The 54115-nt window shown below is 61.3% G+C and carries 60 protein-coding genes (1 of these 60 running past the window's edge); 27 read left to right on the top strand and 33 right to left on the bottom strand.

Annotation, left to right across the window (positions count from 1 at the left end; translation table 11 throughout):
- Positions 1-390 carry the 5' portion of a DUF2115 domain-containing protein gene (locus HWN36_RS08115; protein WP_176788883.1) on the bottom strand. It extends 195 nt beyond the left edge of the window, so 390 of the gene's 585 nt are visible here — the first part of the coding sequence; its start codon is at positions 388-390; its stop codon lies beyond the left edge, outside the window.
- 66 nt (positions 391-456) lie between these two features.
- The gene (locus tag HWN36_RS08110; protein WP_176788882.1) at positions 457-726 is read right to left on the bottom strand and encodes a hypothetical protein; all 270 of its coding nucleotides are present in this window, start codon (positions 724-726) and stop codon (positions 457-459) included.
- 153 nt (positions 727-879) lie between these two features.
- Here HWN36_RS08110 and HWN36_RS08105 point away from each other — a divergent pair, with 153 nt between their 5' ends.
- The gene (locus HWN36_RS08105; RefSeq protein WP_176788881.1) at positions 880-1440 is read left to right on the top strand and encodes a cache domain-containing protein; all 561 of its coding nucleotides are present in this window, start codon (positions 880-882) and stop codon (positions 1438-1440) included.
- Between the two features lie 20 nt (positions 1441-1460).
- Here HWN36_RS08105 and HWN36_RS08100 read toward each other — a convergent pair whose 3' ends face one another.
- Positions 1461-1862, bottom strand: a complete 402-nt coding sequence (locus HWN36_RS08100; protein WP_176788880.1) for a hypothetical protein — start codon at positions 1860-1862, stop codon at positions 1461-1463.
- Positions 1863-1935: 73 nt separating this feature from the next.
- Positions 1936-2574: a hypothetical protein gene (locus tag HWN36_RS08095; RefSeq protein WP_176788879.1), complete on the bottom strand. Its 639-nt coding sequence runs from the start codon at positions 2572-2574 to the stop codon at positions 1936-1938.
- A 267-nt stretch (positions 2575-2841) separates the two neighbouring features.
- Here HWN36_RS08095 and HWN36_RS08090 point away from each other — a divergent pair, with 267 nt between their 5' ends.
- Positions 2842-3792, top strand: a complete 951-nt coding sequence (locus HWN36_RS08090; protein ID WP_176787388.1) for an IS5 family transposase — start codon at positions 2842-2844, stop codon at positions 3790-3792.
- Between the two features lie 39 nt (positions 3793-3831).
- Here the strand turns inward: HWN36_RS08090 and HWN36_RS08085 are convergent, their stop codons facing one another.
- Positions 3832-4566 (bottom strand): hypothetical protein, encoded by a 735-nt coding sequence (locus tag HWN36_RS08085; protein ID WP_176788878.1) that lies wholly within the window; start codon positions 4564-4566, stop codon positions 3832-3834.
- 215 nt (positions 4567-4781) lie between these two features.
- Between HWN36_RS08085 and HWN36_RS08080 the strand changes: the two genes are divergently transcribed.
- Positions 4782-6341 (top strand): IS1634 family transposase, encoded by a 1560-nt coding sequence (locus HWN36_RS08080; RefSeq protein WP_176788877.1) that lies wholly within the window; start codon positions 4782-4784, stop codon positions 6339-6341.
- A gap of 388 nt (positions 6342-6729) precedes the next feature.
- On the top strand, positions 6730-6996 hold the full coding sequence (locus HWN36_RS08075; protein WP_176788876.1) for a hypothetical protein: 267 nt from the start codon (positions 6730-6732) through the stop codon (positions 6994-6996).
- Between the two features lie 7 nt (positions 6997-7003).
- Here HWN36_RS08075 and HWN36_RS08070 read toward each other — a convergent pair whose 3' ends face one another.
- From HWN36_RS08070 to HWN36_RS08050, 5 genes are all read right to left on the bottom strand, one after another.
- Positions 7004-8464, bottom strand: a complete 1461-nt coding sequence (locus HWN36_RS08070; protein WP_176788875.1) for an RNB domain-containing ribonuclease — start codon at positions 8462-8464, stop codon at positions 7004-7006.
- A gap of 217 nt (positions 8465-8681) precedes the next feature.
- The gene (locus tag HWN36_RS08065; RefSeq protein WP_176788874.1) at positions 8682-9074 is read right to left on the bottom strand and encodes a Zn-ribbon domain-containing OB-fold protein; all 393 of its coding nucleotides are present in this window, start codon (positions 9072-9074) and stop codon (positions 8682-8684) included.
- Position 9075: 1 nt separating this feature from the next.
- Entirely contained in the window at positions 9076-10242 is a 1167-nt protein-coding gene (locus HWN36_RS08060; protein ID WP_176788873.1) for a thiolase domain-containing protein, read from the bottom strand.
- Positions 10239-11294: a hydroxymethylglutaryl-CoA synthase gene (locus HWN36_RS08055; RefSeq protein WP_176788872.1), complete on the bottom strand. Its 1056-nt coding sequence runs from the start codon at positions 11292-11294 to the stop codon at positions 10239-10241. Before HWN36_RS08055 ends, HWN36_RS08060 begins: the two co-directional genes overlap by 4 nt.
- A complete protein-coding gene (locus tag HWN36_RS08050; protein WP_176788871.1) occupies positions 11288-12001 on the bottom strand; it encodes a helix-turn-helix domain-containing protein in 714 nt (237 codons plus the stop codon). The genes HWN36_RS08055 and HWN36_RS08050 overlap by 7 nt, the downstream gene beginning before the upstream one ends.
- Before the next feature lie 109 nt (positions 12002-12110).
- Here HWN36_RS08050 and HWN36_RS08045 point away from each other — a divergent pair, with 109 nt between their 5' ends.
- The 3 genes from HWN36_RS08045 (at position 12111) to HWN36_RS08035 (ending at position 14236) form a co-directional block, all read left to right on the top strand.
- On the top strand, positions 12111-12779 hold the full coding sequence (locus tag HWN36_RS08045) for a DUF120 domain-containing protein (protein WP_176788870.1): 669 nt from the start codon (positions 12111-12113) through the stop codon (positions 12777-12779).
- Positions 12772-13443: a 3,4-dihydroxy-2-butanone-4-phosphate synthase gene (gene ribB / locus HWN36_RS08040; RefSeq protein ID WP_176788869.1), complete on the top strand. Its 672-nt coding sequence runs from the start codon at positions 12772-12774 to the stop codon at positions 13441-13443. Before HWN36_RS08045 ends, ribB begins: the two co-directional genes overlap by 8 nt.
- Before the next feature lie 142 nt (positions 13444-13585).
- Positions 13586-14236, top strand: coding sequence for a recombinase family protein (locus HWN36_RS08035; RefSeq protein ID WP_176788868.1), 651 nt, complete (start codon positions 13586-13588; stop codon positions 14234-14236).
- A gap of 92 nt (positions 14237-14328) precedes the next feature.
- On the opposite strand, the gene HWN36_RS08030 is transcribed toward HWN36_RS08035, so the two are convergent.
- Both HWN36_RS08030 and HWN36_RS08025 read right to left on the bottom strand, forming a co-directional pair.
- The gene (locus HWN36_RS08030; protein ID WP_176788867.1) at positions 14329-14898 is read right to left on the bottom strand and encodes an RPA family protein; all 570 of its coding nucleotides are present in this window, start codon (positions 14896-14898) and stop codon (positions 14329-14331) included.
- Complete coding sequence (locus HWN36_RS08025; protein WP_246269878.1) at positions 14888-16075, bottom strand: nucleotide-binding protein; 1188 nt, start codon at positions 16073-16075, stop codon at positions 14888-14890. Before HWN36_RS08025 ends, HWN36_RS08030 begins: the two co-directional genes overlap by 11 nt.
- Positions 16076-16243: 168 nt before the next feature.
- Here HWN36_RS08025 and HWN36_RS08020 point away from each other — a divergent pair, with 168 nt between their 5' ends.
- Complete coding sequence (locus tag HWN36_RS08020) at positions 16244-16435, top strand: DUF1858 domain-containing protein (protein ID WP_004040659.1); 192 nt, start codon at positions 16244-16246, stop codon at positions 16433-16435.
- Positions 16436-16441: 6 nt separating this feature from the next.
- Here HWN36_RS08020 and HWN36_RS08015 read toward each other — a convergent pair whose 3' ends face one another.
- Positions 16442-17338: an adenosylcobinamide amidohydrolase gene (locus tag HWN36_RS08015; protein WP_176788865.1), complete on the bottom strand. Its 897-nt coding sequence runs from the start codon at positions 17336-17338 to the stop codon at positions 16442-16444.
- The gene (nrdD, locus tag HWN36_RS08010) at positions 17335-17697 is read right to left on the bottom strand and encodes an anaerobic ribonucleoside-triphosphate reductase (RefSeq protein ID WP_176788864.1); all 363 of its coding nucleotides are present in this window, start codon (positions 17695-17697) and stop codon (positions 17335-17337) included. The genes HWN36_RS08015 and nrdD overlap by 4 nt, the downstream gene beginning before the upstream one ends.
- A 200-nt stretch (positions 17698-17897) precedes the next feature.
- Here nrdD and HWN36_RS08005 point away from each other — a divergent pair, with 200 nt between their 5' ends.
- Positions 17898-19478, top strand: a complete 1581-nt coding sequence (locus HWN36_RS08005; RefSeq protein ID WP_176788863.1) for a DUF4352 domain-containing protein — start codon at positions 17898-17900, stop codon at positions 19476-19478.
- Positions 19479-19687: 209 nt separating this feature from the next.
- On the opposite strand, the gene pyrF is transcribed toward HWN36_RS08005, so the two are convergent.
- From pyrF to HWN36_RS07985, 4 genes are all read right to left on the bottom strand, one after another.
- Positions 19688-20323, bottom strand: a complete 636-nt coding sequence (gene pyrF / locus HWN36_RS08000; protein WP_176788862.1) for an orotidine-5'-phosphate decarboxylase — start codon at positions 20321-20323, stop codon at positions 19688-19690.
- Entirely contained in the window at positions 20316-21263 is a 948-nt protein-coding gene (locus HWN36_RS07995; protein ID WP_176788861.1) for a deoxyhypusine synthase, read from the bottom strand. The genes pyrF and HWN36_RS07995 overlap by 8 nt, the downstream gene beginning before the upstream one ends.
- A 116-nt stretch (positions 21264-21379) precedes the next feature.
- Positions 21380-22030 carry an NADPH-dependent F420 reductase gene (gene npdG / locus HWN36_RS07990; protein ID WP_176788860.1) on the bottom strand — a complete coding sequence of 217 codons (651 nt, stop codon included), beginning with the start codon at positions 22028-22030 and terminating at the stop codon, positions 21380-21382.
- 47 nt (positions 22031-22077) lie between these two features.
- Positions 22078-23304 (bottom strand): tRNA(Ile)(2)-agmatinylcytidine synthase, encoded by a 1227-nt coding sequence (locus tag HWN36_RS07985; RefSeq protein WP_176788859.1) that lies wholly within the window; start codon positions 23302-23304, stop codon positions 22078-22080.
- A 53-nt stretch (positions 23305-23357) separates the two neighbouring features.
- Here HWN36_RS07985 and HWN36_RS07980 point away from each other — a divergent pair, with 53 nt between their 5' ends.
- Both HWN36_RS07980 and thsA read left to right on the top strand, forming a co-directional pair.
- Positions 23358-24272 (top strand): transcriptional regulator, encoded by a 915-nt coding sequence (locus tag HWN36_RS07980; protein WP_176788858.1) that lies wholly within the window; start codon positions 23358-23360, stop codon positions 24270-24272.
- A gap of 60 nt (positions 24273-24332) precedes the next feature.
- Positions 24333-25994, top strand: coding sequence for a thermosome subunit alpha (gene thsA / locus HWN36_RS07975; protein ID WP_176788857.1), 1662 nt, complete (start codon positions 24333-24335; stop codon positions 25992-25994).
- Positions 25995-26329: 335 nt separating this feature from the next.
- Here the strand turns inward: thsA and HWN36_RS07970 are convergent, their stop codons facing one another.
- Together HWN36_RS07970 and HWN36_RS07965 are read right to left on the bottom strand one after the other, a co-directional pair.
- Complete coding sequence (locus tag HWN36_RS07970) at positions 26330-26800, bottom strand: chemotaxis protein CheW (protein ID WP_176788856.1); 471 nt, start codon at positions 26798-26800, stop codon at positions 26330-26332.
- 10 nt (positions 26801-26810) lie between these two features.
- Positions 26811-28787: a methyl-accepting chemotaxis protein gene (locus HWN36_RS07965; protein ID WP_176788855.1), complete on the bottom strand. Its 1977-nt coding sequence runs from the start codon at positions 28785-28787 to the stop codon at positions 26811-26813.
- A gap of 213 nt (positions 28788-29000) precedes the next feature.
- On the opposite strand from HWN36_RS07965, the gene HWN36_RS07960 reads away from it, so the two are divergent.
- Positions 29001-29372: a hypothetical protein gene (locus HWN36_RS07960; protein ID WP_176788854.1), complete on the top strand. Its 372-nt coding sequence runs from the start codon at positions 29001-29003 to the stop codon at positions 29370-29372.
- A 90-nt stretch (positions 29373-29462) separates the two neighbouring features.
- On the opposite strand, the gene HWN36_RS07955 is transcribed toward HWN36_RS07960, so the two are convergent.
- Entirely contained in the window at positions 29463-30401 is a 939-nt protein-coding gene (locus HWN36_RS07955; protein WP_176788853.1) for a methenyltetrahydromethanopterin cyclohydrolase, read from the bottom strand.
- A 185-nt stretch (positions 30402-30586) separates the two neighbouring features.
- On the opposite strand from HWN36_RS07955, the gene HWN36_RS07950 reads away from it, so the two are divergent.
- The 9 genes from HWN36_RS07950 (at position 30587) to HWN36_RS07910 (ending at position 39269) form a co-directional block, all read left to right on the top strand.
- A complete protein-coding gene (locus HWN36_RS07950; RefSeq protein ID WP_246269877.1) occupies positions 30587-31237 on the top strand; it encodes a class I SAM-dependent methyltransferase in 651 nt (216 codons plus the stop codon).
- Positions 31238-31509: 272 nt separating this feature from the next.
- On the top strand, positions 31510-32298 hold the full coding sequence (locus HWN36_RS07945) for a 2-amino-3,7-dideoxy-D-threo-hept-6-ulosonate synthase (protein WP_176788851.1): 789 nt from the start codon (positions 31510-31512) through the stop codon (positions 32296-32298).
- Positions 32295-33077 (top strand): 2-amino-3,7-dideoxy-D-threo-hept-6-ulosonate synthase, encoded by a 783-nt coding sequence (locus tag HWN36_RS07940; protein ID WP_176788850.1) that lies wholly within the window; start codon positions 32295-32297, stop codon positions 33075-33077. Before HWN36_RS07945 ends, HWN36_RS07940 begins: the two co-directional genes overlap by 4 nt.
- Positions 33074-34045 (top strand): 3-dehydroquinate synthase II, encoded by a 972-nt coding sequence (locus tag HWN36_RS07935; RefSeq protein WP_176788849.1) that lies wholly within the window; start codon positions 33074-33076, stop codon positions 34043-34045. Before HWN36_RS07940 ends, HWN36_RS07935 begins: the two co-directional genes overlap by 4 nt.
- A gap of 2 nt (positions 34046-34047) precedes the next feature.
- A complete protein-coding gene (locus HWN36_RS07930) occupies positions 34048-34872 on the top strand; it encodes a prephenate dehydrogenase/arogenate dehydrogenase family protein (RefSeq protein ID WP_176788848.1) in 825 nt (274 codons plus the stop codon).
- On the top strand, positions 34854-35663 hold the full coding sequence (locus HWN36_RS07925) for a prephenate dehydratase (protein WP_176788847.1): 810 nt from the start codon (positions 34854-34856) through the stop codon (positions 35661-35663). Before HWN36_RS07930 ends, HWN36_RS07925 begins: the two co-directional genes overlap by 19 nt.
- Entirely contained in the window at positions 35654-36916 is a 1263-nt protein-coding gene (aroA, locus tag HWN36_RS07920) for a 3-phosphoshikimate 1-carboxyvinyltransferase (protein WP_218133215.1), read from the top strand. Before HWN36_RS07925 ends, aroA begins: the two co-directional genes overlap by 10 nt.
- A complete protein-coding gene (locus tag HWN36_RS07915; RefSeq protein WP_176788846.1) occupies positions 36913-38262 on the top strand; it encodes a shikimate kinase in 1350 nt (449 codons plus the stop codon). Before aroA ends, HWN36_RS07915 begins: the two co-directional genes overlap by 4 nt.
- Positions 38259-39269: a chorismate synthase gene (locus HWN36_RS07910; RefSeq protein WP_176788845.1), complete on the top strand. Its 1011-nt coding sequence runs from the start codon at positions 38259-38261 to the stop codon at positions 39267-39269. Before HWN36_RS07915 ends, HWN36_RS07910 begins: the two co-directional genes overlap by 4 nt.
- A gap of 249 nt (positions 39270-39518) precedes the next feature.
- Here the strand turns inward: HWN36_RS07910 and HWN36_RS07905 are convergent, their stop codons facing one another.
- Positions 39519-40154 (bottom strand): type I 3-dehydroquinate dehydratase, encoded by a 636-nt coding sequence (locus HWN36_RS07905; protein ID WP_176788844.1) that lies wholly within the window; start codon positions 40152-40154, stop codon positions 39519-39521.
- A gap of 52 nt (positions 40155-40206) precedes the next feature.
- The gene (locus HWN36_RS07900) at positions 40207-40497 is read right to left on the bottom strand and encodes a carboxymuconolactone decarboxylase family protein (protein WP_218133214.1); all 291 of its coding nucleotides are present in this window, start codon (positions 40495-40497) and stop codon (positions 40207-40209) included.
- A gap of 186 nt (positions 40498-40683) precedes the next feature.
- Here HWN36_RS07900 and HWN36_RS07895 point away from each other — a divergent pair, with 186 nt between their 5' ends.
- Positions 40684-43149, top strand: a complete 2466-nt coding sequence (locus HWN36_RS07895; protein WP_176788843.1) for a U32 family peptidase — start codon at positions 40684-40686, stop codon at positions 43147-43149.
- A 4-nt stretch (positions 43150-43153) separates the two neighbouring features.
- Here the strand turns inward: HWN36_RS07895 and HWN36_RS07890 are convergent, their stop codons facing one another.
- The gene (locus tag HWN36_RS07890) at positions 43154-43438 is read right to left on the bottom strand and encodes a chorismate mutase (protein ID WP_176788842.1); all 285 of its coding nucleotides are present in this window, start codon (positions 43436-43438) and stop codon (positions 43154-43156) included.
- A gap of 77 nt (positions 43439-43515) precedes the next feature.
- Here HWN36_RS07890 and HWN36_RS07885 point away from each other — a divergent pair, with 77 nt between their 5' ends.
- On the top strand, positions 43516-44118 hold the full coding sequence (locus HWN36_RS07885) for a zinc metalloprotease (RefSeq protein WP_176788841.1): 603 nt from the start codon (positions 43516-43518) through the stop codon (positions 44116-44118).
- Here the strand turns inward: HWN36_RS07885 and HWN36_RS07880 are convergent.
- The 3 genes from HWN36_RS07880 to HWN36_RS07870 are packed head-to-tail and all read right to left on the bottom strand — an operon-like array spanning position 44093 to position 47600.
- Positions 44093-44716, bottom strand: a complete 624-nt coding sequence (locus HWN36_RS07880; protein WP_176788840.1) for a flavodoxin family protein — start codon at positions 44714-44716, stop codon at positions 44093-44095. The two genes, HWN36_RS07885 and HWN36_RS07880, sit on opposite strands and share 26 nt — an antisense overlap.
- Positions 44706-45323 (bottom strand): flavodoxin family protein, encoded by a 618-nt coding sequence (locus tag HWN36_RS07875; protein WP_176788839.1) that lies wholly within the window; start codon positions 45321-45323, stop codon positions 44706-44708. The genes HWN36_RS07880 and HWN36_RS07875 overlap by 11 nt, the downstream gene beginning before the upstream one ends.
- A 39-nt stretch (positions 45324-45362) precedes the next feature.
- The gene (locus tag HWN36_RS07870) at positions 45363-47600 is read right to left on the bottom strand and encodes a PAS domain S-box protein (protein WP_176788838.1); all 2238 of its coding nucleotides are present in this window, start codon (positions 47598-47600) and stop codon (positions 45363-45365) included.
- A 373-nt stretch (positions 47601-47973) separates the two neighbouring features.
- Here HWN36_RS07870 and HWN36_RS07865 point away from each other — a divergent pair, with 373 nt between their 5' ends.
- On the top strand, positions 47974-48252 hold the full coding sequence (locus HWN36_RS07865; RefSeq protein WP_176788837.1) for a hypothetical protein: 279 nt from the start codon (positions 47974-47976) through the stop codon (positions 48250-48252).
- A 25-nt stretch (positions 48253-48277) separates the two neighbouring features.
- Here the strand turns inward: HWN36_RS07865 and HWN36_RS07860 are convergent, their stop codons facing one another.
- The gene (locus HWN36_RS07860; protein WP_176787388.1) at positions 48278-49228 is read right to left on the bottom strand and encodes an IS5 family transposase; all 951 of its coding nucleotides are present in this window, start codon (positions 49226-49228) and stop codon (positions 48278-48280) included.
- A 113-nt stretch (positions 49229-49341) separates the two neighbouring features.
- On the opposite strand from HWN36_RS07860, the gene HWN36_RS07855 reads away from it, so the two are divergent.
- Complete coding sequence (locus HWN36_RS07855; RefSeq protein WP_176788836.1) at positions 49342-50022, top strand: hypothetical protein; 681 nt, start codon at positions 49342-49344, stop codon at positions 50020-50022.
- Here HWN36_RS07855 and HWN36_RS07850 read toward each other — a convergent pair.
- The 5 genes from HWN36_RS07850 to HWN36_RS07830 all read right to left on the bottom strand — a co-directional run bounded on the left by HWN36_RS07850 (position 50019) and on the right by HWN36_RS07830 (position 51769).
- A complete protein-coding gene (locus HWN36_RS07850) occupies positions 50019-50264 on the bottom strand; it encodes a hypothetical protein (RefSeq protein WP_176788835.1) in 246 nt (81 codons plus the stop codon). The genes HWN36_RS07855 and HWN36_RS07850 overlap by 4 nt on opposite strands.
- A 117-nt stretch (positions 50265-50381) precedes the next feature.
- Complete coding sequence (locus HWN36_RS07845) at positions 50382-51020, bottom strand: peroxiredoxin (RefSeq protein WP_176789602.1); 639 nt, start codon at positions 51018-51020, stop codon at positions 50382-50384.
- Positions 51021-51025: 5 nt separating this feature from the next.
- Positions 51026-51370, bottom strand: a complete 345-nt coding sequence (locus HWN36_RS07840) for a carboxymuconolactone decarboxylase family protein (RefSeq protein ID WP_176788834.1) — start codon at positions 51368-51370, stop codon at positions 51026-51028.
- Positions 51371-51373: 3 nt separating this feature from the next.
- The gene (locus HWN36_RS07835) at positions 51374-51499 is read right to left on the bottom strand and encodes a desulfoferrodoxin FeS4 iron-binding domain-containing protein (RefSeq protein WP_004040626.1); all 126 of its coding nucleotides are present in this window, start codon (positions 51497-51499) and stop codon (positions 51374-51376) included.
- 45 nt (positions 51500-51544) lie between these two features.
- A complete protein-coding gene (locus HWN36_RS07830) occupies positions 51545-51769 on the bottom strand; it encodes a zinc ribbon-containing protein (RefSeq protein ID WP_176788833.1) in 225 nt (74 codons plus the stop codon).
- Between the two features lie 95 nt (positions 51770-51864).
- On the opposite strand from HWN36_RS07830, the gene HWN36_RS07825 reads away from it, so the two are divergent.
- Entirely contained in the window at positions 51865-52464 is a 600-nt protein-coding gene (locus HWN36_RS07825) for a flavodoxin family protein (protein ID WP_176788832.1), read from the top strand.
- A 245-nt stretch (positions 52465-52709) separates the two neighbouring features.
- Entirely contained in the window at positions 52710-53660 is a 951-nt protein-coding gene (locus HWN36_RS07820) for an IS5 family transposase (protein WP_176787388.1), read from the top strand.
- The last annotated feature ends 455 nt before the right edge of the window (positions 53661-54115 follow it).

Below are 54115 nucleotides of genomic sequence, written 5' to 3'. Positions count from 1 at the left end.
GAGGGTGTGAAGGGGGTTTGAAAAACCGATGTCGGTCTGCGAGCCCTTCCTGTTGAGGCACCCGCCCGGGATCAGGGCGACGAAGGCGGAGAAATGTTCGGGGTCGGGTATGGGCTCGTCCATCCGGGCGAAAGCCCCTGATCGGTGGCTGCACATCAGTCTATGATATGCCCCGAAGATCTGCTCCTCGAAGTACGGCCTCACCCGGCTCCGGTAGGGCTCGGGGAGCGCTTCGACCTCGCGCCTGATCCCCCCGCCGATCCGCTGGAGGTCATACAGGGAGAAACGAGCCGCCTCTTTTGCAATCGCTCTCCCGAGTTCTCCTCTTGTCCGGCATTGGGATAGGCGGCTGGCGGCCCTGGCGATCTGTCCGGCGTCTGGTTGGGGCATCCTGTGAAGAGTGTCGTCGGTGAAAACGTTTCAAGGCTTTGGGGACGGTTCAGGGCCGCCTTCGGTTCACCACCTGAACCGCTCCTGTTTCTGCGCTTTTTCCTCGAACGGGATGAGCACGTAGCCGTGAACCTTCCTGCCGGGATCGAGGTCGATCTCCAGGTAGAGTTCCTGCTCCCTCTGCTCCATCGCCACAGCGGCCGGATCGGCCCCGATCTCCGCGAAGCCGAGGCCGGCAAGGTCCTGCTCGATGCTCTCCAGCGATCTACCTTCGGCGGCATCGAGGATCGATTCGGCCGTCTTCATCATGCCGATCTGATAGTCTCTGTCGACCATGCTCTTCCCTGTCGCGGCAGGGGTATAAATCCTGTGCAGGTGCGGTCGCACCCCCCGGGGCATCTGTTCGTAAAGGCTGATAAACGCTGGCTTTTCGAGAATAATGGCGATTTTAATAACGTATTTATAATTTTGGCGCCTGAAAATTCTGTTATGAAATATTCGACTCTGGTGATTTTACTCTCCTTCCTGATCTCGGTGACCCTTGCTGCATCGGGGTGCACGGGTGTCCAGCCGACCGACACCATGACGCCCTCGGAGACGACCGTCCCTGAGACGCCGACCGTACAGCCGACGGTGACCCCGTCGCACAGCGTGGACGAGATGGTGGCCTTTGTCCGGGATGCGGTGGCGTTTGCGAACGAGCAGGGAAAAGAGGCCGCACTCGAGGTCTTCTCCGATCCGAACGGCTCGTTCACGCGGGGAGACCTCTACATCTACGCCTATGACTTCGACGGGACGACCCTCGCCCACCCGATCAACCAGGAGAAGATCGGCGTGAACCGGCTGAACGAGACCGACGTTGTGGGTAACCTCTACATCCGCGACCTGCGTGACGTTGCCGAAAATGGCAGCGGTTTCGTGTACTTCTATTACATCGACCCGGCGCAGAACCTGACCGTGCAGCCGAAGCTCGGCTATGTCGAGCGGGTGGACGAGACCTGGTGGCTCGGCTCGGGCATCTACGGCGTCGAAGCGCCGGCGACGGCCTGAACCTGCCGGTCCCCTCCCCTCTATTTTCCGGCCGCGACCCGCCCGGTGCTGTAGCCGATTGCGATCGCCATCGTCGGGATCAGCAGGTAGCGAAGACCGATCTGTCCGAAATACGTCGGTATATCCATCCCGGATATCGGGATGAGGAACAGGAGGTCGAGCGCCCAGTTCATGGCGAGCCAGACCCCGCCGGTGATCACGCCCTCCCTGAGGTGGCCTGACTGCACCCCTCCAAACCAGAGGACCAGGAGCGCTGCCCCAATGATGCCGCCGATGACGATCATGACGCTTTTGAAGAGGAATACGTCGATGAGGAGGAAGCCTTCTGGGCTATAGAAGGGGACCGCCGCGAGGAACGGGATCAGCCAGGTCAGGCCGCCATATGCCATGAGCCTGACCGATTTTTTCAGCCTGTTATCCATATGCTGGTTCTCTCCGGTGATGGGTATGAGGATTTCCCGCCCTGCCCCTGAACGGTGCAGACATGGATTTTATTCACCTTTTCAGATCAGGGAAGACAAGGACCGCCACCAGCGCTCCGCCCTGTACCGGCACCCGGTGCACGGCGGCATGCAGGTGCTCTCTCCGGATCCGATCGTTGACGATCTCCTCTATCAGGGTGATCTGATCGCCGTTCACCGCCCGCAACGGTGCAATGAACCCGTCGTTTTCCACGCCGTAGATAATGCCGTATCTTCGAAGAACGCCCCCCCGGATCTGCCGCATGATTGCAGGAACGATCTCTTCGATCGCATAGGTTGACGGTTTCTGGATCACAAACTCCTTTGACCTGAACTCCAGTGCATCTTCCTGCTCAAAACGGCTGTCGATTCCTCGATGCTTGATCTGATCGATCATGTGGCCGAAGACCGATCCGAAATGCCCACACTCGAGGTGGTATCGCCAGTACTCGCAGAGGAGCATCTGCAGGATGGACCGGGTGTTCAGGTTTCGGGAAGCCCTGCAGAGGCCGAGCAGGGTGGCGCCGTACGTCCCTGCCCCGTCCGGCATCTTCAGGTTGTTTTTGACGCTCAGCGATCCGATGACGATCGGATCCCCGGCGGTCTCTTCGCCGGCATGCCAGAGTGCAAGCGGTTTGCTCTCGAATATGCTCTGATAGATCTCGTCAGTCATGCCGGGAGAGGGCCTGATCCTGGGTATCCTCTCGGTGACATAGCATATTCTGCATCCGGGATGGTTTTTGTGTATGACTACTCTCCTTCCTTCAGGGGTATTTTCAAAAAGAGCCTCTCGGTCGTCCTCATATTTGTATGTCCTCGGTATGAGATCGAACCGTTCAGATAACTTCGGGGCATAGTGCGTCTGTATCAGTTCCCCGAGAATTTCGAACAACCCCACCTCACCCAAAGTACTTTATAGTCCCGGATCGACCTTTTTCCCATGAGCACGTTTACCAATTTCGCGATCCACCACGAATATGCCAGCCTTGCAGCTCTGGGTGATCGGCTGGGTGAGGTCAGCGGTCTGATCGACTGGGATGCCTTCCGCCCTCTCCTTGCTGACCTCTACACCAACGCCGAGGGGCGAGGCGGCCGTCCGAACTATGACGTCGTTCTGATGATCCGGCTGCTGGTGCTTCAGCAGTGGTATGGCCTGTCTGACCCCGAACTGGAGCGTCAGGCGACCGACCGGATCTCGTTCCGTCACTTCCTGGGATATCCGGAAACCATTCCGGATCGGTCGACGGTCTGGCTGTTCCGGGAACGCTTGGCGCAAACCGGGAAGGATACCGCGATCTGGGATGAGTTCCAGCGGCAACTCGAAGTACAAGGGCTCGCCATCAAACGCGGTGTCATGCAGGACGCGACGTTCATCACCGCCGATCCCGGGCATGCTCCTGCCGGCACGCCCCGGGGAGATCAGGCAGAGACGCGGCGCAGCCGCGACGGCACCTGGGCCAAGAAGGGCTCGAAGTCACAGTTCGGGTACAAACTTCACATCCTGCTCGACAAGGACAGTCAGCTGATCCGCCGGATTGAGACCACCACGGCGTCACTCCATGACAGCAGGATCGATCTCTCCCGGGAAGGTGAGACGGTCTATCGCGATAAAGGCTATTTTGGGGTGAAACCGCAGGCATCTATGGACAAGACCATGCACCGGGCCGTTCGCAACCATCCCCTCTCCATCAAGGAGAACCGGCGGAACAAGGCCATCAGCAGAACACGATCGCTGGTGGAACGACCGTTTGCCGTGATCAAGCGGGTGTTCCATGCAGGCCACCTCATGGTCACGACGGTTGCCAGAGTGCACGTCAAGAACATCTTCTCCTGCATGAATTTCAACTTCAGGCAACTTCTTACCCTCAAAGCGCAAGCTGCCGAGCGATAGCTCTCGAGAAAATCCAAAAAACCCTCTAAATGCAGGGGTTCAGGAAGGAAACGGCTGAACAGCGAGGGGAAGAGGGCAGTCGGGAGCGAGTATCTGATGGCAGGGAGGAGTTAATCGCAATTCTCCCCCGAATGTTCTCCGGTGCTCCTGCAGATCCTCCTTCCGGGCGATGTAATCGTCATAAAATTCCCGGAAGCCTATTTCTGTTCTGAATATCCTTCCTTTTGTGATCCTACCCCGCGTCTCTCCCATGACGATCTCACCCCCGGCCGCGATCCGCCCTGTCCGGATAAGTTCGTCGAGGTCCCGGGGTTCCAGCGGCACCTGGACCGGGACGGCGAACCCTTCGATCTCGACGGTCAGGCTGATCTCGCCGATCTGATCCCAGGTCACCTGGTGCGGGTCTATCCCCCAGAACCGGGCGTGGCCCATGCTCCATCTGGCGGATTTTTCGTAGGCCGAAAAAAAGAGTTTTGCGTCGATATCTTTGATGATCACCGCCCTCAGCACATTCTCCGAGGAGAGGATCTGCTGCGCGGTGATGATCCCTTCGGGCGTTTCTACGAGGGATGGGGCTTTTTTGCAGTGGACCAGCAATATGGTGTTATTCAGGAGGAGGATCCCGACGATGTTTCTGTCCTTCGCTCTGGATGTGGTGGAGAGGTGGGAGCGGAAGGCGTCGATCAGATCCTCTATGCGGGACTCCCTGTGGTAGCCGGGATCGCTCAGGATCTCCAGGATCCATTTTTTGACCCCGGCGATCCTTGGCCGCACCTCGTCGAAGGCGCGCCGCTCTCCGAGCGCTCTCGACTCAAAAAACTCTATCAGGGTGTGTATTTTAGGATCTACCGCTATCTCATCCCGTATCAGGCAGTCCCTGAGTTCCCGTTTTTTAAGCGCATTATAATTGTATTTTAACTCCTCTATTCTTCGTTCGCCCCACCAATCAAAAGATTTTAATATCTATAATGCGCTTATTAATTAAGCATATGAAACCCCTCACCCGGATCAAACGTATCAAAGGGAAGGAGTACTGGTACGAAGACACCCCCTACTACGACCCCGAAACAAAGCAGATCCGGCACAAATCCCGATATCTCGGGAAAAACATCGACGGAAAACCCGTCAAAGTACGGACCGAAACCGCCGGTGCATCCATCGCCTCCGTCCCCACAAACGCCTATTCTCACGGTCCGTTTCTGCCTCTCCTGGCAATCATCAAGGACCTTCACCTGGACGATTATCTCTCATCATTGACAAGCGAGATCGAAACAAACGTCATTTTAGCACTCTCCATGAACCGGGTCGTGCGGCCGCTGGCCATGCACCTGGTCGCGTCGTGGTACGAAGATACCTCCCTCTTCCTGACAAAACCGGACCTCCCCCTCTCCAGCCAGCGGATCAGCGAACTCCTCTTCGAAATCGGTGAAAGCGGCGTTCCCGACGCTTTCATGACCTCCCTCCTCAGGGGCATCGGTACCGACTCAACCCTGATCTACGACATCACCAGCCTGTCAAGTTACTCCCGGCTCATCCCGCTCCTCGAACACGGCTATAATCGAGACGGCCTGGACCTGCCGCAGATCAACTTCTCACTCATCTTCGACACCGAGCATGCGATTCCGGTCATGTACGATATCTATCCCGGCAGCATCGTCGACGTTGTCACGCTGAAGAACACCGTCCACAGGCTCGGCGCGCATGGCATCCACAATTATACCATGGTCCTGGATCGCGGATTTTTCAGCCAGGGAAACCTGGAGGAACTCCTTCAGGAAGAGATATCCTTTGTCATTCCAGCCCCACTCACCCTCAAACAGGTGAAGGAAGTGCTGACGGAAGCACAGCGGGATCTCGAAAGCCCGCAGTACCTGCAGATATATCAGCAGGATCCGATCTTCGTGAAACCCGTTACCCTGACGATTCAGGGAAGTGTGGTTTTTGGATTCTGCTATTATGATCTGAAACGAGAGCAGACGGAACGCAACCTGTTCTACATTCGCCTGCATGACCTTAAAGCGAAACTCGAATCGAGTCGGATTCCCGGGTGGCGCAGGCCTGAAGAAGTATTCAAGGAGCGGGCGGGAAAGATGGCGAACTACTTTTCATGGCAGGTGGTCGACAACCGATTCCAGGTTGAGATCCGGAAGAATGCGGTCTCGCAGCGGGTAAACCGAATGGGAAAACAGATCATCCTCGCCCACAGTTCGCTCGACTGGCAGGAATGTCTCACGGTGTACCGGGAGCGCGACGCGGTGGAGAAGGCGTTCCGAACGTTGAAACAGGACATTCAGGTGATGCCCCTCAACGCGAAGAACGAGTCTTCGATGAAGGGATTTCTGTTTGTGACCTTCATCAGCCTGATCCTGAGGATGCGGTTGTTGAAGTGGATGAAGGAAACGGGGCTGATGGAGGACTATACGCTTGAGGGGATGCTGCTGGAACTGGCCAAGATCAAGAAGATCAAGCTTGCCAATGGCGAGATCATGGTGACGGAGATTTCGCGGAGGCAGAGGGCGATCCTTGAGAGGTTGGGACTATGTGCTTAATTTTCGGGAAGTCAGGGCAGTCATCTCCCTCATGATCAGGCCGGTTCGCTGCCTTCTGAAAAAAATAAATTTTTCGAGGGTACGACCCCTCATCCCGGAAAATATGGTTTGAATCTCCGTAATCGCGATGATTGTTCCGGATGCCGCAATACTCTGCGTCGTTCACACGCTTCCCGGCAGAGGGTAAAATCGATGTATTATATATGTATATTTATTTTGTCCGGCGACGTTCCTCTGGCATTATGTCGATATGCCGCGGGGCCGCCGTGCACCCGGGCGATGCGGTGAGCATTCGGAGGTATGGGGCCCGCAGGTCTGCATCCTGCCAGGAGAGGTTCGAAACACCTTTCACAACCTTAATCTCTGGAAGGGCCAAAGATGGCACAGGATGATAGACGCCTCCCCGAAGAAAGGTCTCGCCGTCATGGGCATCTCCACCGGGCTGCTGCTCGGGCTTGCCGGAACGCTCGCTCTCCTCTTCACGGCGGCGGCGCCCCTTCTTGCCGTCTTAAACGCCCTCATCTTTCTGATGACCGCGGGGATCATCCTGATCTGGCTGCGGATCGACGGTCTCCCTGACGGTTTTGTCTGGGGGGAGATCGCGGGGTTCACGGTGCTGGAGATCGCGATCTGCGTCGTGTGCGTGATGGGCTGACGGATTTTCACCGCCCGATGCACGCGAAGTCGATGTAGCCGTTGTATGGGTCTGTCTTCATCAGGCGGACGCGGACCTGCTTCCCGACGAAGAGGCCGCCCTCCCCCTGCATGACCCGCCCTTCGACCGGGGGAGCGGTGAGCCTGACATAGGTTCCTTTCTCTGAGGCGCCGGTGACCAGCGCCTCGAAGGTCTCGCCGATCCGGTCCTGGAGCAGCACCGCGGCCGCCGCCTTTCGCATGAAGCGCTCCACCTTCTGCGATGCCTTTTCCCGGTCGGTCAGCCATGCGGCGAGGTCCTCCAGGTCCTCGCGGGTATAGGGGCAGTCCTCTCCGGAGAGGGCGGACTTTAAGAGCCGCTGGATGATGAGGTCGACGTAGCGCCGGTTCGGGGCGGTGCCGTGGGTGTAGTCGGTGATCGCGAGGCCGAAATGGCCGTAGGGCGGTTCGCCGGGATCGAGGGGGAGGTAGATCCCCGGCCCGATCAGTTTCACGATCGTCAGGGAGAGGTCGGGGAAGCGGTCAGGGTCGGCCTTTTTTCGCCGGTCAAGGAATTTCGAGAGGGCTTTCGAGTCGGGTTTCGCCGGCAGGCGTTCTCCGTATTCAGCGGCGGCCGCCACGATCCCGTCCCAGTTTCTCGGCGTCAGGACGACCCGCTGGATCATGGGAATGCCGGCCCTGTCCAGATATGCCACCGTGGCGCCGTTCGCCCCGATCATGAACTCCTCGATCAGGCACCGCGCCGCGTTCTGCCGCTGGACGACGAGGTCCTTCACGGCTCCCCCCTCCATGACCGGTCCGGCTTCGATCGTTTCGAGGTCGAGTGCCCCCTCTTCTGCCCGATATCTTTTCAGGCGGCAGGCGGCCTCGTGCTGGAGGAGAACCTGCTCCTCCAGGCCGGGGAGGTCGCGGAAGATCGCGGGCGGGTCTCCAACACCTTCCAGCCAGTCCCCGACTTCCTCGTAGACGAGCTTCGCCCGGTTGCAGACGACCGCCCGGTACACCTTTCCCGGCCTGGTGCTTCCGTCCGGAAGCACGGTGTATTCGACGACGATCGCCGGACGTCCCGGGCCTGGCAGGAGGGAGGTGATCCCTTTCGAGAGACGGTCAGGGAGCATGGGGAAGGTTTCGACGCCGGTGTAAACCGAGGTGCCGTTGTGGGCGGCGTGCCGGTCGGTCGCCGACTCTTTCGGGACGCAGACGTCCACGTCGGCGATCGCCACCCTGACCAGGATCTCCCCGCGGGGGGCGCGTTCGCAGTATTCGAGCTGGTCGAGGTCCTGTGAGTCGATGTTGTCGATGGACGACCAGAGGAGGGAGCAGAGGTCAGGAACGCCGTCCGGGATTGCCGGGGCCTCGATTGTGCCGACCTCCTGCTCGACGGCATCGGGGAAACCGGGCTCGAAGCCGTATCGCCGCATGGCGTCCCATGCGATCGCCTTTAAGTCGATGGGTGTGTGGTCGTTCATTGGCGGTCGAAGGAAGATCGGTCCGGGGGCATAATTATCTTCTGGAATGTGTCCGGCCGGACAGATCCGGACAGAAGGCGAAAAAGCGAGAGTCTGCCCTGGATAGGGTGTAACTCATCAAAAAGAGAGATTCTGCCGCCCCGGGCGGTATCGGGGCGGCAGGGGTATTTTGCGGACGGGCAATCGGGGTATTCTTGAAAGGAGGGGGAGGGGTGCCTCACGCCGGTACAAACTTCGTGCCGTAGGAGATGACGCCGCTCTCTCCGTCGGTGCCGAGACGTCTAAAGACTGACTTCACCGGCATGCCGATATAGACGTCCTCCGGGTTTTCGACGACCACCTGTGCGGTCATTCTCGCACCCTCCTCAAGCTCAACGATGGCGAGGACGTACGGGGTGAGAGCGGAGAACTGATCGCTTGCCGTCCTGATCACCGAGTAGGTCACGATCTTTCCCGTGCCCTTGAAGGTGTGGGCGACGATCTTGCCGTCGCGCCGGCAGTCAGGGCAGAGGTTCCGCGGCGGGAAGAAATACCTGCCGCAGACCTCGCAGTGCGTCCCCTCCAGGTTGTAGCGCTGAGGGATCTTTCTCCAGAAACGTGGTACCGACATTTCAGGTCCTCCCGAAGATATGGGCGGCGACCGTCGCACCGGTCCCGCCGACGTTGTGCGTCATACCGATCTCGGCCCCGGCGACCTGCCGCTTTCCGGCCTCGCCGCGGAGCTGGAGCACGGCCTCATAGACCTGCTTGATCCCGGTGGCCCCGACCGGGTGGCCGCAGGCCTTCAGCCCGCCCGAGGTGTTCACCGGCAGGTTGCCGTCGAGGGCGGTATAGCCCTCGGCGGTAAGCCGTCCGGCCTCGCCCTTCTTGCAGAACCCGAGGTCTTCGATGGCGCAGATTTCGGCGATCGTGAAGCAGTCGTGGACCTCCACGAAGTCAATGTCTTTGCGCTCGAGTCCGGCCATCTTGAACGCCCGGTTCCCGGCGGCAACGGTGGCGTCGAGGGTCGAGACGTCCCGGCGGTCGTGGAGGGCGATCGTGTCGCTCGCCTGTGCGGTTGCGAGCACCTTGATCGGGGTGTCGGTGAACTTCTTCGCCATCTCCAGGGGTGCGACGACCACGGCGGCGGCCCCATCGGTGATCGGTGAACAGTCGAAGAGCCGCAGGGGGTCGGCGACCATCGTGGAGTTCAGCACCGTGTCCAGGGTGATCTCTTTCTGGAACTGTGCGATCGGGTTTCTGGCGCCGTTGTAGTGGTTCTTTATCGCCACCTGGGCGAGATGCTCCCGGGTGAGGGGGTAGCGGTGCATGTAATCTGTTGCGATCATCGCATACAGCCCGGGGAAGGTCGCTCCGACAAAGCCTTCCCACTCGCGGTCTGCCGCCGCCGCAAGGGCGTCGGTGGAGAGGCTGGTGTCCACGTCGGTCATTTTCTCGACGCCGGCGGCGACGGCGATGTTCGTCATCCCGCTGGCGACCGAGATTACGGCCTCGCGGAAGGCGAGACCGCCCGATGCGCATGCGGCCTCGACGCGGGTTGCCGGGATGTTATCGGTCGCAAGCCCGGAGTAATCGGCGATCAGGGCGCCGATGTGTTCCTGCTCGATAAAGCGCCCTGCGCTCATGTTACCGACGTACATGGCGTCGATCTGCTCGCCCGCGAGGTTTGCGTCCTCGATTGCCATGACGCCTGCCTCAACAAAGAGGTTCCTGAAGGAGCGGTCCCACCATTCACCGAAATTGGTGCAGCCCACTCCTATGACTGCCACGTCTCTCATTTTTGCACCATGATCTTACCTTTGTGTTTGGCGTACCTGGCATAATCGACATAGATCGGGTTTGCGAGGAGCCCCTCCACCGAGGGGGCGGCCCCACGGTTGAAGACCGCTTCGTCGAGGATATGGTCGGTGACCGTGATATCGAAGGCGTCGGACCCGGCGCCCGAGCCGAAGGAGGTGACGAAGATCCGGTCGCCGGGTTTTGCCACGTCGAGGGTTGCGGCGAGCCCGACCATCGAAGCACCCGAATAGGTGTTTCCAAGGCGCGGCACGACCAGGCCAGGCTTGATCTGCTCCTTCGTAAAGCCGAGCATTCCTGCAACCCGCTGGGGGAACTTGGCGTTGGGCTGGTGGAAGATGGCGTAGTCGTAGTCTGAAGGTTTCGTGCCGGCCTGTTCGAGCATCATCCTGGCCGCTCCCTGCACGTGCTTGAAGTAGCCCGGGTCACCGGTGAACCGTCCGCCGTGGCGGGGGTATGCCTGCCCTTCGCGGCGCCAGAAGTCCGGGGTGTCGGTGGTAAACGAGCAGGTCCGGTTAATCTCGGCGATAGGGTCGTCGTTGCCGATGATCATCGCGGCCCCGCCGGCGGCGGCCGTGTACTCCAGGGCGTCGCCTGGCGCTCCCTGTGCCACATCGGCGCCGATTGCAACGCCATATTTTACCATGCCGCTTCCGACAAGGCCCATGCAGGTCTGCATGGCCGCTGTGCCCGCCTTGCAGGCGAACTCGTAGTCTGCGGCGGTCATCACCGGGGTGGCCATGATCGCCGCCCCGACGGTTGCCGCCGTCGGCTTGACGGCGTAGGGGTGGGACTCGGAGCCGACGTAGATCGCCCCGATGGCGTCGCGGTCGAGATCTCTCCTGAGGAGGGCGTTGCGCGCCGCCTCAACGGCGATCGTCGCCGTGTCCTCGTCCATGTCCGGGAGCGACTTCTCCCGCACGCCAAGGCCGCCGGTGATGTCTGCGGCGTTGTCGCCCCAGACACGGGCGATCTCCTCGAGTTTTATCCGGTATCTGGGGATATATGCCCCATAGGTTATGATGCCTACCATTCTTTCTCCCTCAAAGTGCTCACAATCGTATCGACGTCCATAGACGTGCAGAGTACCGTGATCCGGTCGGTTTCGGCGAGGCGTTTGACCAGCGGGTGGACGTGCTCGATATCCAGCCCCTGCAGGATCACGCAACGGGGCTTGAAAGGTGTCACCCTGATGGCGACGAGGGGGGACTTTCCGGTCGAGACGTTGGTGAAGATGAGCGCCCGCTCGGTGCTCCACCCGTAGATGCGGTTGAACTCGTTTGCCGAGAGCTGCAGGATCGCATTGAGGCTGTTCACCACCGTGTAGCCGAAGATCGAGAGGTCGAGCGAACCACAGAGGGGTTGTGCATCCACCGCTTCGGCAAAAGCCGGAAGAAGAACCGGGCCTGCGTAATCGTGCATGTCATAGATGACGTCGTCGTTGTCGAACTGGTTGTACAGGATCCTGGAAAATCGCTGGATGTATTTGCCGCCGTTCTCCTCGTCGATCGAGAGAATCGTATCGACGATTTTTCCGACAACGGCGGTTCCGGGGCTTTTGCGCCGCCCACCCTCGTAGTCTGAGATGACTGAGGGGGAGACGCCGAGCCTCTCTGAGAGCGTCCCCTGCGGGATGCCGAAACTCATCCGCCATTTTTTCAGCGCTTTCCCCGGCGAGTCCGAGAGCGTAATCTCACCTGCCATCTTCTCAGCAAGCTGCTTACGCAATTCGGAGTTCATGGATGTAGATGTTGACCGGGCACATTAAATAATTAACGAATGCCTCATCGACAATCTACGAAGTCGAGGTGATAACTCATATATAGGATGCATCTCAATTGTGGTATGTATGATGGATGCAGGAGATCTCCAGTGTCTGAAGGTCGTTGCGCTCATGGGCGGCCTGCGAAGTTCGGCCTGGATGTCCTCCCAGTCTCTGGGGAACGCCCTGAACATCAGCCCGCAGACGGCCTCGCGTCGCCTGAAGGCGCTCGAAGCGGCAGGACTGATCACGCGCACCGTCAGGCCCGACGGCCAGTACGTCGCCGTCGCCCCTGCCGGGGAGGAGGAACTGCGGCATGAGTTTTCGGCGTATACGCGGATATTTTCTCCGGAAGGTGGATATTATGTCCTCAAAGGGGCGGTGATCAGCGGCCTTGGCGAAGGGCGGTACTATATCGATCATCCCCAATACCGTGAGCAATTCCTCGAAAAACTCGGGTTTTATGCCTACCCCGGCACGCTCAACGTCCGTCTCGACCCCGAAAGCGTCAGGGTGAAACGCCGCCTGGAAGGGCTGGTCTGGATCGGGATCGAGGGTTTCGAGGCCGACGGGCGATCGTTCGGGAGTGCCCGGTGCCTTCCGTGCCGGATCGGTGACTGTCCGGGTGCGATCATCGAGCCCGGACGGAGCCATTATCCCGAAGAGATCGTCGAGATCATCTCGCCGGCTCCCCTGCGCGAGACCTTTGGACTGCATGACAATGATATCGTACAGATAGAGGTAACCCATGATTGAAGATGCATGTGCCGCCCTGAAGGCGGGCAAATTTGTCCTGCTCTATGACTTTGACAACCGCGAACGCGAGACCGATCTTATCATCCGTGCCGATGCGGTCACGCCGCATGACGTGATGACGATGCGCCGGGACGGCGGCGGCCTCATCTGCACGGCCGTCCACCCCGAGGCCGCACGGCGTCTCGGCCTTCCCTTCGCCTCAGACCTCCTGAAGGGCATTGGGGCCGCCGAGCAGACCGGCGACATCCCGTACGACCGTAAAAACCATTCTTCATTCTCGATCTGGGTGAACCACCGGAGCACCTTCACCGGCATCCCTGACCGTGACCGGGCAGTGACCATCAATGCCATTGCAGACCAGGTTATAAAATCTCTCAACGGTGGCGGACACAACTTCGCTGCCGAATTCAGGACCCCGGGCCACGTCGCTCTTCTGAGGGCCGCAGACGGATTGCTCGATGTCCGGCGCGGTCAGACCGAGCTCTCGATTGCCCTTGCCGAAATGGCTGGCACAACGCCGGCCGTCGTCGTATGTGAAATGCTCGACAATGATAATGGTCTTGCTCTTTCAAAAGAGGATGCACAGGCATATGCACGGAAAAACGGGCTTGTATTTATCGAAGGACAGGCTGTTCTCGATCGGTGGGACCGGATAAAGGCCTGATCTCCTGATCCCGCCGCTCTGTCTTTTTTTCGGTCTGGAATGATAAAATTTCCTTCTAAATAAAAATAAATTGTTTTCAATTGCTATGCGCTCTCTGTATTAGATCGGAAAACATAAATGATAATGAATTTGAATAATTTGTATGAAAAAAGATGCCGTAGCCTACCTTGTGACGCGGAAAAGGGGCGACGTAGAGCATCAAAAAGAGATTCTTGAAGAATTTTGTAAATATCGGTTTACCATCAATCAGTTCTTCAACGATCACCGCATCAGCAGCACGCCCTTGAGAAAGCGTGATGGTTATAACCAGATGCTCGAATACTGCCAGGAAAATGAAATAAAGTTTATCCTGTTTCTCAGCCTCTCCGCGCTCTCCCGAAACCCCGATGCCAGTGTAGAAGAGCTGAAAATCCTGATAAGTGAGGGTTATGTCCCCTTTTTTGCCAGAAGTGATTTTATAGGGTATTATGATGATCCTGCCCTTCGCGCCGAGGCTATTGGCGATTTTATCGCCTATATTGAGACCTACATGGAAGGGGTGAAGAAGGTCCAGCCCCCCCATCCGAGACAGGAGGCACTCTCGCGAGGCACGATCGGCAGGCCACGGGCACTGAACGAGGGGCAGATCGAGGCCCTGATCACGGTCAGGCGCTCAGGGACCAGCATCTCCCAGATCTGCAGGATGTTCAACGTGAGCCGGAGCACGGTCTCGAAGATCCTCACCGATCACCCTGAACTTAAGGGCGAGTGGAAAGGAAAACGTCAGTCTGCCGAATCGGCTGAAAGCGAGTGATCGTGCGGCCCTCAAACGGGCCTATGGCATCTTTTTTGAGAGATCCCATTTCCCGGTCTGTTATCGAGTGCCGCCTCAAAAAAAAGGGTTTTTCAGAGGGTGATCTGGGTAAGGGCCTCGTAGACCATCCTTTTGTATGTGGCCATATCGGCATTGTAGCGTTCCTGTGCACGCTGTGAGTCGGGCGTCTGGCCGTACGCCTCGATCCGTTTGAGGGTCTGCTCGGCTGCGTCCAGCACCCAGCGGTTGCGCATCTCCTTATCGACGACGGTCACCGACTCGGCCCGCACCGAGACGAAGACCCGTCCATCCGGCGCCTCGTAGACGTTCGGTTTCCCGACCACCGCCACGAATGCCGGCGGATCGATCTTCGAGACCTGCGTCATCGCTTCCTGCTGGAACGAGCTGGCGTTGACGAAGAAGGTTCCTGTCGGATCGGCGACCCGGACCGAGTAGAAGACGTTCTGCTCGCCTTTTTTCTCCTTGTGGGTCATGGAGCCGATGAACAGCACCCTGTTGCACCGTTCGCCGGTGGGGAGGAGGACATAGGTCGGGCTCTTCTCGTCCTCGCCGTCCTTGAAATGGTGGGTGGCCTCTCGCAGCTCCGCGGCAAAGACCCGTCTGGCCGGTTCGCGCTCGTAACGCAGTGTTTCAGCTGGCATTGATCTCACCTCCGAGGCGGTTGAGAAGAGCAGCATGCCGCTCCCCGTCGAAACCAAGGGGGGTACATTCTTTTACCAGGAGGGTGTCGCCAAGGTCGCCGCCCCTGCATGCGTAATACCTGCCCATGAGGGCGTCGCGCAGGCGGTAGAAGATGTCGTCCATCCCGAGCGGGCTCTCCTGCACCGTCTTCACCGCTTCATCGAGGGTGAGGCCTGCCACCGCCTCAACGACTTCCTTCTGCATGAGAATGTTGTGCGCCTTCGCGCCATCGTCGAGCACTGCCTTGATCCGCAGGTCGTACCTGAAGTCGTTCTGTACCTCGTGCACCGGACAGTAGTTTCGCTTCGAGAGGACGCGGTTGCACCCCTCCACCGGACAGCGCTTGATCAGCCCTGAACCCGGGCCGATATTCACGATTGCACCGGTGAGCGTCGTGCCGCCGATCCCGACGGAGAGTTCTCCGTCTTCCTCAGGGAAACACTTCGCCCCATTCAGCGTAATGGAGAGGCGTCCCTGGTACTCGTCGACCGAGGCGTAGAAGATATTGTAGACAGTCTCCGGCTCAAGCCGCTCGACGCCCTCCTCCTTCCAGATCGTGAACTTCAAGGTGCCGGACTCGTCTCCTACGATTCCTGTCTGGAGGATCCGCTCGTGCCGTGCCTCCCACTCCTGCACCATCTTCACCCGGACACTTGCGATCCCGGGCCGGAGATCCGCAACCTTTGTTGCCTGGGGGAGGCAAGGGATGTCTTTCTCTATTTCGGTGATTGTTGTGCCGGCATGGAATTTAATCTTCGGCACGCCCCGGTACTCGTCGACGACTACCGACTCAACCCGGTAACTCCTTCCCTCTGTGAGGGGAGGCAGATTCGACCGGGCCCAGGCGATGAACTGGATGGCTCCGCTCGTGTCGGCGATGATACCGCTCTGGCTGATGCTGTCCGATACCGGGCGGGAGAGGCCAACGACCTTCCCCTCGACCGTCGCCCACTCTCCGGGGACGAGGGTTCCGATCTCACGGAGGTCGGAGGACTGTGACGGCACGGTGGCAACGTTGTGCTCCTTCGCCAGGTTCTCGGTGACCGTCTTCTCGGCCTCAGGAATGTTCACCCCGAACTCCTCGACAAGGGTGCGGAGCTTCTTTTCAGCGAGGGCCGGATCGATTTCCACGTTCATGGACGAAAATTTCCGGGAGATTCTTTCTGCTACTTCGGATAGATCCATCTACATCTCCAGATGAGCGTCAGCGCCTGCCTGATATATAGTGATTGGGCGTGCGGTGCGGAAGTGTTCGCCCCCCCAAAAATTGAAATCTTAAATACTTCTGGTACCCATTCTTTTGATATGGCAGTTACTGCTGACAGTACCATTCTGGAACTTCTCCAGGAAAAACCGGAATCCGCAGATGTCCTCATGCGCTTCGGGATGGGGTGCCTCGGCTGCGCGATCGGCCGCGGCGAAAGCATCCGCCAGGCGGCGGCAGCCCACGGCATCCCTCTGAGCGAACTCCTCTCCGCGCTCGGCATCACGGAGTGAAACGGTCTATTGTGGGTCTTCCTTCAGGGAGACCCGGTATTTTTTCATTTCGAGAAGCGAAGCCTCCGGGTTTTTCTTGAAATAGGCAGCGACCCCGGGCTCGTGGAGGAGCGTGCAGGCGCTGCAACTCCAGACCCGTCCCCCCGAGGAGCTCTCCACCCATTCTCCAAGTTCGCTGTCATGGCAGGGATAATACGGGCAGTAACAGAAGTCACATGCCTGTCCCTCGAAATGGCAGGGGTAATAGGGACAGCCTTCAGGCCGCCACTCCACCCAGTGGTCGCCGCCGTACCGGTTGAAAATAAAAAACGACGGTCTTTCCCGCACTGTCCGTCCTTCCTGCCGGTCAAGCGCCTCCTGCACCCCGCGGGCCACGGCGGCGTAGATCCGCCGCCCGGCCTCCGTCGCCGTGCCGGCATAGGTGTGGCGCACCCCTCCTTCGGACGCCACGGCGACGGCATCGGTCGTCGTCCCGGTGAAGGGATATTTCATCAGGCTGAGGGCATGGGCCTTTGCCCCGGTCGCTGTTAGAATCGTCTCCAGGAGCGCTCCCTCCGAGAGCCCTTCGCGCGAGACGACGATGATGTTGATCGTATGGGGGGCCGTCGGGTCCGGGTTCGGGTTCGTGACGCCTGCGGTGACGAACACCGTGATAAAATCGTACTGCAGGATGCAGAGATGGCGCATCGACACTGCCGTCAGCAGGCCGAAAAAGTCCTCGCCGAAACCGGCGGCCGTGGCGATCTGCCAGAGGTACCGCCCGGGATCGGCGTGATCGAAGTTATGGGGGACGGTATGGTTGAAAATGGTGGACGCCGGGCGACTCCCGCCGTTGACGCCGGTGCTTGCCGCCCTGAAGTCACCACGGACAAAAAGGGTGTCTCCCGTGAAAAAATATCTCATGCGACAGTATACCTTATCCTGTCTTTGAGCTCCTGCTGTTTTCCGGCGTTCCAGCCGGAGACATCCTGAAGATATCCGGTGACCCGGCTGATCTGGGAGACGTCGTGCGATCCGCACTCAGGGCAGACCGGTTCGCCGCAGAGCGGGCAGTACTCGATCCCGGAGACGATCTCGTGGGGGCAGTGCGTGTGGTCGAGCGGGCACATGATCTCGAGTGCGGTCTCGCCGCATACCGGGCAGGGTGTGGTCTCCACCACGTGGTTGCAGGTATGGCACTTGTAGCGCCGCTCTTCGACTGGTATCTCCTCAAGCCTCTGATATTTCCGCGCCAGGGCCAGGTGCTCTTCGCTCCACTGCATGCGTAAGACTTGCTCGTCCAGATTATAAAATCTGTCTTAGTGCCAGGGCCGATATCGCATTCTCCTGGCCGTTTCTGCCGATTTTTTTGGGATGAGATGAGTAAATTGGGCTTTTAATCTGCTTTATTCGCGCCCTCACCGATCCGCGGACGGTGCCAAGAGGAGAATCTATTTCTGCCCTATTTGCATATGATAGTCCGATGCAGTATCATACCATATGCCTGCATGTCCCGGCCCTTGTGCTGGTGCTGGTCCTCCTCTGTGCCGCGCCTGCGGCGGGATGGTCTGATCCCGCAGGGCTGCAACTCCCGCCGTTCGGCGTGGGGAACGGGAGCGTGGGCGAGATAAATCCTCTCCTTGGGAACGGAGCCGCCGCGGGGACGCCAGAGACGACTCTTTCACCCCCTGACTCCGGGGACTACGCCGCAATGGCCGAATATCTGGTAGATATTACGAGGGGCCGGTTCTCGGGCGCAGGTGCAGGAGCATCGGGTGTCACCGTCTCGACATTCGAGGTGATTACAGATGCCGACCTCGCCGATCCGGCGCATCTGGGCCGGGGTCAGGCGGTGAAGGTCGATGTCGTCATGAACGCCTCCAGGGATGTCCTCGCCGGATCGCTCTGGGGCCATGAGGTCGATGCCACCCGGATCGCCGAAGCCTTCTATTCCGGTGATCTGAAGGGAAAAACTGCTTTTGTTGCTGTATTTTTCAGGGAAAAACGCACCGGGGCGTACACTTCGAAGTTCATCCTCACGGCAAAAGATGCGTCCAGGTTCGGGAATGCATGGGAAGGGTCGTCCTATATCCGCTGTGCCGACTGGTCTGATGCTGTCGTCCGGGGCAGCGGTGTTCCGTACGAAGATCCCGAAGCGGCGATGGAACCCCTGCAGGAGGCCGAGGCGAAAGAACAGGTCCCCTGTGACTACGACACGCTCAAAAGAGCTGGAACAGAGGCGGCGTCGAGCATCGCATCGACGGTGAGCGAGATGTCCATAAGGGCAGACGACCAGGACTATGCCACCGTTTCGAAACTCGCCATGGAACTGACGGGCAGCGCGAAGTCATGTTCCGCAGAGTTCAGGGCGTACGCCGTGCCCGACGACCTTGAACATGTGAAGGCCCGCTTCGTCGAGGCCTTCGAGTGCTATGACCGGGCCGGTTCGGCGATCTGGTATGGCGCCACCTTCGCCGACGCCGATCATATCGACCTCGGCAACACCTATCTCGCCGAGGGACAGGACTCGCTCAACGCCGCTCTCGAGGGGATGAACCTCAGGACGATCGAGGACACGACCCTCACCCTGCGGACCACCGAGCTCTACCCCGGTGCCCTGAAGATCGGGGAGCCGTACCGCTTCATGGATACGAGGCAGGTGAACAAGATCTCGGTACGCCCCAGGTCAACCACCACCTGGAAGAGTTTTGAGACCGGCAGCGGCACCGATGTGAAGGTTTACCAGGCCCCGTATGGGAAGCAGTACCTCTTCGTGCTCATGGAGGTCAACCATATCGGGTATTACGGCGGCGGGAGTTCGAAATATAGGACGCCGTCCCCCACAGACTTCACCCTCATCGCTGGCGGGGAGGAGTACAGGTCCTCTCAGCCATCGGCCTACATGAGGGGAATCGGCTCGGTCTATGCGTCGACCTCGATCGACCGGTCGGATTATTCGTCCGGGTACCTGGTCTTTGAGGTGCCGGAGTCGGCCGACCCGGCGGAGGCTTACCTGCGGCTCTCGATCAGGGGTATCGGCACTCAGATCTGGAAACTTTCCTGAACTCTTTTTTAGGGACGTCGTGCATTTCTCGGCTCGAGGGGGCAGGCGCTCCCCGGCGCAGGCCGTGAGAAACTCCGGAAAATTGCAGGAAAAAATCTGGAAAGAATATCTGCCAGAAAAAGTGAGTCCCGGGGCTTAAGTCCGGGGATCTTCGCCTCGGAAGACTCATAGGGTTCGTCACAGCCCGCAGGCTCGGAACGGTCGTCTCGTCATCGGCGGTAGGGTGCGTAGGCCCGGGCGGCGGCCGCGGCGTCGGCGGCGCCGTAGATGGCGCGGCCGACGATCATCCCGTCGACGAGGGGTGCGATCTCTGCCGGGTCGCCGCCCTGTGCTCCGATGCCCGGCGAGAGGATCTTCTTCTTCCCGATCAGGGCACGCAACGCCCGCACACGCTCGGGCCGGGTCGCCGGGGCGATGATCCCGTCGGCGCCGGTTTCTGCGACGATCTCGCAGAGGCGCTCGGGCACGCCTGCCGAGAAGAAGGTGAGAGCGCCCGGATGGCTCATCTCGGCGACCACGTAGCACTCGCCGCCGTGGGCATGGGCGGCCTCCACACAGGCGGTGACCGAGTCAGGGCCCGGAAACCCCTGGGCGATCACCGCGGAGAACCCGGCCGCAAACACCTGCTCGCAGATGAGGGTGTTTGTGTTCGGGATGTCGGCGACCTTGAAGTCGGCGATGAGGGGGAGACCGAGTTCGGCGAGTTCTCCGGCGATCCCGAGGCCGGCGGCGAGCGCCAGCGGGTAGCCGATCTTGATCGCGTCGATCTCAGGGGCACAGGCGCCGGCGATCCTGAGCGCCTCTTTGCGTCCGGTGACGTCGAGGGAGAGGACGAGGTCAGTCATGTTTCAGCCTCTCCAGCACCGCCGCCGCGATCACCGGGAGGGTGATCGTGGCGTCGCCGTAGACAGTGACCGCCGCGGCGTCCTCGTTGATCTTTCCCCAGGACTGCGCCTCCGAGAGGGTGGCGCCCGAGAGCCCGCCCAGGTCGGGTCGGTCGCCGGTGAGCTGGATCGCGTAGGTGAAGCCGTCCGGGGTGATCATCTTGCTCTGGAAGATGAAATTCTTCGGCACGCCGCCGCCGACCAGGAAGGCCCCGGCGTGCTCTGCCGCATAACACCGGTCGATGATCGTCTTCATGTCGCCGAAGGCGTCGACGGTGATGTGGTGCGCCTGGTTGTAGAACCAGAACTGCAGCCCGAGCATCGAGTCCTGAACGGCCGGGCAGAAGACCGGGATATCGTTCTTTGCCGCCGTCGCCAGGATGCCGGTCTCTAGGTGGGAGCCGATGTGGCGGAGGAGTTCTGAGATGGAGAGCGTCGTTCTGTCCGGGATATCGGAGAGGCACTCCTGCATGAACTCCTCGAAGTGGATGAAGGCCTCGTCCGGGAGGAAGATGTCGTAGATCCTGTTGATCTCCTCGTGACGCAGTTCGACGTCGTCGCAGACGGCGGTGCCGTGGTAATGGTGGCAGCCGATCGCTTCGATGGTGTCGTGGGTGAGGTTGGCGCCGGTCGAGACCAGAATGTCGATATGACCCTGTTCGATGAGATCGCTGACGATCCCCCCCATGCCTGCAGGAACCATGGCGCCTGCGAGCCCGAAAAACTTCGTCGCCTTCTCGTCGCGGAGCATCGCCTCATAGATGTCGACGGCGCGGGCGAGCGACCCGCCGTTGTATGCGCCGGCACCGGCGATGGCGCGGACCAGTCTGTCGACGGTCATGTTCGGGCTCAGATGGACCTGTCTGACCGGATCCCCGCATTCTTCCCTGTTTGATTCCATAGGACACCAGATTTCATATGATTTGTCCTGCGATCCATTAACAGTTTTGACCGCGGGTGTCTTGCGGCCTGCCCGTTCGTGGGGCGGGAGAAAACCGAAAAAAAGTGATGTCCGCCTTATCTGAAGTACACGCCGACGTCTTTCATCCTGTTGTACTTCGAGATGTTCAGGATCAGAGGGGTGAGGCTCTCAACAAGAGCGGCATTTTTCAGGGGGCCGGCGTCGAGCGCCGCAAGGTGCGAGATCGTGTTGATGAGGTCCATGACGATCTTCTTCGCCTCCTCGTCGTCGCTGCAGACGGCGACTGAATAGTCGAGGTCTTCCCCGATCGTCTGCCAGCGGTGGGCGGCGATGTTGTTGAAGGCGACGACGATCCTGGCACTTTCCGGGAGGAGTTTTTTCAGGAGCAGTCCGGCCGACCCCTCGGGTGGGGGGACATAAGAGACCGTTTCGCCAAACTCCATCGGATTGACCGGGCTGATCACGATCTTTCCCTCAAAGCCGGTGAGGGAGGCGATCGTCGGGACGAGGTGCTTGTACGGGAGGGCGAGGACGACGATATCGGCTTCGTCAACTGCTCTCTGATTGCTGACCCCGGAAAGGCTGCAGACTTTCCCGAGTTCGTCGAGCCGCAGGCGGCAGGTGGTGGACGCGGTTTTTGCCTTCTCTTCTTCCCGGGAGCCGATGATCACATCATAGCGGGTGGAGAGTCTGAGGGCCATGCCCTCCCCGATATCGCCAGTTCCTCCAACAATGCCGATTCTCATACAGTATGCTTGTCCGGGCTGGATATAGAGATTGCCGTTTTTCTCTCTCAGGCCTCCCCCTGATCCCTGACCAGCGGCTTCGAGAGATGCCGCCGTGCCGTCGGCGGCACCTCGTACCAGCCAGTCTTGATCGTTCTGGGGGTGGTAATGATCTCGGGATCGCCCGCACGCCCGCCGCACTCCCGGCATTTGTAGCCCTTATCCCTGCCCGCAGAGGTCATTCGCCGCCCGCAGTCCGGGCAGAGGGGCGGGCGGAGGAGGCGGTCCTCCACGAGGCGGTCTGCCCGCAGTTTCTCAAGGTTGAGGCTTTCGTTCTTGTAACTCCCGACGGCGAGGACCCCGTCGCCCGGCAGGAGGGCCCGCACGATCTCCCTGAAGCCTTTTGTAGGCTCGTATGCCATGCAGCGGAGCCTCTCGCCGTCAGTGCCGAGGAGGGTGAGGCGCACATGCCCCCCTTCCCCGGTCGTCGCACGCTCCGCCACTGTTCCCTGGACACGGTACGACCGCCCATCGAGGAGGTGGCCGATCGTCCCGTCCACCAGGTGGGCGTCTGTGCCCTGGTTGGTGACCCAGACCTGCTCGATCTCGCTCTTCTCTGCCCGGATGAGGGCGCGGGCCTCTCGTACCCACGCCTCGCTCTCGCCACGGATCCCGAAGAGGACCGGGTCGGGCGTGTGGGGCACGCAGACCACGATGCCGTTCTGGAGGTCTACCGAGTCCCAGGTGTGGGGGTAGGTCGCCGCTTCTGCGGCGAATATCGATGCCTTTTCGACCGTTCGCGGCGTCCCCCAGAGTTCCCTTTGCCGGTAGGCGAGGAGTTCGGAGGTCCGGTCGGGCAGGACGCTTGCCACCCCCGCCGTGGCCCCGATCAGCCCGCGCCCGTTTTTCCAGCCCCGGTAAAGGGCGCAGTTCTCTTCCAGGAGCGCCTTTGCCTCATCGATCGTGCAGAAGTCCCGGACCGCTTTCCAGTAGAACGCGGGGTCTGGCCGCTCCCCGGTCACCACCAGACCGGGGTTGGTGTTCTCGCAGGAGAGGTCGGCGAGGTCGTCGATCAGCGCTGCTGCGATCGAGAACGCCGTCTCCGGGTGCCCCGACGCCTCGATACATATCGCCGCGTTTCCTCTCGTCTTGAACGGAGCGTTCGGGTTGAGTCGGACGAGCCGGGTCTCTCTGATAGTCAGACCGGCACTTTTTAGCCTTCCGACCAGCACGGCCCCGAGATAGGTCGTGCACATCCCTGCGGGCGAATCGGTGTCGTCGATTCCGATGAACATGAGGCGATTATTTATTAGTGTGTCGTACTATATCCACCTTTAACGAGTGTCCAATGTCACAGGAGCGCCTCCTCGATATGGTGATCAGCGTGATGCTGACCGCCGGTTATGACGTCTCTGAACGGTGCAGCCTGCGCCCTCGCTCTTTTGACCTGATCGCCGGGAGAGACGAGGTTCTCCTCGTCATCAAGGTGGTCTCTCATATCGACTCGGTCTCAGAGGAGATATCCCGGGACATGGACGCCATCGCCCGCCACCTCGGCGCCTCGCCCCTGATCATCGGCGAGCGGGCCCGCGACGCCGATCTCGAACGCGGCACCGTCTATCTGCGCTATGGCATCTATGCGATCTCCCCGGCAACCCTGTACGACTATCTGGTCGAGAATGTCCCGCCCCTCATATATGCCCATCCAGGTGGGCTGTATGTGAACCTCAACGGCGATGTGCTCAAGGGCCTCAGGGAGCGGCACCAGTTATCCCTTGGCGACCTTGCCCGCCATCTCGGTGTCTCTCGGCGGACGATCTCCAAGTACGAGGACGGAATGAGCACTTCTCTGGAAATCGCAATCCATCTCGAGGAGATCTTCGATGAGGCCGTCGTCGAGTCGATCGACCTCCTCTCTTATACCTCACTTGCCGGTATCCCCGGGGACGAGTCCGCATCCCAGGAGATCCTCCCTGATTTCCGGCGCATGGGTGTCGAGATCTACCAGATGCGCCGCGCTCCCTTCCAGGTGCTCGCTATGGTGGAGAAAGAGACGATCCTCACCTGCTACGGGACGGCGCAGCGGATGGTCAAGCGCGCCGCTCTCATCGGCAATATCTCACAGGTCGCACGTACGCACGCAATGTGCATCGTTTCAGACTACAAAAAGAAAAAAAGAATTGGAAAAACACTTGTTGTCGGGGAGGAGCATCTGAAGAGCCTTGAAGATGGTTCCGACCTCATCAAGATGATCAACCAGTGACAACATTTATATAGAACTACAAACCAACTATTTGAGCGCTAAATTCATGGGTGATATGTAATGTCTCAACAACTTGGAGGACAACCGATCCTTATTCTTAAAGAAGGAAGTTCCCGCACTCGCGGGCGTGACGCACAGAGCATCAACATCGCCGCCGCCAAGGCAGTCGCCGCAGCGGTACGGACCACCCTCGGTCCGAAGGGGATGGACAAGATGCTTGTCGACACCATCGGCGACGTCGTGATCACAAACGACGGTGTGACCATCCTCAAGGAGATGGACATCGAACACCCGGCCGCAAAGATGATGGTCGAGGTTGCAAAGACCCAGGACGACGAGGTCGGCGACGGCACCACCACTGCGGTCGTTGTGGCCGGCGAACTCCTCAAGCGGGCCGAGGACCTCCTCGAACAGGACGTTCACCCCACGGTGATCGCCCACGGATACCGTATGGCCGCCGATAAGGCGATCGAGATCGTCAGGGACCTCGCCATCGACGTCAAGCCCAACGACGCCGATATCCTCCTGAAGATCGCGGGTACCGCCATGACCGGCAAGGGTGCCGAGGCCGCCAAGGACAAGCTCTGCGACCTCATCGTCAGAGCGGTCACCATGGTCGCCGAAGAAGACGGCACCGTTGACCTCGACTTCATAAAGGTCGAGAAGAAGGTCGGCGGGTCCATCGAGGACTCCGGGATCGTCGAGGGCGTGCTCATCGACAAGGAGCGTGTCCACCCGGCGATGCCGAAGAAGGTCGAGAACGCGAAGATCCTGCTGCTCAACGCCGCGGTCGAGTTCAAGAAGACCGAGGTCGACGCCGAGATCAACATCACGAGCCCTGACCAGCTCCAGATGTTCCTCGACGAGGAAGAGCGGATGATCAGGGGTATCGTTGAGAAGATCATCGCCTCCGGTGCGAACGTCCTCTTCTGCCAGAAGGGTATCGACGACATCGCCCAGCACTACCTTGCGAAGGCCGGTCTCTTTGCCACCCGCCGCGTGAAGAAGAGCGATATGGAGAAGCTTGCCCGCGCGACCGGCGCCACCCTCGTCTCCTCCATCGACGCCATCTCCCCCGAAGAACTCGGTTTCGCCGGGATCGTCGAGGAGCGGAAGGTTTCGGGCGAGGACATGACCTTCGTCGAGCAGTGCAAGAACCCCAAGGCGGTCTCGATCATCATCAAGGGCGGCACCGAGCACGTCGTCGACGAGCTTGACCGCGCCATCGAGGACGCCCTCCGCGTCGTCGAGGTCGCTCTCCGCGACAAGAAGTTCGTCGCCGGCGGTGGCTCCCCTGAAGTCGAGCTCTCCCTCCGTCTCCGCGAGTATGCGGCGACCGTCGGCGGCCGGGCTCAGCTTGCCATCGAAGCCTTTGCCGGCGCCCTCGAGATCATCCCGCGGACCCTTGCAGAGAACGCGGGTCTCGACCCGATTGACGTCCTGGTGGACCTCCGTGCAGCCCACGAGAAGGGCCAGAAGACCGCGGGTCTCGATGTCAACACCGGCAAGGCCGGCGACATGCTCGCCCAGGGCGTTGTCGAGCCCCTGCGCGTGAAGACCCAGGCGCTCAGCTCTGCCGCCGAGGCGGCCGTGATGATCCTCAGGATCGACGACGTCATCGCCTCGTCCAAATCTGCCGGCCCCTCACCCGAGGAGATGGCGGCAATGGGCGGCGGTATGGGCGGCGGTATGGGCGGCGGTATGGGCATGCCCCCGATGTAAGTGCCAAACGCCTGCATATGCCCTGAACACAGGGCACCAGCCTTTTTTTTTCGAGCGCTCTTTTCTGGCTGCCTCCTGATATCCTGGCCGTCGTCCGCTCACGCAGAGCTCTGAACACGATCACGACCTTTGCGTGAATGGATCGTAAACCGATGAATCTCACGCAAAGCCGCGAAGGTACGGAAGAGCATTTCGGGGCTTCGTTTCTTCGCGTGAGTGGATCAGTGCGCCGGGGCGGGGGGTCTGCCGCCCTGCCAAACTGCGATAGGGGTGGGATCAGGGAGGGGTTATCCACATGAAATAGTGAAGAGCAAAAAAAGATACGATGCGGGTCTTCAGGCACTATGCCCGATCAGCTGTTCGAGCACCTTCTGCATGTCAACCCAGATGATCAGGTTTTTGGCGTCGCTGCTCTCGGCCGACTTATTGTTCACCTTTATTATCCCTTTGACAAAGGCGTCCCGCGTGAGGGCGTCGTCCATCTTCTCGACATCGTTCTCAGAGATCTGCATCACCGAGAGGACATCGTCGACGATGATCCCGACATTGGAGCCTCCAGCTGCCTCAGGGACGAGGATGATGATCTTCTGCCGCTCCTGGCCTCCGGCCGCAGGGATGCCCAGGAGGGTCGAGAGGTTCATGACCGTCGTGATCTCGCCGCGAAGGTTGATGATCCCGGCAATATGGGGGGGAGCTCTCGGCACCGGCGTGATCGGGACCATCTCGACGATCTCCCGTGCAAGGGAGATGTCGAGGGCGTAGTGCTCGTCCGCGACCTCGAATTCTACCACATCAACGTTTGTCACACCCTTCACCTTACTTCAATCTGAACGAGTCCAGGCTTTCCTTCATCTCTCCGGCCATGGCAGCGACCTCCTCGGCGGCGCTGCCGACCTCCTGGGCCGAGGCAGATACTTCCTCGGTCAGGGCGGCCATGTCCTCGATCCGCGCCATCGTCTCCTTCGTCATCCTGTTTGTCACGTCCATCCGCTCCATCACGCGGTTGGTGGCGCTCGCCTGGTCCTCGGTCGCCCGTGCGATCTCCGACACGCTCTCATGCGCCTCCTTGGCAGCAGCGACGATCCTGGTCAGGGTGTCGATCGCCTGGTTGACGCTCTCAACGCCGGCAGCGATCTCTGCGATGGCCGCCTGGAGGTTCCGGCCGGTCTTCTCGCTCTGGGACTGGATGCTGCCGATGAGGTCTTCGATATGGTTGGTTGCGTTCTTGGACTCGCCGGCAAGGTTGCGCACCTCGCCTGCGACCACGGCGAAGCCCCTCCCGTGCTCGCCCGCCCTCGCTGCTTCGATAGCGGCGTTCAGTGCGAGCAGATTGGTCTGGCTGGAGATGTCATTGATGAGTTTGACGATCTTGGAGATCTCCTGCATCTCTCTGTTCAGCTGTGAAAACTCCTCGACGCCTTCCTTTGTAATGGTTTCGACCTGGCGCATCTTCTGGGTCGCCTCACGCCCGAGCTTGTCGGCTTCGTTCCCGATCCTGACCGCCGCGGTGGTCCCGTCGAGCACGCCCTGTGCGGTGCTGGCGATCTCCTCGATCGATGCCGAGAGGTCGGACATCGCCCGCGCTACCTCTTCGAGATTTTCGAGCTGCCTTTTCGCGTCCTCTGCGCTCTGCTGGCTCTTGGTGGCGACCTGCTCGATCGCCCGGGAGATGTCGGCCGAGCTGCGGCTTGTCTCCGCCGAGCTGCCCCTCACCTTCTCGCCGATACCGGCCGCCTTGATCAGGGCCGCCTTGATTCCTTCGCGGGAATGGCGGTAGTCGAGCTTGAGGTCGCGGAGTGGATCGTTCTCCCCGATCTCCACGAGGGCGGTGAGGTCGCCCTTTGCCATCTCGTCCATGGCCGCCTTCAGCTCCTCGGCACTTGCGGCGAGAAGGGAGGCCTGCTGCTGTGCTTCCTTTTCCTTCTCGACGAGTGCAGTGTTGTCCTGGTAGATATAGTAGTTGACGTCGATCTCCCCGTTTTCGTCCAGGATCGGGACCTGGAAGAGGCGGAGGTAGGTCTTTGTCCGGTCTTCCCAGGAGATCTCCATGTCTGATACCGCCATCTTCTTCGTCTCGAAGGAGGCGTAGAAATCGTCGCCGGTTGTCTTGATATTGAAGTCGTAGAGCTTCTTTGCCATCAGTTCGTCATACGAGCCGCGCCAGACCTTCTCGTACTGTTTGTTGAGGTCGAGGCGGTGTTTGTCCGGAGCCAGGACGGTGACCGCCTGGGGGTTGTATTTCAAGAAGGCGTCGGCACGCCTCTGCAGGGCGCGGATCTTCTCGAGTTCCTCCCTCTGCTCGGTGAGGTCCTGGTAGATATAGTAGTTGACGTCGATCTCCCCGTTTTCGTCCAGGATCGGGACCTGGAAGAGGCGGAGGTAGGTCTTTGTCCGGTCTTCCCAGGAGATCTCCATGTCTGATACCGCCATCTTCTTCGTCTCGAAGGAGGCGTAGAAATCGTCGCCGGTTGTCTTGATATTGAAGTCGTAGAGCTTCTTTGCCATCAGTTCGTCATACGAGCCGCGCCAGGCCTTCTCGTACTGTTTGTTGAGGTCGAGGCGGTGTTTGTCCGGAGCCAGGACGGCGATCGCCTGGGGGTTGTACTTCACGAAGGCTTCGGCACGCTTTTTCAGTTTTTCAGATTCTGCCATCCGCTCTATGGCGGTGTTGACCATTTTTCCGAGGCTTCTGAACTCCTCCGGGAGGAGATCGATGGTGATCCGCACTGAAAGGTCTCCCTTCAGGGCGCGCTGCAGGGCATCTTCAATTTTTTCTGGTTTTTGCATTGTCATCGTATCGTCCCTCACGCACTGTGTTCTGTGGCTAAATTATTTTAATAAACTAATTAATAGACCTTTCTATTCTTGATTTATATAATCTGGGCAATAATATTATTTTATTTGATAAATATATCGGGTGGCATCGGTATATCCGATTATTATTCTATTTAGGGGCTGCAATCCCGACGGGGTAAGTATATGAAGATCAAACGACGAGGGGAACACATGGCCGAACGGTTCATTTTTACAAAATATCGTACCTCCTGTTACCACTGCCACGAGGACGCCGACCAGGTGATCAAGGCGGTTTCGTCACAGGCGCAGGTGGCGTGCGCGAACTGCGGGGCGACGCGTATCTTTGTCCCGCGGGTAGAGGATGTCAGCGCGGCCGGTACCTATACCCCGATCAGCTGTTACGACATCTGGAACCTTGAGACGGTCGCACCGTGCAAGAACTGCGGTGTCGAGGGTCCGCACGACCTGATCGTCGGTTGCAACCAGTTCACGACCAGGTGCAGGAACTGCGGCTACACGCATTTCTATAAGTTCAATCTTGAGTACGTTGCGCAGTGCCCGATCGAAGAGAAAAAAGAGTGAGGGTTCGGGCACTCAATCCACCATTTCCCGGGAGAGAGAGCCCGACGCAGGCTCAACCCCCTGTTCCGTGCAGACGCATTTCTGGCAGAATTACCTGATGTCGGTGATCCGATCAGTCCGGCCCCGTCGTTTTCTGATCCCGAAATGTTCGAGGATCTTTGTTGGGTCTCGTGACCCGAAACGGCGGACGCTCCCGTCCCTGAGATCTGAGACGGAGGCCTCGGCGATGGGTGCGGTGAACCTCCCCTCCCGCCCGGCGCCCGCGGTTGCTCGTTCATCGACAACCCCGGAAAGTGACTCCTCAAAGCCGTCTGCGATCAGGTGGAGCGTCCCGCAGGCCGAACCGGCCAGGGATGCAGCGGCCCTGACACTCTCACCGTCCGGACCGGGCGGCGCCACCGGCACCCTGAGGGTGAGGTGGACGATATGCAGGGGGTCATAGCCCGTGTTCATGATTCGTGCAAGGGCCGTCGCCGCAACGAGCCCGGCGAGATGCACCGTGCCGGCGATGCTCCCGGCCGGGGCGACCATGAGGGTGAGGTCCGCCGGATCGATCCGGCAGGCCTCGGCGAGGATCCCTGCCTCACCCTCGTCCGGCGGCCAATCGGCAGTAAGGGAGATCAGGGCTTCTTCTGCACTTTCGTCATGATTCAATCGCTGGTAGAGTGCTGCTGGTTTTCTGGCGAGCGCTCTTCCAGGCCCGCCCGCGTCGGTCCCCTCGCCCCCGGCCGTCACCCTCCAGAGGGGGAGCTGGGCGCCGAGGCAGGCAATCGCCGGGTTCGAGACGGTCATATGGAGGACCGGGATGGCATAGGGTCCGAACTCTGCTATCTCGATACGCGCCGAGGCGCATCCCCCGCAACACGCCTCGACGAGGCGGCAACCGGCCTCATAACTCCCGGGAACATCGGCGCCGCAGTCGACGATCCGTGCGCCGCAGCCCATTGTTGTGGCCCTGATCCCGAGGGGATCGGCCCGGGCAACCATCCCTGCGGCCGTCTGGAGGGCTCCGGCGTTCAGACTGATCATGGGCAGTCCTCTCCCTCCTGATATATAGTGTTGTGGGGGAGGGACCTGAGGACAGCAGGCAACCATTTCTGATTTCTTTCTGGCGTATGGTACAGGTATCTTCATCCGACCCTGGCGCCAAATGGACCTGAAGGACGGACGTTCCGTCCCTGTCCCGTGCCGGCGTGCCGGAACGAGGGGTTAAGATGATGAGCCAGGATACGCGGACCGAACAGGAAAAAGCCGAAGGAATGAACAGGATCGCAGAGACCATCTTCGCCCCGGTCTATCCGGTGCTCGCCGGGATGTTTCTGGAGAGGTTCGGGCGGCTTGACGGCGTGTGCGTCGATCTGGGAAGCGGCCCCGGCCATCTGGCGATTGCCGTTGCGAAAGCCTCCGATATGATGGTCTGGTCGCTCGATTTCTCCGCTGCGGCGCAGGCGATTGCAGAGACGAACATCAGGAACGCGGGCCTTGAAGGCCGGGTCAGGACAATTCGCGGCGATGTGACACGCCTTCCCCTCCCTGACGCCTCCGCCGATCTCGTGGTCAGCCGCGGTTCAGTGTTCTTCTGGGATGACCTTCCCGCGGCGCTCCATGAGGCTGCACGGATACTGAGGGCCGGAGGGATGGCGATCATCGGTGGCGGGTTCGGGAACGCCGAACTGAATGAGCGGATCGTGCGGGAGATGATCCGCCGCAATCCTGACTGGGAGGGGTTCAACCGGAAAAATATCTCTTCTGAGACGATGCAACGGTTTTTGAAGGCGGTGTCGGTGGTCGAGGGCGTCGATGGCGATGTCGTCTGTGATGATTCAGGCCTCTGGATTGTGATGAGGAAGGGGTGTTCGGCATGAACTGCCGGATCTGCAAGCAGGGCTGCCCGATCCCCGGGGGTATACCTACCTATTATATAGGAGAGCGTGTGATCCTATAGTCAATGTGTGGTGAATGTTTTTTCGCCAGTGAATGTCTTTACCTTCACTAGCCCGGCCGATACCCATCACGCAGACATTGCTTCTCTAAACCCCGCTCTCAGAGCGACCGCGCTCCAGGGCTTCTTTTTTAGGTATTTTTATCTCTTTTAAACGTCCCCGCAGTATGTCATGCCGCCGGGGAGGAGTTGATCATGAGAGGAAAACAGATCAGGATGGAACGCATCATGGACCGGAACACCGGAAAGACGATCATCGTACCGATGGATCACGGTGTGACGGCCGGGCCCATGCCCGGGCTCATCGATATGGGAAAGACCGTTGACCTCGTCGCCGCCGGCGGAGCAAACGCCGTGCTCGGCCACCCGGGCCTCGCCCTCTACGGCCACCGGCAGAGCGGGCGGGACGTGGGGCTCATTCTCCACCTCTCGGCCTCCACGAGCCTCGGGCCCGACCCGAACGAGAAGGTGATCGTGAACACCGTCACCAACGCCCTGAAGATGGGCGCCGACGCCGTCTCGGTCCATATCAATATCGGCGCTCCTTCAGAGGCGCGGATGCTCGTAGACCTTGGCAGGATCGGCGTGGAGTGCATGGAGTGGGGGTTGCCCCTGCTGGCGATGATGTACCCGCGGGGGGCGAAGATCGCCGACGAGAAGGATGTCGGAGCGGTCTGCCTCGCGGCGCGGGCCGGTGCCGAACTCGGCGCCGACATCGTCAAGACCGTCTACACCGGGGACCCGGACTCGTTCCGGGAAGTAACGCGGGGCTGTCCGGTGCCGGTGGTCGTCGCCGGGGGATCGAAGACCGACGACCTCTCGACCCTGCAGTTGATCGAGGGGGCGATGGAGGGCGGCGCCGCCGGGATCTCCATCGGGAGAAACGCCTTCCAGCACCCGCACCCCGACCTCTTCATCAGGGCGGCGGCGGCGATCGTGCACGGCGGACTGAGCGCAGAAGAGGCGCTGGAGATGGTGAAATGATTGGAAAGGCAATCCGTCTCGAACGGATTATGGACAGGAACACCGGACGGACGGTCATCGTCCCGATGGACCACGGCTTCACCCTCGGCCAGATCGAGGGGCTGAGGCGGATGCCCGAGGCGGTTGCGGCCGTATCCGAGGGCGGTGCGAATGCGATCGTGATGCACAAGGGCATGGTGAAGGCGGGCCACCGCGGCCACGGCCGGGACATCGGGCTGATCGTCCACCTCTCGGCCTCGACCTCCCTGAACCCCGACCCCGACGACAAGGTGCTCGTCTGCACCGTGGAAGAGGCGGTCGCCCTCGGCGCCGACGCGGTCTCGATCCACATCAACCTCGGGGCGCCGCACGAGTCGCGGATGATCGAGGCGGCCGGCGAGGTCTCGAAGGAGTGCACCCGCTGGGGGATGCCGCTCCTCGTGATGATCTACCCGCGGGGCAAGGGTATCGACCCGCGTTCCCCCGCGGCCGTCGGCCACTGCGTCAGGGTCGCCGAGGAGCTCGGCGCCGACCTGATCAAGACGAACTACACCGGCGATCCGGTCTCATTCGCCGAGATCACCGCCGCCTGCTCGGTGCCGGTGCTCATCGCCGGCGGGGAGAAGGCCGGCGATCTCGCCACCCTCTCGGCGATCAGGGACGCCGTCTTTGCCGGGGCGTCCGGGGTGTGCATCGGGAGAAACGCCTTCCAGCGTGACGAGCCAGCATCCTTTGTGCGGGCGCTCTGCCGGGTCGTCCACGAGGGGACCGCCCCCGACGCCGCACTGGAGGGCCAATGAAACAGTTCTGGGTGGACGTGCGCCCCTGGAACAAGGAGATCGCCACGGCGGCGATCGAGGCCGGTGCCCAGGCGCTGGTCGTCGGTGCGGCCGCCGATGCGAGAGCCCTCGGCCGGATCACGACGATCGCACCCGACGGCGACCTGGTGCCGGGAACGGACGTCGTCTTTGCCGAGGTGACGCCCGATTCGCCGCTCCCTGAGGCAGGGCGTGCAACGCTCGTCGTCTCCACGTCTGACTGGACGATCATCCCGCTCGAAAACCTGGTGGCGGCCTCTGACCGCGTCGTCGCTGTCGTCAGGAATGCAGAGGAGGCGAAACTCGCCCTCGGCATCCTTGAGAAGGGCGTCGCCGGCGTGCTGCTCCAGACCGGCGATCCTCTCGAGGTCGGCCGCGTCGCCGCCGCCGTGCAGGCGGAGAGCCCGCGCCTTGCGATCGTCCCCTTCACCGTCACTGCTGTCCGCCAGATCGGGATGGGCGACCGCGCCTGCATCGACACCTGCTCCCTCCTCGCCGAAGGGGAGGGGATGCTCCTCGGCAACACTTCGTCGGGGTTCCTGCTCGTGCTTGCCGAGACGGCGGAGAACCCGTACGTCGCCCCGCGGCCCTTCAGGGTGAACGCCGGGGCGGTCCACGCCTACCTGCTCCGCCCTGACGGACGGACCTCGTACCTCTCCGAGGTGCGGGCGGGCGACGCCGTTCTGGTTGCAGATGCGACCGGCGCCACCGCCGAGGCGGCGGTCGGGCGGGTGAAGATCGAGCGCCGCCCCCTCCTCCTGGTCGAGGCCGGGGCCGGGAACGCGAAAGCCGGGCTCGTCCTCCAGAACGCCGAGACCGTGCGGCTGATGGGCCAGTCCGGCCCCATATCGGTCGCCGCCCTGAAGGAAGGCGACGTTGTCATGGGGTGCGCCATGGCGAAGGGCCGCCATTTCGGCATGGCGGTCGAGGAGACGATCACGGAGACTTAAGGATGCATATCGGTATTATCGGCGGCACCGGCGGGATGGGCTCCCTCTTCGCCCGGGTCTTTGCGGCGGCCGGGCACCGGGTTTCGGTCTCAGGGCGGCACACCCCTCTCTCGAACACCGACCTTGCCCGAGGATGCGACGTGGTCATCGTCTCCGTGCCCATCGGGAGCACGGTCGAGGTGATCCGCGAGATCGCTCTCCTCCTCCGCGAGGGGCAGGTGCTCTGCGACTTCACCTCCCTGAAGGCCGCACCGGTTGCGGCGATGCTGGAGACGAACGCCGCCGTCCTCGGGCTGCACCCGATGTTCGGCCCATCGGTCCCCTCCCTGCACGGGCAGACGATCATCGCCTGTCCGGCACGGATCTCGCCTGAACGGGCCGAGGAGGTGCTCGGTATCTTCCGGGCGGCTGGAGCGGCGGTGAGGGTGATGGACCCGGCCGAGCACGACCGCCTGATGGCTGTGGTGCAGGGGCTCGCCCATTTTGCGACCCTGACCGTCGCCGGGACGATGCGCCGTCTCGGCGTCGACCTTGACGCCCTGCTCGCCGCAACAAGCCCGGTCTACCGGATCGAGACCGCCCTTGTCGGTCGGATCCTGGGACAGGACCCCGCCCTCTATGGCCCGATCCTGCAGGAGAACCCGGCGGTGCCGGCGGTGCTCGCTGCCTTTGAAGAGGCCGCCGGGGAACTCAGGCAGGCGGTGGAAGGGAGCGACGAAGAGGCGTTCAGGCGTATCTTCGATGCGGACGCTGCATTCTTCAGGGCGTACATCCCGCAGGCGACAGAAGACTCGGAGGCGCTGGTGCGATGCCTGGCAGACCGTTGAAACTCGCCGCCCTCGGCCCTGAGGGGACGTTCTCCCACACGCTGGCTGTCCGCCTTGCAGACGAGGTCCTCCTCCTCCCGACGATCGGGGCGGTCTTCGCCCATGTCGCCGCAGGTCTGGGCGACGGCCTCGTCCCGATCGAGAACAGCGAGGCCGGAGGTGTCGGCCCTACCCTCGACGGACTTCTGGCGCACCCCGTGTTCGTCACCGGCGAGGTCTATCTCCCGGTCCGTCATCATCTTGCCTCTTTTGTGAAAAAAGAGGAGATCAACCTGCTCTATGCCCATCCCCAGACCCATGAGCAATGCTCCCGCCTGACCGACGCCCTCGGGGTGGCGGTGGTCCACACACCCTCGAATGCGGCGAGCGCCCGGGCGGTGCTGCCCGGTAGTCGTGCAGCGGCGATCACGACGAGAGAGGCGGCGTTCCGCGCCGGCGTCCCGGTCATCGAGCAGAACGTCCAGGACGCCGCGGAGAATACCACCAGGTTCGTGGTCATCTCAAAGCGGCCGTATGGGGGGGAGGATGCGGTCAAGTGTTCGGTCCTCCTCGACCCGAGGACCGACCGCACCGGCCTGCTCGCCGATCTCCTTGCGGTGTTCGCGCGGCTGGAGATCAACCTCACCAGGATCGAGTCCCGCCCGGCGAAACGCGGGATCGGGCGCTACGTCTTCTTCCTCGACGGCGAGGCGGTGCCGCAGTGGGGGGAGGCGCTGAAGGGCCTCGCCGCCCTCGCCGAGGTGAAGCCCTTCGGCTGCTACCCGCGTCTGGAGGTGGGCGCTTGGAGGTGAACCTCTCCAGGCGGTCGGGCGTGGAGATCCGCGTTGCGGCCCCGCCCTCGAAGAGCCTCACCCACCGCGCCCTCGTCGCCGCCGCCCTTGCCGATGGTGTCTCCGAAATCCTGCGCCCCCTCGCCTCCGAGGACACCACCCTCACCAGCCAGGGCCTCCGGGCCCTCGGTGTGACGGTGGAGGCGAAGGGCGACGGTCTCTTGGTCAGGGGGTGCGGCGGGCGGTTCCCGACCCGCAGCCCGGTCACGCTCGACCTGAAAAACTCGGGCACAAGCCTGCGCCTCCTTGCCGGCGTTGCGACCCTCTCCGCCTTCCCGGTCACCCTGACCGGGAGTGCCAGGATGCTGGAACGCCCGGTCGGACCCCTGGGAGATGCGATCGCCGCCCTCGGGGGCGAGGTCGGCTACACGGTGCGTTCAGGCTACCCCCCGATCACCGTCCGCGGCCCGGCGAGGGGCGGCGCCGCCGTGATCAGGGGCGATATATCAAGCCAGTTTGTCTCCTCCCTCCTGATGGCAGCCCCCTGCTGGGAGGAAGGGCTTGACCTCACCCTCATCCCCCCGCTGGTCTCGGCGCCGTACCTCGACCTGACGGCGGCGGTGATGAGGTCGTTCGGCGTCTCGATCCGGCGCGATGGCGAGCATTTTTCCGTGCCACCCGGCGTCTACGGCCAGCGCACCTATGCGGTCGAGGGCGACTGGTCCTCGGCCTCGTATTTCTTTGCGATCGGGGCAGTCTGCGGCGGCCGGGTCGTCGTGGAGAACCTCGACCCCGCCTCCCTCCAGGGCGACCGACGTTTTGTCGAGGCGCTGGAGATGATGGGGGCGTCGGCGGGGTACGGCGAGGACGGGATCGTCCTGGAGTCCAATGGTGACCTCGATGGGATCGAGGTGGATATGGCCGCGGCCCCTGACACCGTCCAGACTCTTGCGGCCGTTGCGGCCTTCGCCCGCGGGCCGACGCGGATCACCGGCATCGCCCATCTGCGGTATAAGGAGAGCGACCGGATCGCGGCGATCGAGCGGGTGCTCGGCAGCGTCGGCGCCCGCGTGGCGGTGGAGGAGGACGCCGTCACCATCACTCCCGGCCCCCTGCACGGTGCGACGGTGGACCCGGAGAACGACCACCGCACGGCGATGAGCGCCGCCGTGATCGGCCTTGGCGCCGGCGGGGTGCGCGTGACAGGCGCCGGGTGCGTGGACAAGTCGTTCCCCCAATTCTGGAATGTTCTCCAGGAGGCCGGGCTCCTATGAAGGTGGTGCTGACCGGCTACCGGGGCACGGGCAAGACGACCGTCGGCAGACTGCTCTCCCGCCGTCTCGGTCTCCCCTTCATCGATACCGACGCAGAGATCGAACGGCTGGCCGGGGCGTCGATACCGGCGATCTTCGCCTCGGCCGGGGAGAGCGGGTTCCGGGCGCTGGAACGCCGGGTGATCGCAGGGCTTTCCGATGTCGAGGGCGTGATCAGCACCGGCGGCGGGGCGGTGCTCGACCCGGCGAATGTCGCCGCCCTCAGGAAGGGCGGGACCATCGTCCTCCTCGAAGCCTCCGCAGAAACGATCTGCGGACGGATCGGCGGTTCCGATCGCCCGCCCCTCACCTCCCTCTCGCCTGAGGAGGAGGTCGGGGCGCTCCTTGCAGTGCGCCGCCCCTTCTACCGTCGAGGGGCCGATTTTTGCGTCGATACCGGTACATCTCAGCCTGGCGAGGTCGCCCTCGCCGTGCTCGCCCTCCTCAAGGGGCGGCGGCGCGACCGGGCAGGCTTTGCCGGGTTCGAGATGCCCGAAGGCGAGGCCGGGCGGCTTGCGGCCCTCCGGGACACGACCCACCTCTATGCGATCGCCGGTCACCCCTGTCTCCACAGCCAAAGCCCGCCGCTCTGGAACGCCCTCTTCGAGCGCTACGCCATCGATGCGCACTACACCTGGCTCGGGCACCCGGACTTCGGGGCGATCCTTGCCGGGGTGGAAGCCCTCGGCGTGCAGGGACTCTCGGTGACGATCCCGCACAAGGAGGCGGCCCTTGTCGCGGCCGATCTGGCCGATTCCCATGCGGAGGCGATCGGTGCCGCGAACACCCTCCTCCTCCGGTGCGGTGAGGTCTCGGCCTCGAACACCGACTGGACCGGGGTGCGCCGCCCGCTGGAGGGCGTGCCGCCCGGCCCGGCGGTCGTGCTCGGCGCCGGGGGTGCAGCGGCTGCCGCCGTCTACGCCCTCCTGGACCTCGGGTGCGAGGTGACGGTGCTCGCCCGGAATGTGGATGCGGCAAAGGCGCTCGCCTCCCGTTTCGGCTGCGGTGCCGGCTCTCTCCGGGACTTTGGAAGGATCAGGCCGGCGTTCGTCGTCCATGCCACGCCGGTCGGGATGGCGGGCGATCCCCGCTCGCTTCTCTCCCCCGGCGACCTCGACCCCTCGATGACCGTCTTCGACCTCGTCTACACCCCGGCAGAGACCCCGCTCCTGCGGGCGGCCCGGGCCCGCGGCTGCCTGACGATCCCGGGCACCGAGATGTTTGTCTATCAGGCCTGCGAACAATTCCTCCATATGACCGGCATTGCGGTGGAGCCGGAAACCGTCAGGGGGGTGCTTGAAGAATGAACACCTTCGGGCGGATCTTCCGTGTCACCACCTTCGGGGAGAGCCATGGCCCGGCGATCGGCGCCGTCGTCGACGGCTGCCCTTCCAGCGTCCCGCTCTCTGTGGCCGATATTCAGCCCCTGCTCGATCGCAGAAAACCGGGCGGCCCCCTCTCCTCGCCGCGCGCCGAGGCCGACGAGGTGGAGATCCTCTCAGGCGTTTTTGAAGGATTGACGACCGGCACCCCGATTGCCCTCCTGATCCGGAACCGGGACGTGCGGAGCCGGGATTATGACTCCCTCAGGGACGTCTTCAGGCCCGGTCATGCAGACTATTCCTACCTGATGAAATACGGTAACCGCGACCACCGCGGCGGCGGACGGAGTTCGGGCCGGGAGACGGCTGCACGGGTGGCGGCCGGTGCGGTGGCGCTGGCCGTCCTCAGGGGTGAAGGGATCTCGATCGCCGGTTCGGTCTGTGAGGTACACGGGATCTCTGACCCTGAACGCTTTGAAGATGAGGTGCGGACTGCGCAGGCACGCGGCGACTCGGTCGGCGGGATTGCCGAGGTGCGGGCCACCGGTGTCCCGGCCGGTCTCGGCAGCCCGGTCTTTGGAAAACTCGATGCCGCCATCGCCGGCGCCATGATGGGGATCGGGGCGGTGAAGGGCGTCGAGATCGGGGAGGGCTTCGGTGCCGCCAGCCTCTCCGGCTCGGAGAACAACGATGAAATGGACGCTGCGGGTTTCCTCTCCAACCACGCCGGCGGCATCCTCGGCGGGATCTCGACCGGCCAGGAGATCGTCGTCCGCCTGGCGGTGAAGCCGACGCCGTCGATCGCCCTCCCGCAGAGGACCGTGGACATCCGCGGGGAGGAGCGGGAGATCGCGATCGGTGGGCGGCACGACCCCTGCATCGCCTTCAGGCTCGTCCCGGTAGCGGAGGCGATGCTCGCCCTCGTGCTCGTCGACGCCCTGCTGGAGGGGCGGGCGTATGGCTGGAGCGTTGCCGGGCAGATGGGGAAATAACCCCGTCTGTTCTCCCGGCATTTTTTTGGGGTATTTTCGTCGGATTTTTTCGTGCGATTTCCTGGAAGAACGATCTCAGGTATAGCCGCAAAGTTAATGGGAGCAGACCCGGGCTTCGTTTTTCCGCGCCTTCGCGTGGACAGGCGGACGTTCTCTTCGTGAGGGTTTCTGCGAGATGAACAGGGGGTGCAAAAAAATGGGTATCTGCCGGTGCCCCTCTATTTCCTGGAAGAATGGTGAGAGAGGGATTCAGTGATAGATAAGCAGTTCTTTCAGCTGCTGCAGTTCCCTGATGTCGTACTGCCCTTGTGCCGTCGGGGTGCCGATGTGGCAATAGACCATCTCCGACCCGAAGAACGGGAGGAAGGTCCTGGCATACCTGAATTCTGCCCCCTGGACGCTCGTGATCACCGGCTTCTCTACATCGAGCGTGAAGGCGAGGAGGTCGAGGAGATCGCGCTGAGACGAGGGCGTGACCGCGATTTTAGGAATATCTCCGAAGGACCTGAGGTCGCGCTCGATCGCCTTCAGGTCGTCGGGAGGGGGCATGTAGTTGATATGCGCCGATGCGATGACCTGGAGGTGCTGGTAGCGTATGAGGGGGGCAAACCGCCTGAACCGCCGTTCCACGTCCACGTAGTCCACGAGGTCGAGGAAGGGCTGAACGATCGAGAACCAGCGGTCAGGGTCGCCGGTGAAGGTGCCCCCCTCCTCCTGACTCCTCAGGGTGGCGATGAGAGGGGCCGCGCACGCCTTGCTGCACCCGGCCATCGCCGCTGAAAGGTCTTCATCCATGAGATCGAGCCTGAGCTCGATAAGATCCGCCCCGAGGGCCACCGCTTTCTGGATCTCGTCAGGACTCGTCAGTGAGACGACGATCTTCATACACTCAGGTATCAGACGCTCAGGGGTTATATGCCTGTCCCTGCATCGCCGGTTATTCGGCGGCGAACTCGTCGCAGGCGTCGATCACGTACCTGAGATAGGCCATCGACGGTCCGCCCCCCATCAGGACCGCCATGAATCCGGCCTCCATGATCTCCTGCTGCGATGCACCGGCCGCGATCGCCGCCTTTGCGTGGATTGCGATGCAGAACGAGCAGTGTTCGGCGACCGCGAGGGCGACGCCGAGGATCTCTTTGTACTTCTCCGGCAGGGCGCCCTCTTTTGAGGCCTCATCCGCAAATCCTGCAAAGGCATTCCAGAGCGCGGGGTCGAACGCTGCCACATCTCTGATCGTCTGCTGGACTTATCTAAGAGATTCGGCAATTCCGGCAATAATATATGGTTTATATTCTGTTCTGGTGCCGATATTGGCTGATCACCGCCGCCTGAAAGGGCTATAACCGCGCCGCCCCCATACTTCCCCACGAAATTCGCAGAGATCCCTGAACTCCTCGCGCCCGCAGGCTCGATGGAGGCGCTCGTCGCCGCGGTAGCGGCCGGAGCCGATGCGGTGTACCTCGGCGGCACGCGTTTCTCGGCGCGGCGGTATGCAGCGAACTTTGACGACGCCGCATTGAAAGAGGCGGTGGACTACGCCCATGCCCGCGGCGTGGCGGTGCACGTGACCCTCAACACCCTGGTCCACGACACCGAACTCCCGGCGGTTGCAGCGTATCTCCTCTTCCTCTACGAGATCGGTGTCGACGCCGTCCTCGTCCAGGACGCCGGTGTGCTCGCCCTTGCCCGCCGGATCGTCCCTGACCTTCCCGTCCACGCCTCGACCCAGATGACCGTCACCTCTGCTGAGGGGGTGCGGTGGGCGGCGGCGCAGGGGATCGGCCGCGTGGTGCTCGCCCGCGCACTCGGTCTCGAGGAGATCGAGGGGATGCGGCCGGTGGTCAAGGAGACCGGCGTTGAACTGGAAGTATTTCTCCACGGCGCCCTCTGCTATGCCTACTCGGGCCAGTGCCTCCTTTCGTCGCTGATCGGGGGGCGGAGCGGGAACCGGGGTGCCTGCGCCCAGCCCTGCCGCAAGCCCTACACCCTCCTGAGGGGTGCGCCCGACCGCTACGGCCGTCCGACTGATCTGCGCCCGGTCCGGGGCGCCGGCCCCTACCCCCTCTCCACAAAGGACCTCTGCCTCTACCCGATCCTGGACCGGGTCGTCAGGGCGCCGGTCGCCTCCCTGAAGATCGAAGGGCGGATGAAGTCTCCGACCTATGTGGCCACCGTCACCGGGATCTACCGGCGGGCCATGGACGCGATTTCTGAGGGGCGGTTCGTCCCCTCGGCACAGGACACGCTGGACCTCGCCCTCGCCTTCACCCGCGGCTTTACTACCGGTTATCTCTCGGGCGTCCGGCACCGCGATCTGATCGGCCCGGAGCGCCCTGACAACCGTGGGGTGGCCGTCGGGAAGGTGACGGCGTTCTCGCACAGCCTGATGGAGGCGACGGTCGCCCTCGACGGCCCGCTCGTTCCAGGCAACGGCGACGGCCTTGCCGTCACCTCGCCTGAAGGTTCATTCGGGCTTGTGGTCCGCGGCACCCCGAGGGTCCGTGACGGCCTGATCCGTTTGAGGACTCCTGAAACTGCGGCGGTGGGCGCCGTTGTCTCGATCACCAGGTCCGCCTCTCTTGAAGAGCGGGCCGCGGAGACGATCAGGCTGGGGCGGCAGGCGGTGCGGATCGACGCGGAGATGAGATGGGAAGAGGACGGCACGCCGGTGATCGAGGCTGTCTGCACCCTGCCGCGCCGCGCCGCCGTCCGGGTGCAGGTGCGCGCCCCCACCCCGATGGGGCCGGCCCGCACCCGTCCGCTCGCCGCCGCCGATATCGCCGACCACCTGCGAAAGAGCGGCGGCACCCAGTTTTTCATCGGGGATCTCGCCCTGCACTATCCTGGCGGGCTCTTCGCCCCCCCATCCTACCTGAACGCCCTCAGGAGGAGCCTCTTCGAAGCGGCCGAAGAGGCTCTTCGGGCGGCGGCCCGCCCCTCGCCTGATGCCCTCGACGCCGCCCGGCGGCGATATGAGGAGGCACTCCCTGAGATCGCCGCGGAAGGGGGGCGCCCTTTACCCGTCACCCCAACACTCTCCGTCTATACCGACACCGTCGAAGGGATCGGGACCGCCGGTGCCGCCGGCGCCGATCGCATCTATTTCGAGCCGGTCGAATGCACGGGAGAAATTCTCTCTCACGCGGCAAAAACTGCCGGTCGCATTCCCCTCGTATGGGTGTGGCCCGGGATCGCGCGTCGCTCCTTTCTCGACGCCGCCCTGCCCCTGCTTGATACACCCGGCATCGCCGGGGTGATGGTCTCAGGTCACGGCTGCGCCGGCGCCGTCAGAGAGCGTTCGCCTTCCATGCCACTTTTCGGCGGGGCCGGGCTGAACGTCTGGAACCACCTCGCCGCCCTCAGCCACACTGGCTTTACCGCCCTCACACTCTCCCCCGAGGTCTCAGGGGCGGATATCAGGGGCCTCGTTGCCCGCCTTCCCCCCGGTTCCCCTGCGATGGAGGTCGTTGTGCAGGGGACAACCGAAGCGATGGTCACCGAGGACTGCCCCCCGGCTACCGCCCTCGGCTGCCCTGCGGGCTGTAGCGGCGATGCATGGGCGCTACGGGATGGCCGCGGCCGGATCTTTCCGGTGCGGACTGACCGTGAGTGCAGGGCGCATATCGGCAACGCCGTCGAGACCTGCCTGATCGACCACCTCCCGGCGATCTTCGCCGCCGGTGTCGGCGGCGTCGCCGTGGACGCCCGCGGCCGCGGGGCCGCCTATGCCGGGGAAATAACGGCGATCTATCGCGAGGCCCTTTCTGGAATCGGGCGTGCGGGGGAGGGCGCTCTCCTCTCCCGCCTCAAAGAGGAGGCAAAAAAACGTTCGCTCGGCGGGATCACCGCCTCGTCCTATCTGCGTGGGACAGAGTGAATCCTCAGGGGAGGTTTCCCTCCCCGATGCACTCGTGCTGCCGCTCCTCGCTCATATCCATCAGGATCTCGAATATCCGCCTGACCATCACCGGGTCGATGTTCTGCTCCACCGCCTCGTTGAAGATCCGGTCAAGGAGGGCCTCGCGCCGCTCCTCGTCCCTGACCGGCAGCCCGGCAAGATACTTTTCATGGGCCATCCTGCCTGCAATCCCCTGTCTCTCGGCGATGAGCCTGATGATCCTGCTGTCCAGCAGGTCGATATCGTTCCTGATCTCCTCGATTGTCATGGGAAAAGATCGGCACGCCTGGATAAAAACGGTGCCGCCCCAACAAGGATAATACTCCGGCCAGCCAATCTTTTTATATGCTTGAGAGAATCCCGCAGCGCGAACGGCGCGACCTGCTGATCGCATGGGCCGCCATCGCCGTTGCATTCAGCCTTCTCTATGTCAGGGGCACTTTCAACCCGGGCGCATTCGTGCTCTTCTTTGCCGTCTCCCTCCTGACGGTCGGCGTCGGTTTCGTCTTCCACGAACTCGCCCACAAGTTCGCCGCCATGCACTTTGGATACTGGGCTGAGTTTCGGAAGGACAACACGATGCTCATCGTGGCTGTGATCCTGGCCGCCCTCGCCGGCGTCGTCTTTGCCGCCCCCGGGGCCACCGTCATCTACGGCTCCACGACGAAGCGCGAGAACGGGATCATCTCGGCCGCCGGGCCGGTCACGAACCTCGCCCTCTGCGCCGTCTTCTACGGGCTCTTCCTTGCGGGCGGGATCTTCGGGGAGTACATCCTCCTGCTGATCGGGCTGATGGGCGTCCAGATCAACGCGATGATCGCCACCTTCAACATGCTCCCGGTGAGCGTGCTCGACGGCAAAAAGGTCCTTGCGTGGAACCCTGCCGTCTTTGCCGTCCTCTTCGTCGCCTCGCTCGGCGCCCTCATCGGCGCTCTGATGTTCCTGTAGAGAGGAGGGAGGCGACCTCCCGGACGACCTCCTCCCCTTTTTTTCCTGCCTCGGCGAGGGCAGTAGGGTGTCCCCTGATCCCTCCGTACTCGTCCATGTTGTTTGCGATGATGTTGTCGTAGTACTCAAAGCCCGTGCCGTTGAAAAAGGCGGTCACCATCGGATAGGCCGAATCGAAGACATTGTCCCAGCTCTGCCCGGCCGTCGAGATGAACACTCCTTTGTGCCGTTTGATGTGCTCGGTCGAGAAGTACAGTTTTTTCAGCACGAACTTCTGCGCCCAGAGATACTGCGCCCGGTCGATGAGCCCCTTGAGGTCGGCGGTGATCCCCATCGAGTAGATCGGCGAGGCGAGTGCCAGGACGTCGGCGGCCAGGATATTCTCGAAGAGCGCGGTGAGATCGTCCTTTACGACACAGGCCCCGGTTTTGTGGCAGGCGTTGCAGCCCCGGCACGCTGTGTAGTGCAGGTCGCGGAGCACCACCTTCTCGACCTCGCCACCGGCCCCTTCAGCCCCGGCAAGGAATGCGTCCAGGAGGGTCTCCGTATTCCCGTGGCGGTGCGGGCTTCCAGAAATGCCGAGCACCTTAATTGCCATCGCCAAACCTCTCCCGCATCGTTTTCACCAGATCTTTTCCCAGGGCCGCGGCGTCCGCCTTTGCCGTCGGGTGCGCCTCGATCTCCCCGGCCAGGTCGACGCCGTTGACCATCAGGTACGAGATATCGGCATTCCTGATCTCCATCACGTGATAGAAGCACTTGACGCTCGGGACGGCGGCGTCGAAGACGTAGTCCCATTTCTGCCCGGCCGTCGAGAGGAACACGCCGAGCCGCTTTCCCTTTCGCTCCGGCGGCACCACCGGAAGTTTGAGAACATATTTTCTCGACCTGAAGACCTGCGCCCGGTCGATGAGCGCCTTCGCCTGGGCGCAGATCCCCATGCAGTAGATCGGTGCGGCCAGGATCACGCAGTCGGCGTCGAGAAGTTTTGGCCCCAGCCAGTCGAGATCGTCCCTCTGCACGCATTTGTTCAGTTTCTCGCAGGCATTGCACCCCCTGCAGGGGTTCACCTTTATATCGGCGAGGGCGACCTTCTCGACCTCGACGCCTTCCTCCCGTATGGAGGCGATGACCCGGTCAAGGAGCGTCTCTGAGTTCCCGTGCCGCCGGGGACTTCCAGCAATGGCGAGGACATGGAGTGGCATCGCTTCTCCTATCTCCCTGCCGGGAAAAAAGGTTGGCGGTCAGGCAGGTTCTTCCCGGTACCTGAACCGTGAGGGTGGGACCGAGATCACAAAGCGCACGCCCTGGCCCGGCGTCCCCTCCTCCCTGATCGAGAGCCCGGTCAGGGAGAGGATCTCGGCGGAGAGGGGGAGGCCGAGGCCCTTATCTTTTCCATAAGGCCATTTGAAGAGTCTATTTTTTCTTTCCATGGGAATGCCCGGGCCGTCGTCCTCGTAGAGGAGGGAGATGCCGCCACCTGAGGCTTCGGCCGAGAACCTGATCGTCTGCGCCCCTGCGCCGTGGCGCACGGTGTTATCCACCAGGTTGTAAAAGACGCGTCCCAGCAGCGGGTCGGCGAAGACCTCAAGACCGGTATCTATCATGCATTCGAGGGCGATCCCCGGCGGAGAGAGAGAGGCGAAGGCCCTCTTCATCGCGGCGCATGCATCCTGCCAGATCGGCCCTTTGACCCCGAGCTCCTGGTAGTCCCGGGTGAACTCTACCTGGCGCCGGATCCGCTCGGTCGCATCGGCGATCCGGCCGAGATACGGCCCTCCCTCCCCTGACTGCTCGGTCAGGTCGATGTATCCCTGGAGGACGGTGATCTGGTTGAGCAGGTCGTGGCGGATGATGCTGTTGAGGAGGTTGAGCTTCCTGTTCGCGTCCTGCACGGCGATCTCCATCACCTTCCGCTCGGTGATCTCGATCCCGTAGAGGTTGGCATAGTCTGCACCCGCTACCGGGACGCAGGTGATGGTGAAATCTGATCCGTCCACGGCGACGTCCCGTCTTTTTATCCGGCCCGATGCGAATGAGCTGGAGACCACCTCCTGCCAGGTCTCCGGGAGAACGCCCCCTTCCTCCGTTCCCCAGGTCTTCAGAAGATCTCTGCTTGCCCCGTTTGCGTAGAGGATCCTTCCGCCCCGGTCGACCCGCACTACCGGGCCGGGGTTCTCCTCAGGGAACTTTGCAAGGTCGCGGATCTTCTTCTCCGCTTCTTTCCCTTCGGTGACGTCGAAGATCGCCCCCTGTATGCTGGTCTCTCTCCCTTCCGCCTCCCTGACCCTCTGTGCGCGGATGTGCCCCCACCTGACCGCACCGTCCTTTCTGACGATCCTGAAGTCGGCGGCGCTCTCCTTTCCGCTCGTGAGGATCTCCTCCAGAAACTCCCTGCCTGACTCTACATCGCCCGGGTGAAGGTAATTGTCGACCCCCACCCCCGGGCTGACGATCTCGTCGGCGGTATAGCCGGTGATCCCCTCCACATTGCCCGAGAGCCAGAGAGGATGAAGACTTGAATCGACCTTGAAGACGATCCCCGGAAAGTTCTGGAGAAATATGCGGTGACGCTCCTCGCTCTTCCTCAGCGCCTCCTCCATCGCACGCCGTGCGGTGATGTCCCTGAAGATGCCGGCGGTCCCGGCCACCCTGCCGTTGTGGTCGTAGATCGGGGTCTTCACCGTCTCGACCCAGATCTCAAGGCCGTCGCCCCTGACAAACGGTTCGATGAACAACGTCCTTTTTCCCGAGGCGATCACCTCCCGGTCCTCGCTCATATAGCGCTCTGCGATGTAACCTGGCCAGATCTCCCGGTCTGTCCGTCCAGCGAGTTCGCCGGCCGTTTTCCCGACAGCCTGTTCAAAAGCCCTGTTCACGGCGATGTAGCGACCGTCCTCGTCCTTGAGCCAGGCGATGTCAGGGATGTTGTCCAGGATCGCCTTCTCTTCGAGCTCCCGTCTCCTGAGTTGCTCGGTCGTCAGCACCAGATGGGTGACGTCGGCGATGAAGCCTTCGAGGGAGAGGAGGCTGCCGTCCCGGGCGAAGATTCCTCTCCCCTGTTCCCAGACCCAGCGCTCGTCTCCCGAGGCCTTCCTGATCCGGTAGGTGATCCTGAAGGACCCGCGTTCCTTGAGCGCCTTCTGGATCTCCTCCCAGACCATCGCCCGGTCGTCCGGGTGGATCAGGTCGCCGTATGCCACAGTCCGGCTCCCGACGAGATCGCCGGGGGCATAGCCCAGGAGGTCGAAACACCCTTCGCTCACGAACGTCATCGTATAGTCCGGGCCGTTCTCGCAGCGGTATGCCATGCCCGGCAGGTTGCTCAGGAGGGTCGAGAGTTGCCTCTCCCGCTCCTGCAGATCTCGCTCTGCCATGCGCGCCCGGTACGCTTCCCTGACGGTCAGGGCAATGCCGCCTTCGCTTCTGTCATGGGCTCTGAAATCGATGACAAAGGTGCCCTTTTCTGAGGAGGCAACCACCAGGGGAGGCGCGCCTCCTGGAGCCTCAGTACTTCGCTAATTTTAGAAACCCCAAATCCCCCTCTACCGCCCGAAGCCCGCCCAAAATCGAAAGATCTATATAGATTGCAGGCTTCCCCTCATGCCTTTACCTAAATCGAGGGTGACCTGCAGAAAGAGCAACATTCTGAAACCTAAAGACTGTTGCGCCCCTGTTGTTTCGGCACTGGATCAGCATCTAACCATTCCCATTCAGGGAAAACTCACTCAAACGGACTTGATTTCTTCTCTGGTCGGCATGGCTGTAATGAATCAGTCAGTTCACTCAATCACCCACATCCTGGATCGGGTACCGTGCGAAACGTCCGTTCGCTACCACCTCAAAAAGCTCGATATGGCCGATTTGGAACAGAATAACACCTCGATCCTCACCACCCATATGCACCACGTCCTCAAACCTGGGTACGCCTATCAGTTTGCGATTGACTTTACCAACGATCCGTACTACGGGTCAACCGATGAGGAGAATGAGGCCTATATCGTGCGAAGTAAGCGTAAAAAGTCAACAAATGAGAGAATTGCGATTAACTCCTCCCTGCCATCAGATACTCGCTCCCGACTGCCCTCTTCCCCTCGCTGTTCAGCCGTTTCCTTCCTGAACCCCTGCATTTAGAGGGTTTTTTGGATTTTCTCGAGAGCTATCGCTCGGCAGCTTGCGCTTTGAGGGTAAGAAGTTGCCTGAAGTTGAAATTCATGCAGGAGAAGATGTTCTTGACGTGCACTCTGGCAACCGTCGTGACCATGAGGTGGCCTGCATGGAACACCCGCTTGATCACGGCAAACGGTCGTTCCACCAGCGATCGTGTTCTGCTGATGGCCTTGTTCCGCCGGTTCTCCTTGATGGAGAGGGGATGGTTGCGAACGGCCCGGTGCATGGTCTTGTCCATAGATGCCTGCGGTTTCACCCCAAAATAGCCTTTATCGCGATAGACCGTCTCACCTTCCCGGGAGAGATCGATCCTGCTGTCATGGAGTGACGCCGTGGTGGTCTCAATCCGGCGGATCAGCTGACTGTCCTTGTCGAGCAGGATGTGAAGTTTGTACCCGAACTGTGACTTCGAGCCCTTCTTGGCCCAGGTGCCGTCGCGGCTGCGCCGCGTCTCTGCCTGATCTCCCCGGGGCGTGCCGGCAGGAGCATGCCCGGGATCGGCGGTGATGAACGTCGCGTCCTGCATGACACCGCGTTTGATGGCGAGCCCTTGTACTTCGAGTTGCCGCTGGAACTCATCCCAGATCGCGGTATCCTTCCCGGTTTGCGCCAAGCGTTCCCGGAACAGCCAGACCGTCGACCGATCCGGAATGGTTTCCGGATATCCCAGGAAGTGACGGAACGAGATCCGGTCGGTCGCCTGACGCTCCAGTTCGGGGTCAGACAGGCCATACCACTGCTGAAGCACCAGCAGCCGGATCATCAGAACGACGTCATAGTTCGGACGGCCGCCTCGCCCCTCGGCGTTGGTGTAGAGGTCAGCAAGGAGAGGGCGGAAGGCATCCCAGTCGATCAGACCGCTGACCTCACCCAGCCGATCACCCAGAGCTGCAAGGCTGGCATATTCGTGGTGGATCGCGAAATTGGTAAACGTGCTCATGGGAAAAAGGTCGATCCGGGACTATAAAGTACTTTGGGTGAGGTGGGGTTGTTCGAAATTCTCATGAGTTTTATTCCTACATCACTCTGTATGTGACCACCAGGAACCGGCAGATGACGCTGGCCGTGTTCCCGGTGCGCCGGGATACCTCGAAGGTCGGATACATCGCGCAATGTCTCGATCGGATCACTGAACTCGGTCTTCGCATCGAAGTTCTCTGCCTGGATCGGGAGTTCTACACCCGGAAGGTGCTCGGGTTTCTGATGGACGTCCAGGTGCCGTTCATCGTTCCTGTCAGGAAACACGGGAAAAGGATGAAACAAGTCCTCCAGGGAACCCACTCCCGGTATGCTGAATATCGGATGCACGGAAAACCGGTGCTGGTCCTGAAGATTGCGATTGCCGTGAAGTATGCAAAAGGAAAACGGGGTAAGCGCGGCGTTGAGAATCTGGGTTACGTCGTGGGAAACCTCCGGTGGAATCCCCATCGGGTCCATCAGACCTATCGGTCCAGGTTCTCGATTGAATCGTCCTATCGGATGCGCAACCAGGTGAAACCCCGTACGAGCACAAAAAACCCGGTCATCCGGTATCTCTACGCCATAATATCGTTCCTCCTCAAGAATATCTGGATCGATATACTCTGGAAGCACTTTTCCCTCGTGAAACAGGGACCACAAACCATTGAGGTGCGCGGCTTCCGGTTCAGCTCCTTCATGTGCATAATCTGGGAGGCGATCCGCACATCGATGAGGGGTGCCAGAGCCATTCCTGTGTTAAGGTATCCTGTTTAGGAAAGGGAGCGAGAAACGCCGTTGAATGAAATGAGAGGGAGGAAGGAATTAGAGAAGTACTGAGCCTCGAGGAGGTTTAAAACCGGTGTGAGGGCGAGATCGGCCGGGATCATCACGACGTCAAAGGGGCGGGATGCCGCCAGGCTGAGGAGATCTTCGAGGGTGTCTGCCGTCGTAACGACGATTTCCTCATCTCCTGCCGGCCCTGGCTCTCCCTCACGCGACGCGCTGAGACAGAGCACGGAAATCACTGCCATGACCCTTCTATATACTACCTGTAACTCTCCGGCGTCTTAAACGCGCCTGCTCTGGCGCGTCACCGGCAGGGGAGCGGGGAGCTCCCGCCCCATGAAAAAAGATCAGATCTGCTTGAAGCAGAGGTACCAGTCCTTGCAGTCGTAGCCCTCGCCCTTCCGCCGTTCCATCTCCTCGGCCGTTTTTGGCGGAGGCACGACGACCTGGTCGCCGGGCTGCCAGTTTGCCGGGGTCGAGACCTTGAACTGGTCGGTCACCTGCAGGGCCTTGATCAACCTGATGATCTCAGGGATGTAGCGCCCGTTTGTCAGCGGGTAATATATCATCGCCCGCATCTTCCCCTCGGGATCGATGAAGAAGACCGTGCGGACCGTCGATGTGTTGCTCGTTCCCGGGTGAATCATCCCGAACTTCTTTGCGACCCCCATGTCGAGGTCAGCGATGATCGGGAAGGGGATCTTCACGCCCATCTTCTCCTCGATGCTCCTGACCCAGGCGAGGTGGGAGTGGACGCTGTCGATGGAGAGGCCGATCAGCCGCACGTTCATGGTCTCGAGTTCCTCGTTCGCGCGTGCAAGCGCCATGAACTCGGTCGTGCAGACCGGCGTGAAGTCCGCCGGGTGCGAGAAGAGCACGACCCATTTGCCGCGCAGGTCTGAGAGTTTCATCGGCCCGTGCGTGGTGACGCACTCGAACTCAGGAGCATTTTCCCCGATGATGGGGAGGGCGTGCAGCTCTTCCACCTCTGTCACTTCCCCATCATCTCTTCAAGCGCCGTCTTCCCATAGACATAGGCGGGCATCCCGGCGAGGAGGAATGCCACGCGGAGCCCCTCTTCTATCTCCTGCTTCTTGACGCCGATATGTTTCGCGCCGGCCATCTGCGCCCGCACTGCATGACGGTCCCTGAGTGCCGCTGCAATGGCGATCGCCAGCACCTTCTTTGTCTGCTTCGAGAGGGCCCCGTCGGCCCAGACGAGCTGGTCGATGCCCATCACTTTCTCGTAGATCTCGGGCTCGACATCCTTGAGTTCGGCAAAGATCTTCGGGATCTTGCCGATCTCCTCTTCCAGTTCTTTCATTTGTTCATCCATGATTCACTCCTGGAGGACCATCGGCTCGCCGCAACAGATCAGCTCGCCTCCTCCCACCTCTCTGACTTCAACGACGTTTCCGCAGATCTCGCAGATGAAGACCTGCCCTACCTCTTCCACGTTGACCATCGTCTCCACGTCCTCAGGGTCATACGCCCGGGATTCGTCCCGGTTTCACTTTCGTTTCGGCGGGTGAACTGCGTCTTCAGGCGTCTTGATGTCGGGCCTGATGTGCGTCATTGGGAAGCACTGGTAGTTTTCACAGGCGCAGCTCGGGCACTTGACCAGGTCCTTCTCGGCCTCGGTCACTTTCAGCTCCCGCCCGCAGTCAATGCAGACGTACGTTCCCGGGCCGACTTTTTCTCCTGCTTTCACTTTCTGTGGTTCTTTTGCGGTCACTGTTTCACCAGATCGAGAATAGTGCACTGCCCTATTTATGGCTTTTGCAGGGGGCAGGAATAACTAGATATAGGAGCGCACTGAGGTTCTTTTTCATGGGAAAGAAGAAGATCATCGCCCTCCTCGGAAGCCCGGTCAGGGGGGGCAACACCGCATATCTCTTCAATAAAGCGGTCGAAGGGGCGGAAGAGGAAGGTTGTGAGGTTGAGCGGGTGATGGTGCCGTACCTGAATTTCCAGCCCTGCATGGAGATCCTCCACTGCATGGATCACGAGGACTGCCGGATGCAGGACGACGTCACCCCGTTTTACCGGAAGTTTCGGGAGATGGACGGTCTGATCATCGCCACGCCGATCATGACGATGGGGATCCCCGGGAAACTGAAATCGTTTATGGACCGTTTTCAGGTCTATTATATGGCGAAGTATATGCGTAAGGAGCCCTTCATCTCGAAAGAGCGCCGAAAGCAACGAAAAACACTCTTTATCAGCATCTCGGGGATGAACCTGCCAGACAACTTCGACGGAGCCCTCCAGACTACGAAGACCTTCTGCGAGATCATCGACTGCCCGTACTGGGAGGGGATCTTCCAGCGGGACATGGACCATGTGCGCGACATCAGGACCCGCCCCGAGATCGTGGCGGCGGCGTACGAGAAGGGGAGGGAGCTCTGCAGGATCGTCGGGGAAAAATAAGGCTCTTCGCTCCTTTGTGCGGGTGAACCCCCCTCCCTTTCTGGATCGCATCTCCGCCTGCCCGTCCTGATCGTTCGTGGGGTCCGGGCTTAAGAACCTCCGGGCGCGGGGAGGAGGGGACGGCGGTTAATCGGGGTGCCTGTGCCAGGCGAACCACCCGCGTGAAAGGGCAAAGATCCGGAGAGAATTTCGAACAACCCCACCTCACCCAAAGTACTTTATAGTCCCGGATCGACCTTTTTCCCATGAGCACGTTTACCAATTTCGCGATCCACCACGAATATGCCAGCCTTGCAGCTCTGGGTGATCGGCTGGGTGAGGTCAGCGGTCTGATCGACTGGGATGCCTTCCGCCCTCTCCTTGCTGACCTCTACACCAACGCCGAGGGGCGAGGCGGCCGTCCGAACTATGACGTCGTTCTGATGATCCGGCTGCTGGTGCTTCAGCAGTGGTATGGCCTGTCTGACCCCGAACTGGAGCGTCAGGCGACCGACCGGATCTCGTTCCGTCACTTCCTGGGATATCCGGAAACCATTCCGGATCGGTCGACGGTCTGGCTGTTCCGGGAACGCTTGGCGCAAACCGGGAAGGATACCGCGATCTGGGATGAGTTCCAGCGGCAACTCGAAGTACAAGGGCTCGCCATCAAACGCGGTGTCATGCAGGACGCGACGTTCATCACCGCCGATCCCGGGCATGCTCCTGCCGGCACGCCCCGGGGAGATCAGGCAGAGACGCGGCGCAGCCGCGACGGCACCTGGGCCAAGAAGGGCTCGAAGTCACAGTTCGGGTACAAACTTCACATCCTGCTCGACAAGGACAGTCAGCTGATCCGCCGGATTGAGACCACCACGGCGTCACTCCATGACAGCAGGATCGATCTCTCCCGGGAAGGTGAGACGGTCTATCGCGATAAAGGCTATTTTGGGGTGAAACCGCAGGCATCTATGGACAAGACCATGCACCGGGCCGTTCGCAACCATCCCCTCTCCATCAAGGAGAACCGGCGGAACAAGGCCATCAGCAGAACACGATCGCTGGTGGAACGACCGTTTGCCGTGATCAAGCGGGTGTTCCATGCAGGCCACCTCATGGTCACGACGGTTGCCAGAGTGCACGTCAAGAACATCTTCTCCTGCATGAATTTCAACTTCAGGCAACTTCTTACCCTCAAAGCGCAAGCTGCCGAGCGATAGCTCTCGAGAAAATCCAAAAAACCCTCTAAATGCAGGGGTTCAGGAAGGAAACGGCTGAACAGCGAGGGGAAGAGGGCAGTCGGGAGCGAGTATCTGATGGCAGGGAGGAGTTAATCGCAATTCTCCGGAAATAACGGCTTTTTTGAAATCTTCTTTCGGCGTTCTTGAGCCAGGGGACTACCGCCCCCGGACCCCCGCTCAGGATAGGTGGGGATATGGCCCTCTCCATCTCCCTGGATGTTCTGGTCGCTCTTCCCGGGGCCCATCGCAATGGGGGTCCGGGGGTGAAACCCCCGGCAAGCAGTATGGGGAAGGCGGGGGATCTGCGCTCCTTCCCTGCGATTACAGGAGAGAGATCAACCTCGGCAGGCGGGTTTACCATGAAAAACATTTCATGGGGTATGCTTGCGTCCCCTTCCCGGACTCATGTGCGATTCAACAGAGCCGAAATAACC

Origin of the sequence: Methanofollis tationis (assembly GCF_013377755.1) — an archaeon.
Classification (GTDB): domain Archaea; phylum Halobacteriota; class Methanomicrobia; order Methanomicrobiales; family Methanofollaceae; genus Methanofollis; species Methanofollis tationis.
Note: the sequence above shows the minus strand (reverse complement) of the source record. Positions and strands in the feature narration are given on the sequence as shown.

Bases quoted from the DNA above. Each gene is read 5' to 3' on its own strand.
- thsA (WP_176788857.1), top strand. From the start codon at position 24,333: ATGTCTCAACAACTTGGAGGACAACCGATCCTTATTCTTAAAGAAGGA.
- HWN36_RS08050 (WP_176788871.1), bottom strand. From the start codon at position 12,001: ATGAACTCCGAATTGCGTAAGCAGCTTGCTGAGAAGATGGCAGGTGAG.
- HWN36_RS08075 (WP_176788876.1), top strand. From the start codon at position 6,730: ATGATAGACGCCTCCCCGAAGAAAGGTCTCGCCGTCATGGGCATCTCC.
- HWN36_RS07855 (WP_176788836.1), top strand. From the start codon at position 49,342: ATGACGCTGGCCGTGTTCCCGGTGCGCCGGGATACCTCGAAGGTCGGA.
- HWN36_RS07860 (WP_176787388.1), bottom strand. From the start codon at position 49,228: ATGAGCACGTTTACCAATTTCGCGATCCACCACGAATATGCCAGCCTT.
- HWN36_RS07930 (WP_176788848.1), top strand. From the start codon at position 34,048: ATGCATATCGGTATTATCGGCGGCACCGGCGGGATGGGCTCCCTCTTC.
- HWN36_RS08055 (WP_176788872.1), bottom strand. From the start codon at position 11,294: ATGGTAGGCATCATAACCTATGGGGCATATATCCCCAGATACCGGATA.
- HWN36_RS08060 (WP_176788873.1), bottom strand. From the start codon at position 10,242: ATGAGAGACGTGGCAGTCATAGGAGTGGGCTGCACCAATTTCGGTGAA.
- HWN36_RS07995 (WP_176788861.1), bottom strand. From the start codon at position 21,263: ATGGAATCAAACAGGGAAGAATGCGGGGATCCGGTCAGACAGGTCCAT.
- HWN36_RS07905 (WP_176788844.1), bottom strand. From the start codon at position 40,154: ATGAAGATCGTCGTCTCACTGACGAGTCCTGACGAGATCCAGAAAGCG.
- HWN36_RS07890 (WP_176788842.1), bottom strand. From the start codon at position 43,438: ATGACAATCGAGGAGATCAGGAACGATATCGACCTGCTGGACAGCAGG.
- HWN36_RS08015 (WP_176788865.1), bottom strand. From the start codon at position 17,338: ATGAGATATTTTTTCACGGGAGACACCCTTTTTGTCCGTGGTGACTTC.
- pyrF (WP_176788862.1), bottom strand. From the start codon at position 20,323: ATGACTGACCTCGTCCTCTCCCTCGACGTCACCGGACGCAAAGAGGCG.
- HWN36_RS07940 (WP_176788850.1), top strand. From the start codon at position 32,295: ATGATTGGAAAGGCAATCCGTCTCGAACGGATTATGGACAGGAACACC.
- HWN36_RS07820 (WP_176787388.1), top strand. From the start codon at position 52,710: ATGAGCACGTTTACCAATTTCGCGATCCACCACGAATATGCCAGCCTT.
- HWN36_RS08095 (WP_176788879.1), bottom strand. From the start codon at position 2,574: ATGACTGACGAGATCTATCAGAGCATATTCGAGAGCAAACCGCTTGCA.
- HWN36_RS07910 (WP_176788845.1), top strand. From the start codon at position 38,259: ATGAACACCTTCGGGCGGATCTTCCGTGTCACCACCTTCGGGGAGAGC.
- HWN36_RS07985 (WP_176788859.1), bottom strand. From the start codon at position 23,304: ATGTTCATCGGAATCGACGACACCGATTCGCCCGCAGGGATGTGCACG.
- HWN36_RS07915 (WP_176788846.1), top strand. From the start codon at position 36,913: ATGAAGGTGGTGCTGACCGGCTACCGGGGCACGGGCAAGACGACCGTC.
- HWN36_RS08035 (WP_176788868.1), top strand. From the start codon at position 13,586: ATGAAAAAAGATGCCGTAGCCTACCTTGTGACGCGGAAAAGGGGCGAC.
- HWN36_RS08080 (WP_176788877.1), top strand. From the start codon at position 4,782: ATGAAACCCCTCACCCGGATCAAACGTATCAAAGGGAAGGAGTACTGG.
- nrdD (WP_176788864.1), bottom strand. From the start codon at position 17,697: ATGCAGTGGAGCGAAGAGCACCTGGCCCTGGCGCGGAAATATCAGAGG.
- HWN36_RS08020 (WP_004040659.1), top strand. From the start codon at position 16,244: ATGGCAGTTACTGCTGACAGTACCATTCTGGAACTTCTCCAGGAAAAA.
- HWN36_RS07925 (WP_176788847.1), top strand. From the start codon at position 34,854: ATGCCTGGCAGACCGTTGAAACTCGCCGCCCTCGGCCCTGAGGGGACG.
- HWN36_RS08070 (WP_176788875.1), bottom strand. From the start codon at position 8,464: ATGAACGACCACACACCCATCGACTTAAAGGCGATCGCATGGGACGCC.
- HWN36_RS07895 (WP_176788843.1), top strand. From the start codon at position 40,684: ATGGAGGCGCTCGTCGCCGCGGTAGCGGCCGGAGCCGATGCGGTGTAC.
- HWN36_RS08005 (WP_176788863.1), top strand. From the start codon at position 17,898: ATGCAGTATCATACCATATGCCTGCATGTCCCGGCCCTTGTGCTGGTG.
- HWN36_RS08105 (WP_176788881.1), top strand. From the start codon at position 880: ATGAAATATTCGACTCTGGTGATTTTACTCTCCTTCCTGATCTCGGTG.
- HWN36_RS07865 (WP_176788837.1), top strand. From the start codon at position 47,974: ATGGCCGATTTGGAACAGAATAACACCTCGATCCTCACCACCCATATG.
- HWN36_RS08100 (WP_176788880.1), bottom strand. From the start codon at position 1,862: ATGGATAACAGGCTGAAAAAATCGGTCAGGCTCATGGCATATGGCGGC.
- HWN36_RS08025 (WP_246269878.1), bottom strand. From the start codon at position 16,075: ATGAACGTGGAAATCGATCCGGCCCTCGCTGAAAAGAAGCTCCGCACC.
- HWN36_RS08030 (WP_176788867.1), bottom strand. From the start codon at position 14,898: ATGCCAGCTGAAACACTGCGTTACGAGCGCGAACCGGCCAGACGGGTC.
- npdG (WP_176788860.1), bottom strand. From the start codon at position 22,030: ATGAGAATCGGCATTGTTGGAGGAACTGGCGATATCGGGGAGGGCATG.
- HWN36_RS07875 (WP_176788839.1), bottom strand. From the start codon at position 45,323: ATGCCACTCCATGTCCTCGCCATTGCTGGAAGTCCCCGGCGGCACGGG.
- HWN36_RS07950 (WP_246269877.1), top strand. From the start codon at position 30,587: ATGATGAGCCAGGATACGCGGACCGAACAGGAAAAAGCCGAAGGAATG.
- HWN36_RS07885 (WP_176788841.1), top strand. From the start codon at position 43,516: ATGCTTGAGAGAATCCCGCAGCGCGAACGGCGCGACCTGCTGATCGCA.
- HWN36_RS07840 (WP_176788834.1), bottom strand. From the start codon at position 51,370: ATGGATGAACAAATGAAAGAACTGGAAGAGGAGATCGGCAAGATCCCG.
- HWN36_RS08090 (WP_176787388.1), top strand. From the start codon at position 2,842: ATGAGCACGTTTACCAATTTCGCGATCCACCACGAATATGCCAGCCTT.
- HWN36_RS07825 (WP_176788832.1), top strand. From the start codon at position 51,865: ATGGGAAAGAAGAAGATCATCGCCCTCCTCGGAAGCCCGGTCAGGGGG.
- HWN36_RS07960 (WP_176788854.1), top strand. From the start codon at position 29,001: ATGGCCGAACGGTTCATTTTTACAAAATATCGTACCTCCTGTTACCAC.
- HWN36_RS07980 (WP_176788858.1), top strand. From the start codon at position 23,358: ATGTCACAGGAGCGCCTCCTCGATATGGTGATCAGCGTGATGCTGACC.
- ribB (WP_176788869.1), top strand. From the start codon at position 12,772: ATGATTGAAGATGCATGTGCCGCCCTGAAGGCGGGCAAATTTGTCCTG.
- HWN36_RS07955 (WP_176788853.1), bottom strand. From the start codon at position 30,401: ATGATCAGTCTGAACGCCGGAGCCCTCCAGACGGCCGCAGGGATGGTT.
- HWN36_RS08045 (WP_176788870.1), top strand. From the start codon at position 12,111: ATGATGGATGCAGGAGATCTCCAGTGTCTGAAGGTCGTTGCGCTCATG.
- HWN36_RS07945 (WP_176788851.1), top strand. From the start codon at position 31,510: ATGAGAGGAAAACAGATCAGGATGGAACGCATCATGGACCGGAACACC.
- HWN36_RS07880 (WP_176788840.1), bottom strand. From the start codon at position 44,716: ATGGCAATTAAGGTGCTCGGCATTTCTGGAAGCCCGCACCGCCACGGG.
- HWN36_RS07835 (WP_004040626.1), bottom strand. From the start codon at position 51,499: ATGGTCAACGTGGAAGAGGTAGGGCAGGTCTTCATCTGCGAGATCTGC.
- HWN36_RS07935 (WP_176788849.1), top strand. From the start codon at position 33,074: ATGAAACAGTTCTGGGTGGACGTGCGCCCCTGGAACAAGGAGATCGCC.
- HWN36_RS08065 (WP_176788874.1), bottom strand. From the start codon at position 9,074: ATGTCGGTACCACGTTTCTGGAGAAAGATCCCTCAGCGCTACAACCTG.
- HWN36_RS07965 (WP_176788855.1), bottom strand. From the start codon at position 28,787: ATGACAATGCAAAAACCAGAAAAAATTGAAGATGCCCTGCAGCGCGCC.
- HWN36_RS08110 (WP_176788882.1), bottom strand. From the start codon at position 726: ATGGTCGACAGAGACTATCAGATCGGCATGATGAAGACGGCCGAATCG.